The 52,703-nt window shown below is 48.3% G+C and carries 54 protein-coding genes and 2 tRNA genes (1 of these 56 only partly in view); 40 read left to right on the plus strand and 16 right to left on the minus strand.

Annotated features, from left to right (window positions below; all coding sequences use genetic code 11):
- The 8 genes from recO to Mcas_RS06855 form a co-directional block, all read right to left on the minus strand.
- Positions 1-310, minus strand: partial view of a DNA repair protein RecO gene (recO, locus tag Mcas_RS06820; protein WP_040334771.1) — the 5' portion only. It extends 494 nt beyond the left edge of the window; only the first 310 of its 804 coding nucleotides appear in the window; it begins with the start codon at positions 308-310; its stop codon lies beyond the left edge, outside the window.
- On the minus strand, positions 310-762 hold the full coding sequence (locus Mcas_RS06825; protein WP_040334772.1) for a bifunctional nuclease family protein: 453 nt from the start codon (positions 760-762) through the stop codon (positions 310-312). Before Mcas_RS06825 ends, recO begins: the two co-directional genes overlap by 1 nt.
- A 108-nt stretch (positions 763-870) precedes the next feature.
- The gene (locus Mcas_RS06830) at positions 871-2,061 is read right to left on the minus strand and encodes a pyridoxal phosphate-dependent aminotransferase (RefSeq protein WP_040334773.1); all 1,191 of its coding nucleotides are present in this window, start codon (positions 2,059-2,061) and stop codon (positions 871-873) included.
- A 527-nt stretch (positions 2,062-2,588) separates the two neighbouring features.
- Positions 2,589-3,626, minus strand: a complete 1,038-nt coding sequence (arsB, locus tag Mcas_RS06835; RefSeq protein WP_040334774.1) for an ACR3 family arsenite efflux transporter — start codon at positions 3,624-3,626, stop codon at positions 2,589-2,591.
- A 1-nt stretch (position 3,627) separates the two neighbouring features.
- On the minus strand, positions 3,628-4,050 hold the full coding sequence (locus Mcas_RS06840; RefSeq protein WP_040334775.1) for an arsenate reductase ArsC: 423 nt from the start codon (positions 4,048-4,050) through the stop codon (positions 3,628-3,630).
- A 166-nt stretch (positions 4,051-4,216) separates the two neighbouring features.
- Positions 4,217-5,437 (minus strand): ABC transporter permease, encoded by a 1,221-nt coding sequence (locus Mcas_RS06845; protein ID WP_040334776.1) that lies wholly within the window; start codon positions 5,435-5,437, stop codon positions 4,217-4,219.
- A 38-nt stretch (positions 5,438-5,475) separates the two neighbouring features.
- Complete coding sequence (locus tag Mcas_RS06850; protein ID WP_052566963.1) at positions 5,476-5,781, minus strand: type II toxin-antitoxin system RelE family toxin; 306 nt, start codon at positions 5,779-5,781, stop codon at positions 5,476-5,478.
- Positions 5,771-6,043, minus strand: coding sequence for a hypothetical protein (locus Mcas_RS06855; protein ID WP_040334778.1), 273 nt, complete (start codon positions 6,041-6,043; stop codon positions 5,771-5,773). The genes Mcas_RS06850 and Mcas_RS06855 overlap by 11 nt, the downstream gene beginning before the upstream one ends.
- Before the next feature lie 355 nt (positions 6,044-6,398).
- On the opposite strand from Mcas_RS06855, the gene Mcas_RS16485 reads away from it, so the two are divergent.
- The 15 genes from Mcas_RS16485 to Mcas_RS06930 all read left to right on the plus strand — a co-directional run bounded on the left by Mcas_RS16485 (position 6,399) and on the right by Mcas_RS06930 (position 26,263).
- Positions 6,399-7,130 carry an RNA methyltransferase gene (locus Mcas_RS16485; protein ID WP_052566964.1) on the plus strand — a complete coding sequence of 244 codons (732 nt, stop codon included), beginning with the start codon at positions 6,399-6,401 and terminating at the stop codon, positions 7,128-7,130.
- A 152-nt stretch (positions 7,131-7,282) separates the two neighbouring features.
- The gene (locus Mcas_RS16490) at positions 7,283-8,401 is read left to right on the plus strand and encodes a transglycosylase SLT domain-containing protein (RefSeq protein ID WP_052566965.1); all 1,119 of its coding nucleotides are present in this window, start codon (positions 7,283-7,285) and stop codon (positions 8,399-8,401) included.
- Positions 8,402-8,446: 45 nt separating this feature from the next.
- A complete protein-coding gene (locus tag Mcas_RS06870) occupies positions 8,447-10,942 on the plus strand; it encodes a PAS domain S-box protein (RefSeq protein WP_040334779.1) in 2,496 nt (831 codons plus the stop codon).
- Positions 10,935-12,122 (plus strand): histidine kinase dimerization/phosphoacceptor domain -containing protein, encoded by a 1,188-nt coding sequence (locus tag Mcas_RS06875; RefSeq protein WP_040334780.1) that lies wholly within the window; start codon positions 10,935-10,937, stop codon positions 12,120-12,122. The genes Mcas_RS06870 and Mcas_RS06875 overlap by 8 nt, the downstream gene beginning before the upstream one ends.
- Positions 12,122-12,316 (plus strand): hypothetical protein, encoded by a 195-nt coding sequence (locus Mcas_RS06880; RefSeq protein WP_040334781.1) that lies wholly within the window; start codon positions 12,122-12,124, stop codon positions 12,314-12,316. Before Mcas_RS06875 ends, Mcas_RS06880 begins: the two co-directional genes overlap by 1 nt.
- Before the next feature lie 87 nt (positions 12,317-12,403).
- Positions 12,404-12,715, plus strand: a complete 312-nt coding sequence (locus tag Mcas_RS06885; RefSeq protein WP_040334782.1) for a hypothetical protein — start codon at positions 12,404-12,406, stop codon at positions 12,713-12,715.
- Between the two features lie 100 nt (positions 12,716-12,815).
- Positions 12,816-13,265, plus strand: coding sequence for a flagellar protein FlaG (locus Mcas_RS06890; RefSeq protein ID WP_040334783.1), 450 nt, complete (start codon positions 12,816-12,818; stop codon positions 13,263-13,265).
- Positions 13,266-13,436: 171 nt separating this feature from the next.
- On the plus strand, positions 13,437-15,506 hold the full coding sequence (locus tag Mcas_RS06895; RefSeq protein WP_040334784.1) for a glucosyltransferase domain-containing protein: 2,070 nt from the start codon (positions 13,437-13,439) through the stop codon (positions 15,504-15,506).
- 160 nt (positions 15,507-15,666) lie between these two features.
- The gene (locus Mcas_RS06900; protein WP_040334785.1) at positions 15,667-16,179 is read left to right on the plus strand and encodes an NADH-quinone oxidoreductase subunit B family protein; all 513 of its coding nucleotides are present in this window, start codon (positions 15,667-15,669) and stop codon (positions 16,177-16,179) included.
- A 404-nt stretch (positions 16,180-16,583) separates the two neighbouring features.
- A tRNA-Ser gene (locus Mcas_RS06905) sits at positions 16,584-16,673 on the plus strand.
- Positions 16,674-17,215: 542 nt separating this feature from the next.
- A complete protein-coding gene (typA, locus tag Mcas_RS06910) occupies positions 17,216-19,018 on the plus strand; it encodes a translational GTPase TypA (protein ID WP_040334786.1) in 1,803 nt (600 codons plus the stop codon).
- Positions 19,019-19,029: 11 nt separating this feature from the next.
- On the plus strand, positions 19,030-22,377 hold the full coding sequence (gene carB, locus Mcas_RS06915) for a carbamoyl-phosphate synthase large subunit (RefSeq protein ID WP_040334787.1): 3,348 nt from the start codon (positions 19,030-19,032) through the stop codon (positions 22,375-22,377).
- Between the two features lie 308 nt (positions 22,378-22,685).
- Positions 22,686-22,901, plus strand: a complete 216-nt coding sequence (locus tag Mcas_RS06920; protein WP_040334788.1) for a type II toxin-antitoxin system HicB family antitoxin — start codon at positions 22,686-22,688, stop codon at positions 22,899-22,901.
- Between the two features lie 128 nt (positions 22,902-23,029).
- The gene (locus Mcas_RS06925) at positions 23,030-23,485 is read left to right on the plus strand and encodes a tellurite resistance TerB family protein (RefSeq protein WP_040334789.1); all 456 of its coding nucleotides are present in this window, start codon (positions 23,030-23,032) and stop codon (positions 23,483-23,485) included.
- Positions 23,486-23,614: 129 nt separating this feature from the next.
- Complete coding sequence (locus Mcas_RS06930; protein WP_040334790.1) at positions 23,615-26,263, plus strand: calcium-translocating P-type ATPase, PMCA-type; 2,649 nt, start codon at positions 23,615-23,617, stop codon at positions 26,261-26,263.
- Between the two features lie 288 nt (positions 26,264-26,551).
- On the opposite strand, the gene Mcas_RS06940 is transcribed toward Mcas_RS06930, so the two are convergent.
- On the minus strand, positions 26,552-27,145 hold the full coding sequence (locus tag Mcas_RS06940) for a Panacea domain-containing protein (RefSeq protein ID WP_081853675.1): 594 nt from the start codon (positions 27,143-27,145) through the stop codon (positions 26,552-26,554).
- 269 nt (positions 27,146-27,414) lie between these two features.
- On the opposite strand from Mcas_RS06940, the gene Mcas_RS06945 reads away from it, so the two are divergent.
- The 7 genes from Mcas_RS06945 to Mcas_RS06980 all read left to right on the plus strand — a co-directional run bounded on the left by Mcas_RS06945 (position 27,415) and on the right by Mcas_RS06980 (position 32,508).
- Positions 27,415-28,947, plus strand: a complete 1,533-nt coding sequence (locus Mcas_RS06945; RefSeq protein ID WP_040334792.1) for a YifB family Mg chelatase-like AAA ATPase — start codon at positions 27,415-27,417, stop codon at positions 28,945-28,947.
- Between the two features lie 187 nt (positions 28,948-29,134).
- Positions 29,135-29,524, plus strand: a complete 390-nt coding sequence (locus Mcas_RS06950) for a TRL-like family protein (protein WP_040334793.1) — start codon at positions 29,135-29,137, stop codon at positions 29,522-29,524.
- Between the two features lie 87 nt (positions 29,525-29,611).
- On the plus strand, positions 29,612-29,860 hold the full coding sequence (locus Mcas_RS06955) for a TM2 domain-containing protein (protein WP_040334794.1): 249 nt from the start codon (positions 29,612-29,614) through the stop codon (positions 29,858-29,860).
- Between the two features lie 286 nt (positions 29,861-30,146).
- Complete coding sequence (locus Mcas_RS16495; RefSeq protein WP_052566967.1) at positions 30,147-30,917, plus strand: YeeE/YedE thiosulfate transporter family protein; 771 nt, start codon at positions 30,147-30,149, stop codon at positions 30,915-30,917.
- 11 nt (positions 30,918-30,928) lie between these two features.
- The gene (locus tag Mcas_RS16500) at positions 30,929-31,690 is read left to right on the plus strand and encodes a YeeE/YedE thiosulfate transporter family protein (protein WP_162176273.1); all 762 of its coding nucleotides are present in this window, start codon (positions 30,929-30,931) and stop codon (positions 31,688-31,690) included.
- Positions 31,691-32,022: 332 nt separating this feature from the next.
- A complete protein-coding gene (locus tag Mcas_RS06975; protein ID WP_040334796.1) occupies positions 32,023-32,226 on the plus strand; it encodes a DUF5397 family protein in 204 nt (67 codons plus the stop codon).
- 3 nt (positions 32,227-32,229) lie between these two features.
- Positions 32,230-32,508, plus strand: coding sequence for a virulence factor (locus Mcas_RS06980; protein WP_040334797.1), 279 nt, complete (start codon positions 32,230-32,232; stop codon positions 32,506-32,508).
- 144 nt (positions 32,509-32,652) lie between these two features.
- Here Mcas_RS06980 and Mcas_RS06985 read toward each other — a convergent pair whose 3' ends face one another.
- From Mcas_RS06985 to Mcas_RS07010, 6 genes are all read right to left on the minus strand, one after another.
- On the minus strand, positions 32,653-33,408 hold the full coding sequence (locus Mcas_RS06985; RefSeq protein ID WP_052566969.1) for a septal ring lytic transglycosylase RlpA family protein: 756 nt from the start codon (positions 33,406-33,408) through the stop codon (positions 32,653-32,655).
- Positions 33,380-34,720, minus strand: coding sequence for an ATP-dependent protease ATPase subunit HslU (gene hslU / locus Mcas_RS06990; protein WP_040334798.1), 1,341 nt, complete (start codon positions 34,718-34,720; stop codon positions 33,380-33,382). Before hslU ends, Mcas_RS06985 begins: the two co-directional genes overlap by 29 nt.
- Entirely contained in the window at positions 34,720-35,298 is a 579-nt protein-coding gene (hslV, locus tag Mcas_RS06995; RefSeq protein WP_156033230.1) for an ATP-dependent protease subunit HslV, read from the minus strand. The genes hslU and hslV overlap by 1 nt, the downstream gene beginning before the upstream one ends.
- A gap of 404 nt (positions 35,299-35,702) precedes the next feature.
- Positions 35,703-36,569, minus strand: coding sequence for a lipoyl synthase (gene lipA, locus Mcas_RS07000; protein WP_081853677.1), 867 nt, complete (start codon positions 36,567-36,569; stop codon positions 35,703-35,705).
- Positions 36,532-37,305 (minus strand): nucleoside triphosphate pyrophosphohydrolase, encoded by a 774-nt coding sequence (mazG, locus tag Mcas_RS07005; RefSeq protein WP_040334800.1) that lies wholly within the window; start codon positions 37,303-37,305, stop codon positions 36,532-36,534. Before mazG ends, lipA begins: the two co-directional genes overlap by 38 nt.
- A 13-nt stretch (positions 37,306-37,318) precedes the next feature.
- On the minus strand, positions 37,319-37,666 hold the full coding sequence (locus Mcas_RS07010; RefSeq protein WP_052566970.1) for an HU family DNA-binding protein: 348 nt from the start codon (positions 37,664-37,666) through the stop codon (positions 37,319-37,321).
- Positions 37,667-37,901: 235 nt separating this feature from the next.
- On the opposite strand from Mcas_RS07010, the gene Mcas_RS07015 reads away from it, so the two are divergent.
- The 18 genes from Mcas_RS07015 (at position 37,902) to Mcas_RS07105 (ending at position 52,218) form a co-directional block, all read left to right on the plus strand.
- Positions 37,902-37,977, plus strand: a tRNA-Ala gene (locus tag Mcas_RS07015).
- Positions 37,978-38,040: 63 nt separating this feature from the next.
- A complete protein-coding gene (locus Mcas_RS07020) occupies positions 38,041-38,352 on the plus strand; it encodes a nucleotidyltransferase domain-containing protein (RefSeq protein ID WP_040334839.1) in 312 nt (103 codons plus the stop codon).
- A gap of 38 nt (positions 38,353-38,390) precedes the next feature.
- Positions 38,391-38,753 carry a HEPN domain-containing protein gene (locus Mcas_RS07025; RefSeq protein WP_235203287.1) on the plus strand — a complete coding sequence of 121 codons (363 nt, stop codon included), beginning with the start codon at positions 38,391-38,393 and terminating at the stop codon, positions 38,751-38,753.
- Between the two features lie 72 nt (positions 38,754-38,825).
- The gene (locus Mcas_RS07030; protein ID WP_040334801.1) at positions 38,826-39,323 is read left to right on the plus strand and encodes a nitrous oxide reductase accessory protein NosL; all 498 of its coding nucleotides are present in this window, start codon (positions 38,826-38,828) and stop codon (positions 39,321-39,323) included.
- Positions 39,324-39,336: 13 nt separating this feature from the next.
- Entirely contained in the window at positions 39,337-39,636 is a 300-nt protein-coding gene (locus Mcas_RS07035; RefSeq protein WP_040334802.1) for a hypothetical protein, read from the plus strand.
- Positions 39,633-40,787: an ABC transporter permease gene (locus Mcas_RS07040; protein WP_040334803.1), complete on the plus strand. Its 1,155-nt coding sequence runs from the start codon at positions 39,633-39,635 to the stop codon at positions 40,785-40,787. Before Mcas_RS07035 ends, Mcas_RS07040 begins: the two co-directional genes overlap by 4 nt.
- 6 nt (positions 40,788-40,793) lie before the next feature.
- A complete protein-coding gene (locus Mcas_RS07045) occupies positions 40,794-41,549 on the plus strand; it encodes an ABC transporter ATP-binding protein (protein ID WP_081853678.1) in 756 nt (251 codons plus the stop codon).
- 284 nt (positions 41,550-41,833) lie between these two features.
- Entirely contained in the window at positions 41,834-42,211 is a 378-nt protein-coding gene (ybeY, locus tag Mcas_RS07050; protein ID WP_052566971.1) for an rRNA maturation RNase YbeY, read from the plus strand.
- Entirely contained in the window at positions 42,186-42,884 is a 699-nt protein-coding gene (locus Mcas_RS07055; protein ID WP_040334805.1) for a diacylglycerol kinase, read from the plus strand. Before ybeY ends, Mcas_RS07055 begins: the two co-directional genes overlap by 26 nt.
- A gap of 152 nt (positions 42,885-43,036) precedes the next feature.
- Positions 43,037-43,633, plus strand: coding sequence for a zinc ribbon domain-containing protein (locus Mcas_RS07060; protein ID WP_040334806.1), 597 nt, complete (start codon positions 43,037-43,039; stop codon positions 43,631-43,633).
- 36 nt (positions 43,634-43,669) lie between these two features.
- Positions 43,670-44,509, plus strand: coding sequence for a zinc ribbon domain-containing protein (locus Mcas_RS07065; protein ID WP_081853680.1), 840 nt, complete (start codon positions 43,670-43,672; stop codon positions 44,507-44,509).
- 37 nt (positions 44,510-44,546) lie between these two features.
- The gene (locus tag Mcas_RS07070; RefSeq protein WP_040334808.1) at positions 44,547-45,950 is read left to right on the plus strand and encodes a BON domain-containing protein; all 1,404 of its coding nucleotides are present in this window, start codon (positions 44,547-44,549) and stop codon (positions 45,948-45,950) included.
- Between the two features lie 9 nt (positions 45,951-45,959).
- A complete protein-coding gene (locus tag Mcas_RS07075) occupies positions 45,960-46,517 on the plus strand; it encodes a hypothetical protein (protein WP_040334809.1) in 558 nt (185 codons plus the stop codon).
- Between the two features lie 52 nt (positions 46,518-46,569).
- The gene (locus Mcas_RS07080; protein WP_081853681.1) at positions 46,570-46,920 is read left to right on the plus strand and encodes a TM2 domain-containing protein; all 351 of its coding nucleotides are present in this window, start codon (positions 46,570-46,572) and stop codon (positions 46,918-46,920) included.
- 493 nt (positions 46,921-47,413) lie between these two features.
- Positions 47,414-48,913 carry an Lcl domain-containing protein gene (locus Mcas_RS07090; protein WP_040334811.1) on the plus strand — a complete coding sequence of 500 codons (1,500 nt, stop codon included), beginning with the start codon at positions 47,414-47,416 and terminating at the stop codon, positions 48,911-48,913.
- 245 nt (positions 48,914-49,158) lie between these two features.
- Positions 49,159-50,217: an FAD:protein FMN transferase gene (locus Mcas_RS07095; RefSeq protein WP_052566972.1), complete on the plus strand. Its 1,059-nt coding sequence runs from the start codon at positions 49,159-49,161 to the stop codon at positions 50,215-50,217.
- 107 nt (positions 50,218-50,324) lie between these two features.
- Positions 50,325-51,245 carry an RpnC/YadD family protein gene (locus tag Mcas_RS07100; RefSeq protein ID WP_156033232.1) on the plus strand — a complete coding sequence of 307 codons (921 nt, stop codon included), beginning with the start codon at positions 50,325-50,327 and terminating at the stop codon, positions 51,243-51,245.
- A gap of 163 nt (positions 51,246-51,408) precedes the next feature.
- A complete protein-coding gene (locus Mcas_RS07105; protein ID WP_156033234.1) occupies positions 51,409-52,218 on the plus strand; it encodes an RpnC/YadD family protein in 810 nt (269 codons plus the stop codon).
- Here Mcas_RS07105 and Mcas_RS07110 read toward each other — a convergent pair.
- On the minus strand, positions 52,219-52,703 hold a 485-nt coding region (locus Mcas_RS07110; RefSeq protein ID WP_040334843.1), incomplete at its 5' end, for an ISAzo13 family transposase.

Below are 52,703 nucleotides of genomic sequence, written 5' to 3' on the forward strand. Positions count from 1 at the left end.
TGAGTCCTAGGGTCATCTCCACGATCTCCGATACCCGTTGGAAGCATCCAAAATCTTCCCTGAGTTTCTGATGCGGGTAGATAATGTCGGCCTGCGTGAGTCTGGGCAGCGTGGCATGTTCCCTGCCCCAGAAGGCCATCCGGTTGTGTGTGAGTGGCTCAAGGGCGCTGCCAAACCTGCTCTTTGTCTTGCGCGGTCCCTTGGCAAAAACCCTAACCACTCCATAGTCACTGGTGAAAAACGACACTATTGCATCGGCCTCCCCATAGGGGAAGCTGTTAAGGACAATACCCTCGGTTCTGTGGAGCATTACATGATGTTGCCAAAGTCCTCGGGTTTAAGGTTCTTAAGCCACTCCTCTAGTTCATCGGTGTTTCTGCGCTCAATGACGCTCTCATCGACGTAGATCGGCGAGCTTGTCCTCAGTGCCACGGCCACGGCGTCACTTGGTCTGGAGTCTATAGGCTTTTCATACTTACCGTCGGAGACATACAGGGTAGCATAGTAGGTGTTGTCCACGATTTCCCGTACCACGACCTTTGAGACGCTCATCCTCAGCTCCTCAATGATATTCTTTACGAGGTCGTGAGTAAGCGGCCTTGGCGTAACTACCCTTCCAAGGGCCAGGGCGATAGAGTCTGCCTCCGGTTTGCCTATCCATATGGGCAGGGTCTCATCCCCATCTACTGCCTTGAGTAAGAGTATGTACATGCCGCTTCTTGGGTCAAACAACAACCCGTCTACTTTCATCTTTATCACCATATCAACAATGCTCCCTTGCTCCCGTGCTGTATTAATATTATACCTTCTGGGAGGTCTTTTTCAAGACAAATATTTATACTGCCACAAAACCCTTCTGCCGTGGAGGGCCTATGAGAGTTTTCCGAGGGCCTCCCTGAGCCGCGACAGTCCCTCTTTGATGTTCTTCATCGAGGTTGCATAGGACATCCGTATAAAGCCCTCGGCACCAAATGCCCCACCGGGGACAAGTGCCACGTGCGCCTCCTGTAGCAGATACATGGAAAGGTCGGTGCAGTTTTTGATTTCGGCATTATTGAAACGCCGCCCCAGTACCTTCTGTATGTTTGCGAATGCGTAGAACGCCCCCTCCGGCATTATGCACGACACCCCCTCGATGGTATTAAGCTCGGCAACGAGGAAACGCCTCCTGTCGTCAAACTGTCTCAGCATTTCGTCAATGAAACCCTGTGGGCCATTGAGGGCCTCCACTGCCGCCTTCTGGGCAAATGACGTTGTATTGGACGTCGATTGACTCTGGATGTTCTCCATTGCCTTGATTACGTCGGCGCTACCGGCGGCATAGCCAAGGCGCCATCCGGTCATGGCATAGGCCTTGGACAGACCGTTGATGACAATGGTTCGCTGTTTGATTTCGTTGCTTATGGCGGCAATGCTTACGTGTTTTATGCCATCGTAGAGGAGTTTTTCGTATATCTCATCGGAAACTACCCAGAGGTTGTGCTTGAGGACTATTTCGGCGATGGCCTCAAGGCCCTTGAGGTCGTAGGTGAAGCCCGTGGGGTTGGAGGGATAGTTGAGTATGATGGCCTTTGTCTTGCCGGTGATGCTGCCTTTTAGGGCCTCCGGAGACAACATGAACTTATCGGCCTCCGTAGTCTGGACGATGACCGGTGTTGCGTCGTTGAGCAAGACCTGGTCGGGATACGACACCCAGTACGGGGCAGGTATGATGACCTCATCCCCGGCGCTATACAGGGCCTGGGCTGCGTTGTAGAGCGAGTGCTTGGCCCCGCAGGAGACCACTATTTCGTTAGGTTTATAGTGGAGGTTGTTGTCCCTTTTGAACTTTTCGATGATTGCGGTTTTTAGTTCCGGTATACCGCCCACCGGTGTGTACTTTGTGAAGCCGTCGTTGAGCGCCTTGACTGCGGCTGCCTTGATGTGGTCAGGCGTGTCAAAATCAGGCTCGCCAACGGCAAAGCTGATTACGTCAATTCCATTAGCCTTCATCTCCTTGGCTTTTGCGTCAATCGATAACGTCGGAGACGGCTTTATCTTTTTGGCCCTGTCTGATACCATTGTGTTCCCCTCATAATTTTATAGATTTGATCTAATGATACTATATCGGCAGTGATTTTTTGAACAAAAAAATAAAAGAACAAAAAGGTGCTGCTCCCCTTTCGCTTAAATACTGACCATAGCCCACCCTTTACGGTTTATCGCAAGTATTCTGGCTATCGTTTCAATATTTATCATTAGGGTTACAGTTTTTAGGCAATCACAACTGGTAAAGATGGGTGATATTCTAAATCAAATATTCAAACTTGGCAGCATTAACAGGCTATCTAAAGTTGCTTAATGGCGAAGGTATTGACCCATACAAAATGCTAAAGAATCTCGTATTTTTATATCAAAGACATTTGCCATTTATAACCTCTTGTTAAAGATTGCCTTAAACCATTATAAACCATGCACTATTATGGGGTCAAGGGGGCTTCTTTGTGGCCGGGGCGCCTCGTCCCCCCCCTTGCAGGGGAGGTCTGAGGAGGGCCAGGTGCGACCTGGAGCGCCAAGAAGCAAAGCCCCTCCTTCTTTCTTTCTCTTCTTCAAAAGAACCGCCTCTTAAAAAACAGCGCCACGTTGACGAGGCTGATTAACACGGGCACCTCGGCCAGCGGGCCAATTACGGCGGCAAAGGCTTCCCCGGAGTTTAGCCCAAACACGGCTATCGTAACGGCTATCGATAACTCAAAGTTGTTGCTTGCGGCTGTAAAGGACAAGGTTGCCGTCTTTGGGTAATCCGTGCCCAACTTCATGCTTATAAAGAAAGACACCAGAAACATCAGGACAAAGTAAATCACCAGCGGAATAAACACCCTGACCACGTCCATCGGGAGCTTCAGTATGTAATCACCTTTCAGGGCAAACATGACCAGTATCGTAAAGAGCAGCGCCACCAGGGTCATAGGGCTGATGGCCGGTGAGAATACGTTGTCATACCAATGGACGCCCTTTTTCCTGATGAGGACATACCTGCTGAGGGCGCCGGCGAAAAACGGTATGCCCAGGTACACCAGGACACTGCGGGCGATCTGCCCGATGCTGATGTCAACGCTGGTTGCCTGTACGCCAAAGAGCGGCAGCAGCACTGAGAGAAAGAAAAATGCGTAAAGCGAATAAACCAACACCTGAAACACCGAGTTAAGCGCCACCAATCCGGCGGCATATTCCCTGTCTCCACCGGCCAGATCGTTCCACACCACCACCATTGCAATGCAGCGGGCAAGCCCCGTGAGGATCAACCCGTACATGTAGTGCGGATAGTCCCTGAGAAACACAACGGCCAACAGAAACATCAGCACGGGGCCTATCAGCCAGTTCTGCACCAGCGAAAGCGCCAGTACACGCTTGTCCGTAAACACCTCTGACATCCGTTCGTACTTGACCTTTGCAAGGGGCGGGTACATCATCAGGATGAGGCCGATGGCTATGGGGATGTTGGTCGTCCCCACCTGAAAGACGTTTAACACGCCCTGAACCTGAGGAAACAGATATCCGCACACAACCCCGACAAACATGGCCGCAAATATCCACAGCGTCAGGTACCTGTCGAGAAAGGATAATCTGCCGGAGACCTTTGTCATCTTATTTTAGCCCTCCAATCCACTGGAGAATCCGTGCCTTTATAGCATCCCGGATTTCCTTTGTCCTTGCAAGGATGTCGTCTCTGCTGCCGTTTAACGAGGAGGGGTCTTCAAAGCCCCAGTGGAGCTTTTTGGCGTTTCCCGGAAACGTCGGACATGCCTCTGCCCTGGACTCATCACAGACGGTGACAACGTAATCAAACTGCTCCGCCCTGTCGTACATCTCAAAGACACTCTTGGTCTTGTTGCCGGAGATGTCTATGCCTGCCTCTTTCATTGCCTCTACTACGACGGGGTTGAGGTTTCCCGGTTGCAGCCCTGCGCTGTGAGCCTCAAACATCCCCACGCCCAAAGCGTTAAGAAACGCCTCCGCCATCTGACTCCTTGCGCTGTTGTGTACGCACACAAATAATACCCTTATCATTTGAACCTCCTTGTATAATCAGGGGAAAAAAAGAAGAAAGGAGCGGCTCCGCCCCCCCTTCAGAACCCCCCGCAAGGGGAGGGGTGAGCCACCCCGGGCACGAAGAAGTCCCCTTGACCCCATAATGCTCAATCCTGGTCCGCAATTATATACTATACCACAAAACTTACCGCAAGATATAGATCGGTTCAATTTCGATGGCTTTTTTGGATGGATATATACCCGAAAACAGTCCGATACACAGCGATGCGGTAAATGCTATAACCACGCCTGTGCCGGAGACCACAAACGGCATCCCTGTTACAAGCGCCACCAGCAGGCTCAACGCAACACCAATGACGCAGCCAATTACGCCACCGACAAAGGAGATAAACGATGACTCGGTCAGAAACTGGATCATGATATCCCGCTTTTTTGACCCCACGGCGCGTCTTATACCGATCTCCACCCGGCGCTCGTTGACCATCAGGATCATTATCGAGAGTATCCCTACGGCGCTGATTGTAAAGGAGACAAGCGAGACTATCAGTCCCAGCATTCTGACCAGTCTGATGGCCTGGGTCTTGATGTCGTTGACGTCCTTGAGGTTGATCACGGTGAAGTCGTCGCGTTGACCTTTTTTGATGTTGTGTCTGAGGCGCAGGAGGTCTTCTGTCTGTGAGGCGAGCGGGGAGAGTGAGGCATCGTCGTTGGCCTCGATGTAAATGACACTGACGTACTGTTTGTTTACAAATCGTCGCAGGTACGTGTTGAGGGGGACGTAGACGATGTTGTCCGAGTCAACACCGGCGGCGTCTGCTCCTACGGGGCGCAATACCCCGGTGACCTCACACGGGACCCGGTAGACGTAGATATACTTGCCCATCGGGTCGGCATCTCCAAAGAGTTTTTGGGCGACCTTGGCCCCTATGATGGCCTTGCGTTTGAGTTCCTTGTCATCAGCGGGGGCAAAGTACTGGCCGCGGCTTAAGTCGAGTTTCCGTATCTGAAAGAACTCACTGCCCACACCCATGAGGGTTGTGGTAATGGTGGTATCGAGGTATCTGACGGGGAAGTTTTTGCTCGTAGCGGGTGCGATGTTGTTTATGTAAAACGTCGAGTTCTTGATGGCCCTGACATCGGCAATGGTCAGGTTTGTGGCCTCGCCCAATGCCCCGGGTCTGGCGTGCATTCCCATCAGACCGCTTCGTACAATCAGCAGGTTTTTTCCAAAACTCTCAACCTCCTTGAGCGTTTGGAGTCTCAGGGAGGCCGAAATGTTTGTCACGGTGATCAGCGACAACGTCCCCAGCACTACCCCCGCTACAGCCAACGCACTTCTGAGCTTGAAGCTGCTGAAGGACTTAAGCGCAATGGACAGGTTAAGGGTGACGTGTCGAAACCTCATCTCTGCCACTGTGCCATGTAGTTGTCAACGTAATATTTCTATTGTATCCCTGAACTATTACGTTTATTCTTATATCTCTTATATACTGCATTATCGTTGCGTTTACCAATAATGGTTATATTTATAGTGTCTCCCTTAACAAAGTATATTATCCTATACTCGCCTATATCCACCCTTCTAAATGTTATATCAGTTGGTTTTTTATCATGCAGTTGTTCGGAATCAACTGGATATGGCTCTGAGGTTAATGATAGAATCTTATTGAGAACTTGCTTGAACTGCTTTGCATCAAGGCGATATAAAAAATCCTTGGCCTCCTTTGTAATATCGAGCTTAAACTTCAACAAGTTTCTCTATTATAAATGCAAGCGTCTGCTCATGCCCAATATAACCGCTTTTTTCAGCCCGCATTGCCATCTCTATCCAATAGGCGTCATCCTCTTCTGCTGCAGTGAGTAAGTCGTCTGTATCCTCTATCAATTCCTCCACCCGCCTTAACTCCTCCATATCAACAATAGCCGCTATTCTACGTCCTTCACTGTCTGTCACGTATTGACTGATCCGGATAAGACTAATCTCATCTTCTTGTTCTAACGATGTGGACATGTTGCCCCTCCTTATACATCCATATAATATTAGCAAACAAGTTTTATGTAAATTAAGTATAACATAATTACCTAAAAAAACACTACCCCCCAATCTGTCAATCAACCCATTATGGGGTCAAGAGGACTTCTTCGTGCCCGGGGCGGGTGCGATCCGCTGCGACAAGATTGCGCCTCGCCCCTCCCCTTGCAGGAGGTTCTGAAGGGGCCAGGAGCGCATTGAGCCGGGGGTCGCTGCCCCCTCCTGGAGCGAAAAAGAAGCGGAGCCGCCCCTTTCTTTTCTTACGGTTAAATGCGATTGCCCTGGTACCGGGGTTGAACTATTACTGTTTTTGTTTTTATAATTTAGTATGGCTATGAACCTCAGAGACAACATCTACTTCACGCTGCTGCAACCACGGGAGCCGGGTAACGTCGGAGCGGCAGCCAGGGCTGTAAAGAACATGGGATTTGAGCGGCTGTGCCTCGTAGACCCTTGTGACTACCTCAACGCCGAGGCCCGCGCCTTTGCCCACGGGGCAATCGATGTGCTAGAAGGTGCCACGGTCTGCGCAAGCCTCACGGAGGCAGTCAACGACAAGGCCATCGTCGTGGGGACCACACGCCGCCAGGGAAAGACGCGCGGGGTTATCCGTCCCATCAGGGAGGCAGTTGCAACAATCGCTGAACTCTCCGCCAACAACAAGGTTGCCATACTCTTTGGGCGTGAGGACAAGGGCCTCCTCAGTGAGGAGATCAACCGCTGCGGCTTTCTGATGACGATAGCCACCTCACATGCCCAGCCTTCGCTGAACCTGGCACAGGCAGTCCTGATTGTAGCATACGAGCTTTCCCCGGTGTGCAGGGACAACCATTATGCAAGGGCGCCTAAACTTGTACCACAGGAGCATCTCAACCACCTGTACGACCGAATCGCAGGGGTGTTGAACAACCTGGGCATTGGTATGAGGGGCTCCGAAGACCTCGAGTCAGACATTGTCAGAAATATCAGACACCTCGTCGGTCGCTACGGACTAACCCACTGGGAGGTGGACATGTTACACGGTATATGTAGCGCTATCAACCATAAATGCAAACGATCAGGATAAAAAGTGTTCCTTTAGTTTCACACGGTAAACACCTTATTAACAAATATTTTTCTGCCACATAGAAAACTATTGACAACAGGTGCCATGCAACGGGTACAATAGATATACATAACTATATAGATTTATAATAAAATGAAATAAGGAGGTTAATTATGCTCTACAGAGTGCTTTTAGGCTTGGGCTTACCGCTGATAATCCTTTACACGGTCTCTGATGCGGCGGCGGTGTCAAAGGCGTCTGTCAGAAAACCGTCCGAGGTCACTAACAGTGATCTTCTCAAACGACTGTTTCACCAGGCACCCCACATCTATCCCCCCACGGGAAAGACAAACCAGCAAAAGATCATGAAGTGGCGAAATATCTTTAGCGAAAGAGACCTCGAATTTGATAAGAAACTGATCAAGTACAAAAACAACAAGGGCATGGAACTCATAACCACCTACCAACACCTGCTTTCAGGTTGGCATAGTATGCTGGAGGCAGGACACCTGAAGATGATCTATCAGAAATGCAAGGACAACGATATCCCATTTGAGATAGTGTTTTTAGCCCTTGCGGAGTCTGCGTGGAACCCCCTTGCGTTATCACATGCCGGAGCAAAGGGGTACTGGCAGTTCATGCCGGCTACCGCTAAATCCTACGGCCTCATTGACGACGACATCGACTACAGAAGCCATGCGCAACGCAGCACCGATGCCGCCATCAGACTCCTGAAAGACAACTATAAACTCACCCTGGCATGGGACAGGGCATACAAGATAAATGGCGCCAGGGTCACCAACAGCGACAGGTGGTTATGGGCATTCTGGGCCTACAATCGTTCCCCCAAGAGCGTTGCAAAGTACTACAAGCAATTCGGGGGCAACCCCAAACCCTTTGCCGCCAATGTAGACAATACCGAAAGCGCCAACTACGTGAGCAAAATATTTGCCATCAGGGAGGTACTGAAGGAATACGTGGCAAACTCCCAGGTAGCAACCTCCGGTACAAAGGGGTCAAAGACCGGTAAGAAGTCACAGGCTGACAAAGAGTACGCCCAGTATAAAAAAACATGGTACAGCCAGGAGCTCCCCCAACGCCTTGAGAGCCTTGAACAGATCAGACGGATGTATCTGTCAGAAGGCGTTGTCTCAAAAAAGAGTACGCCCCCTGCCATCCCCAACGCCGTGCAAAAAGAGATATGGTATATCAAAGAGGTACTGGCTGAGATTGACTACAAATTTGACGACAGCAGGGTTGTGGAATCATCAGACAAAAACAGAAACCTATAGGGACCGGGTGCATGATAATGACAAATCAGGACAGATAAAGACGATATGTCGTTTGTAGATAATATCAGACAGATACTGAAAGATCGTGTAGAGAGTAATATAAACTCGCTGTTTGAGGCCAACATAGCCTTGCGCCAGCATATCTACCAGCGCACCAAGGAGCTTGACAGGGTCAACAAGGAGCTGCAGGAAGAGATAAAAGAACGCAAACAGGTTGAAGAGGCGCTAAGATTAAGCGAAAACAGATACAAACGCCTTGTTGACGCAATCACCGACTACATGTATACCGTGGAGGTCAAAGATGGCCGTGCGGTATCTACACGTCACTCGGCCGGTTGTGTGGCCGTCACCGGGTATCACTCCGAAGAATACGAGACAGACCAATACCTGTGGTACCGTATGATCGCCGAAGATGACCGGGAAATGGTCAAAAGCCAGGTCAAACACGTCCTCGCAGGGGAGGCGGCACCCCCAATAGAGCATCGCATAATCCACAAGAATGGCTCCGTCCGTTGGGTGAGAAACACCATCGTGCCGCGCCGCAATCAGGACGGACGACTGATCGCCTATGACGGCCTCATATCGGACATCACACAACGCAAGTTGGCCGAAGAGGCCTTAAAGCTCAGTGAAAACCGCTACAAACTCCTGCTGGGAGCCATCACGGATTACATCTATACAGTGGAGGTCAAAGACGGTCGTGCAGCCTCCACTACCCACGGCCCTGGCTGTGTGGCCGTCACCGGCTACACCACCGAAGAGTATGACGAAGACCCCTACCTGTGGTACCGCATGATCCACGGTGAGGACCGTAAGGCCGTCACCGAACTTGCATACAAGATACTCAAAGGAGAACCGGTGCTCTCCATAGAACATCGCATCATACACAAGGACGCCTCTATCAGATGGGTGCGAAACACCCCCGTTGCCAGGTACGACTCCAACAGAAACCTCATCGCCTACGACGGCCTTATCTCAGACATTACGGAGAAAAAACTGGCCGAAGAACAACTCAGAAAAAACACCGAACAATTACAGGACTTCTTTGACAACGCCTCGGACATGATCCACGTGGTTACCCCCGATGGGAGGTTTAAGTACGTAAATCGCTCATGGCTCAACACCCTCGGCTATAGCGAAGATGAGGTGGAAACGCTGACCCTCTCTGACGTGATCCACCCCAATCACTTTGACAACGGACTTCACAACTTCAACTGCTTCCTCATCGGCAGTATATCGAGCAGGTTCGAGACAGTCTTTGTCACCAGGGACGGCAGAAACATTGTAGTGCTGGGCAGCGTTAACTGCATATTTGAAAACGGCATCCCCTGCGTAACGCGTGGCATCTTCCACGACATCACCGATATCAAGAGGGCCGAGGAGGCATTAAAGAAATATAACGACGAACTCGAAATCAGGGTCAGGGAGAGAACGGCAGAACTGCTCCACGCAAAGACCTACCTCGAAAGCGTACTGTTGTCCCTTACGGATGCCCTCATCGTGGTCAACGGAGACCTTGTCATCCAAACGGTAAATCACTCCGCCTGTACCCTCCTGGGCTACGACGAAGACCAACTGGTGGGCAAAATGGTTGACGTCATGTTTGCAGAAAACATCCTGGAGGCCATCCGCGGACAGGGCAACACCAAGGACCTGTTTACGTCAATGAAGACCGCAACCTCAGAGGATATCCCCGTCCTCGTAAACCTCTCCAGACTCGGACAGTGGAGTGAGGAGGTCATCAACGACACCATTGTTGTCGCCCACGACATGAGGGAGATACGAAAGCTCGAGGAAGAATCCCACAGGATACAGCTAAAGATGCTGACTTCCTCCAAGATGGCTACGTTAGGCGAAATCGCCACGGGAATCGCACATGAGATAAATCAACCACTTACCTATATCAGCAGCTTTCTCCAGGGCCTGATCCTGGAGATCAAGCAGGGGGAATTAAACACCGATGCGCTTAAAAAAGAGGCCGTTGTGGCATATAAACAGGTCAACAGGATCGTTGATATAATCCAGCACCTGCGCACGTTTGGCCGCCGAGACGATATCGAAATGGAATCAATCAGCATCGAAATGGTCTTACACAACAGTCTGCTGCTTATGGGTGAGCGTATACGCCTAAGGAACATATCTCTTACAAAAAATGTGGAGCCTGACCTGCCACACGTTGTAGGAAGTGCCAACCAACTGGAGCAGGTGTTTATCAATCTCCTGCAAAACGCCATGGATGCCCTGGCTCAGAACAAGACCACTGCCGAAATACGCATCGTCATAAGACTATCGGGAGATAAACACTTCATCGTTATAAAATTCACCGACAACGGTATGGGTATAGAGGAGAAGATTTTGGACAGGATTTTTGAACCGTTTTACACAACCAAGGAGGTTGGTATGGGCACAGGCCTGGGACTTTCCATCGTATATGGAATAATAGTCGGACACAACGGAACTATCACCTGCGATTCTAAGGCTAACAGGGGCACTACCTTTACGATTAATCTCCCTGTTGCCGGTAACACGACAGATGTATAATCAGAAGATACTTATACTCGATGACGAGCAGATCGTAATAGATGCAATCAAGAAACACCTCAGGAACTATGGCTATACCATCTATGAGGCCAAAAACGGCATTGACGGGATAAAACTGTTTTACGAGGTCAATCCAGTGCTCATAATCCTGGACCTCAAGATGCCGGTCATGGATGGCGTAGAGTTTCTGCAAAAGATAAACCTTGTCCCCACAGACCCCTATTCGGTCATTGTGCTCACAGGCCATGGCAGCGATGAGGACATGGAGAGGTGTTTTGAGTTGGGCGTCAGTGCGTTTTTGCACAAACCGTTTAACCTCTACGAACTAAAGGGGCTGGTAAAAAACTCTATAGCCTTAAAACACGTCGAAAAAGACCTCAAAAGACAACTGGACGCCCGTAATAAAATGGAAGGAGAACTCTGGAAATATCGCTATCTCTTGGAAGACCTCGTTGAAAAACGCACCTTACAGCTTAAGACCACCAACGACAAACTCCACGTGGAAATAAACGAACGCCTTAAAACTGAAGAGCGGCTGAAACAATCACTGAAGGAAAAAGAGGTGCTCCTGCGCGAGGTCCATCACCGGGTAAAGAACAACCTCCAGATTGTCTCAAGCCTCCTGGACCTGCAAGCACGATATATCACCAACGACGAGTCCCTGGAGATGTTCCGTGACAGTCAGAGGAGATTAAAGGCAATGGCCCTCATACATGAAAAACTCTACCAGGCCGACAACGTCGAGCGGATAGACTTTCGAAAATACGTAGAGAACCTGTTAAACCACCTGTATGCCTCCTACTGCCTCAACACCGACAGGATAAGCATGAACACCAACATAGACGAATGCTACATAGGGCTTGATACGGCAGTGCCATGCGGGTTAATCATCAACGAAATCGTATCTAACTCCCTCAAACACGCATTCACGGCAGATGTAATGGGCAGTATTAACGTAGAACTAAAGGTGCAGCCCGGAAATGCCTTTGTTCTGACAATCGGTGACACGGGCATGGGCATTACCCCAGGGATAGAAATCAAAGATGCGCAGACACTAGGCCTGAGACTCGTAAATGCCTTGGTAACAGACCAACTGGAGGGCTCCATACAGTGCGAAACCAATCCGGGAACAACCTTTAAAATCGCCTTTGGTGAAATAAAATACTCCAGGAGGGCCTAATGTCAACAACCAAGAAACTCAACTGCCATATCCTTGACGCCCCCCGGCTCAGACCACCGGATAGGGCCAGGATTGCAGAGGCTTATACACACACGATACGTCATGCAGATCGCTGTACATTGCTGTGGCATGGTTATTTTACATATAGCGGCAGGTTTTCCCCTGCGGGTGGATTGACTGAAATAAAAATATAAAATTTTTTTACAGCATAGTAAAGTTTTAAATAACTTTACCGATAAGAAATTTGAAGGGTTTATCTCAATGGCAAGGAGGTAGGTTATATGGTAGGTGCAGTGAACAACCAATCGCTGTATACGTACAGCAGTAACATCAAGGAAGAAAAGACCGAACGTCCGCAAGAAGACTTGAAGGAAAAAGGCAATGGTGGCGCCACAAGCGCTGTATCCGTAAGGCTCTCTGATGCTGCCAGGGAACTGTATAAGTCCGGTGTGTCAACAGAAGAGGGTGATGCCTCAAACGCTGCAGCAAGCGCGGCCGGTAGTGGAACGGGCAACAAAAATACCAGCTCCGGCAATACCTCCGTGGATGCCGCTGAAGAAATAAAAGAGAGCCTTGTTAATGCTATCTCATAAATTCAAATATGAAGGTGAGAGTATAAGGTGAAATGTAAACCTAAATACAACGGTAGCCCAGAATGCAGTCGGGAATATAAATTCAGGGAGGTGAGGCCATATGGAAATCAGGGGCTTTGACGTAAGCTCAACAGTGGTTATGCGTCCCGTTCAGGCAACAAAAAAACCGCCCGAACGTAAAGATGCAGCACCTGACGCTATACAGGAATCAAATAATAAGGAAGTTGTGGTATTGTCAGATAACACCCCTGATAATGCGCAAGGCGTTTCTGTTGGGGAAAAAGCCAGTATAACCGCTAAAAACGCCGAAATCAAAGAGGAAGATGAGCGTGCCAATCAGGCAAAGAAAAAGGCGGAAGAAGAAAAGAAACTGCTTGACAAAAACTTCACCAAGGCATATTTTGCAGTCGATGACAAAACTGACAGCGTGGTGATACGAATAGTCGATCGTGAAGGAAAACTCTTAAGACAGATACCGCCTGAAGACTATCTTAAGATGTTGCAGACAATGAAGAAAAACATTGAAAGTATCTTCTCTACGAAAGCATAAAGACCTTAAAGACGGACAAGTGCTATCTTTAAGGTCTTACCCTATATATTGCCGCAACTCCTGCCGGCGGAACGCAACTGCCAATATCAACCGCCTAATGGCATAAAATCAGGATGTATCCAAAAGGGAGGAAATCCAAAAAATCGCTCAGAGGACTGAAAAGGGGAGTTGTTGTTAAACATTCGTAGTTTTATAGTATTTTTCTTATCGGCTGTCTTTGTACTCTTCCTTGTTTTTTCGTCGTATCTTCTGCTGCCGTCAATATTTCATGACAACGCCAACTTCATAGGTGACTCCCTGGAGACTTCCTTTAAGGGCGAATGTTCCAACTATAATGCCTTTAAGCTGTCATTAAAGATAGGGCGTCCTTTTTCTTCCTTTATAGAGTGCTATCTGTTTAGGCATGTGGGGTCTGTCGGTGACTTGCAAAAGGTAAAGGCTGCTGTTGTCTTGATCTACTGTGTTGGGGTGGCGCTGTTGACGCTGCTGTTACAGTGGCAGGGGATGACGCCAGTTGTGGCATTTCTTGTCAGCGTGTCAATTTTCATGTTGCCGGGGCCGCAGTTTCATGTCTTTCTGAGCTGGCCCCCAAGTGCCATGGCCCCTGCTATGGCGTTGTTGAGCTATATGCTGTTTGCCCAGACTTGGCTGGTGAGGCCCCCTGACGCCAAGACCCTCGCCACATGGACAGGCAAAACGGCTTTAGCCTTTGTGCTGTTACTCATAACCATGTTTACGTATCAGGCTCATGCGTTCTTTTTCCTTGTTGGTAGTTTCGTAGCAGTCGGTGCAGGGGCGGCGGAAGGGAAAGACTCACACACTCAAGTGCGTCTGACCACACGTCTGATTATTCGAGACGTCTTCTTCTTTGGCATTAACAGTGTCGTGTACTATCTCAACAATAAACTGTTCATCCCCGCAAAATACAAGGCACAGATTCTTGAAGAGATCAAGCTCGACCCCGATTACAGAGTGGAAATCTCCATAAATAACCTGCTCCAAAAACTCTCGCCCCTGGTGCATGACTTATTCCCTATTGTATTTAACTTCTGGAGTATATATTTGCCCAAGGTTGTTGGCTACGTCGTGTTTCTGACGGTCACTGTTTTGCTGACAGGTTTGTTGATAGTCTCTGTCAGAAAAAAACGCTTTCACACAACCATTGTAATTGTCTATGCGGTAGCGTTGTCCCTTTTCATCCTGGCGCCATGGATACTGACCCCTACGAAGCTGGTACTGAGGCGATTCCTGTTTGCGGAGATGGCCTTTGCCCTGTTGCTGATACACTGGATGTTCAAATCTCTGCTAGGGGCAATCACCCAAGACCACAACAGGCAAAAGACGGCCACCATCGCTTTTGCTATCGTGCTTGCCGCATATGGCGCCATCACTTCGTCGTTTAACGTCACCCTCAATGCAAGGAACTCAAACACGGAATTCATGTTTATAAAAAACACCATTGCCCCCTTTGTGAACAAACCCATAACACGCATTCATGTGGTCAAACCCCTGAACAACGAAACCGGTTTCAATGGCAGGGGGAGTATTGGCGATGAGTTTAACTGCAATGCCACGGCATTCACCCAGGACATACAGTATGTGTTGAGTGCGGCCCTGATCGACCTCAAAAGCCCTGTCACTGCCGTGAAGTATTGCCTCTCCCAGGAGCCTTCCATCTGCGCCGATGACACCCCCGACAATACCATCATCGCAACGGTGTCAGAACCGGGAGCGCCAACCTGTGCGTCAAAAAACACCGTCTTTATCGATATGAACGCCCTGTTAAACACCACGGCCACCACCAAGGTGCCCATAATCCCTCTGGAATATCACAAGCCCTGTCAGAGTGAACTGATGAGCGTTGTTAGCGAAGATAACACCAAAAAGACGGTTAAATACGCATTTGACTACTCCGCCACAAAGGATGACTTCTGGGAGGCCTTGATCGACAGGCCAATACCGGCGAATATAACGTTTTACAAGCCTCGGGCGATAACAAAGTACTCCATATCCAGTGGAGAGGACTCAGGAAAGATGCCAATATCATGGGAGTTTATGGCCCTGGACGAAAACAACTCATGGGTGTTACTGGACAAGCAGACAGACACACAGAGGTGGGCACCGTCTCAAAAGAGGGTCTTTCCCCTTGCAAACACCAGGGAGTACAAACAGTACAGGTTCATGTTTATAAAGGGTCAACACATCCAGGTGCTGAGAATATACGAAATAGCATTCGAATAGAGACATCAATAGTGTTTCTCTAATGCTATTGCCCTGCCCATGGTGGTACTATGGCAACAAACACATGGAAAGTGATATAATCTCAAGTATGTACATAATTGACTGTGAACAATTACTGGTGGATATTTATGCTAAATTTTATGTCCGCAGATAGTTGGGCATGATAAAGATACTTCACCAGATATTTCGCACGGGCATCGTGACGGAGCCACTTACCCGATTGTCGGATGCAACCATTGTCAACGATACGGTTGACAGGCTGGACGAGGCCATGAAGCGGCGTCTACGACAGAGCCTCACCATCAGGCAGGTGGATGCCGGCTCCTGTAACGGCTGCGAGCTTGAGATACACGCCATAAACAATCCCTTCTATAATTGCGAGCGATTCGGGATTCACTTTACCGCCTCACCTCGGTTTGCCGACATGCTCCTGGTCACAGGGCCGGTGGCAACAAACATGGAAATCGCCCTTATCAGGACGTACAATGCCACACCGGCGCCAAAACTCGTGATCGCTGTAGGGGATTGCGGTTGCAACGGCGGGATTTTTGGTATCAGCTACGCCAGCCTCGGCGGCATCGACACGGTCATCCCCGTGGACGTCTGCATCCCCGGATGTCCGCCAACTCCGGAGGTCATCCTCAATGGCATACTACGCTCAATCGGAGGATAGAAAAACACATCTTCTTTATTTTGACAATGTCATATTTAAGTAAACATGGGGATTGTCTGAACCAGGATTGATCACTTTGCTTCCTACGGTCGCAGGGCAGATGAAAGGATTTACAGGAAAAAACATACGGTTTTCTTTAACCTAAATCCTGATAATCTCCGATAATCAAATCGCTCCTTACAGTTGCCAGGCCGTTAAATCGTGGTTCAGACATCTTTAATTGCAGAGATTGGAATATGACATTGTCAAGCTAAGACGAGGTTTTTTATTTATAAGTTTCTTGTGCAATAAAGACTAAAATATACCTTCATCACAGCGGCTTTCTATGTGTAATGTGTAATTTAGGATTTGACAATACCATATGAGTTTTGATATACTATTACAAGGTAAGCTGTTACACACACGGAGAGGTTTCCGAGTGGCTTAAGGAGCACGACTGGAAATCGTGTGTGGGTTAATCCCCACCGAGGGTTCAAATCCCTCCCTCTCCGCCAAATAAGCCGGACTACGAGAGTGTCAAAGAGTATCATACGGTATCACCCATCCAGCGGCCCACAGGAGACCGTATGCCTCCCCCTGAAGTATCTAAACGGCTGGTTGTTTAAAATGGTTCTTTCGTATTTCATATGGGTAATTTTTTCTACCCTTGTAAAATAACCCTCCCCTAACCCCTCCCATAAAGGGTCGGGAATATGACGATGTCTCTCTAACCTCCCTCCCCTTGTGGGAGGGAATGAGGGAGGGGGATACCTCATTTACCCACTCACTTTAAGAAAGAGCCTGTTTTTTATAAACTCAGGAATGAGTATACTTTTACGTATCTTGGATTCCTGGTCAAGCCAGGAATGACACACTTGGAAAACGGCTGTAACTGTCATTCCTGTGAAAGCAGGAATCCATGCCTTTTAACCGTGAAATAAATTTTACCCTGCTTTTTTAAGAGGATACTGGAGATATTACCTGCTGGCTGAAACGCATAAGATGTGCTATAATACATCACACAGAGATATTTAATAATATTTACAGAAGGAAGGGCATGAAGCGACAAGACCTGAGAAACATAGCAATAATAGCACACGTAGACCACGGCAAGACCACGCTGGTTGATGCCATGTTTAAGCAATCCGGCATATACAGAGACAACGAACGGGTGCCGGAACGAGTTATGGACAATATCGACCTTGAGAGGGAACGCGGTATCACCATCATGGCAAAGAACACGGCCGTCTACTACGAGGGCGTAAAGATAAACATCGTAGACACACCCGGCCATGCGGACTTTGGCGGGGAGGTCGAGCGCACCCTCAAGATGGTTGATGGCGTGCTCTTGCTCGTTGACGCCTCCGAAGGGCCGTTGCCGCAGACTAGGTTTGTCCTCAAGAAGGCCCTTGAGTTGGGTCTGCCACCCATTATTGTGGTCAACAAGATAGACAGGGCCGATGCGCGCATACAGGCCGTAATCAACGAAATATTTGACTTGTTTATCGATCTTGACGCCGGTGAAGGACAACTGGAGTTTCCGATCATATACACCAACGCCCGTGCCGGCATTGCAATGCGTGAGCTGGGCGAGGACTCAGACAGTCTCAAGCCGTTGTTTGAGACCATACTCAGGACAATCCCTGCCCCCGATGACCTCAAGGACAGTCAGTTACAGGTGCTGGTGACCAACATAGACTACAACGACTACGTTGGAAGGCTTGCCATTGGCCGTATCTTCTCCGGCACGGTCAAGGTGGGCGATCACGTATCGATGGTAAAGAACACCAAAGAGATAATCAAGACCAAGGTCACTTCCATGTACACGTTTGAGGGCCTGGACAGGATCGACACAAAGGCGGCTTTCTGCGGGGACATCATCGCACTGGCGGGCATTGAGGGCATAAATATCGGCGACACCATTGCCGACTACGAAAACCCAAAGGCCATGCCCACGATCCACGTCGATGAGCCTACGATATCGATGGTGTTTTCGATCAACACCTCGCCCTTTGCCGGCAAGGAGGGCAAGTACGTTACGTCAAGAAACCTGCGTGACAGACTCACCAAGGAGCTTCTGTACAACGTCTCGATACGCGTAAACTTTGACAACATGGATTCCTTTGAGGTCATGGGTCGTGGCGAGCTGCAACTGGCCATACTCATCGAAATGATGCGTCGTGAGGGCTACGAACTCTCCGTGGCCATGCCCACGACCATCCTCAGGGAGGTAAACGGGCAGGTGCATGAGCCGATGGAGATACTTGTCATCGATGTCCCCGAGGACTACGTGGGCGTGGTCAGCAAACTCATCGGCATGCGAAAGGGGCGGATGTACAAGATGAACAACAACGGCTACGGCAGGGTGCGACTCGACTTCCGGATACCATCGCGAGGGCTGATAGGGTTTCGCAATCAGTTCCTGTCAGATACGCGTGGCACGGGACTGATAAACCACCTCTTTGACGGCTATGAGCCGTGGCACGGGCCCATTACCAAGCGTCAGACCGGGGCATTGGTGGCGGACAGGACGGGAAGGTCTACCGGGTATGCCCTGTTTCATTTGCAGCCCCGTGGCACGCTCTTTATCCGTGAAAACACGCCCGTGTACGAAGGCATGATAATTGGCGAAAACTCCAAGGAAAGCGACATCGACGTCAATGTAACAAAGGAGAAGAAGCTCACCAACATCCGTGCCTCCGGCTCAGACGATGCCCTTTTACTCATCCCGCCGCGCATGATGAATCTGGACAACGCCCTGGAGTTCATAAAGGAGGACGAACTGGTAGAGGTCACACCCAACTCCATCCGCCTAAGGAAAAAAGTCCTGCAGGCAAACAAGCGCCCAAAAAATCACTAGGACGAGGTAAAATGCCTAAACGAGCTGACATAAAAAAGATACTTCTGATAGGTTCCGGGCCAATAATAATCGGCCAGGCGTGCGAATTCGACTACTCCGGCACCCAGGCCTGTCATGCACTGACCGAGGAGGGCTATGACGTGGTGCTGGTCAACTCCAACCCGGCCACCATCATGACCGACCCCGACACCGCAGGGGCCGTATACATCGAACCCCTCAACGCCGCTACGCTGGAACTGATCATCAAACGTGAGCGTCCCAATGCCCTCCTGCCAACGATGGGTGGACAAACGGCTCTCAATCTCACCGTAGACCTGGCCAACCTCGGAATCCTTGACAGGTACGGCGTTGAACTGATCGGCGCCAACCTCAAGGCCATCAACAAGGCCGAGGACAGAAGGCTGTTCAAGGAAGCGATGAAAAACATCGGCCTCAACGTCCCCACAAGCGGGATCGTTGTCTCCTTCGAGGAGGGACTCAATGTCATCAGGGACGTTAAATTCCCGGCCATCCTGAGACCGGCCTTTACGCTGGGGGGCACCGGAGGCGGGGTTGCATACAACATGGAGGAATACGAAGACCTCCTCAAAAAGGCACTCAGTCTCAGTCCAAAGCACCAGGTACTGGTTGAACAATCGGTCATCGGATGGAAGGAGTACGAGCTTGAGGTCATGCGAGACCACGCCGACAACGTCGTGATAATCTGCTCGATTGAAAACTTCGACCCCATGGGCGTACACACCGGCGATTCAATCACGGTGGCGCCTGCCCAGACACTCACTGACAAGGAGTACCAACTGATGCGTGATGCGGCCATTGCCATTATCCGTGAGATCGGCGTGGACACCGGTGGGAGCAACATCCAGTTTGCCATCAACCCCAAAGACGGTCAGATGATGGTCATCGAAATGAACCCGCGTGTCTCACGCAGCTCTGCCCTGGCAAGCAAGGCCACGGGTTTTCCCATTGCCAAGATAGCCGCCAAACTCGCCGTGGGTCTGCGCCTGGATGAGATACAAAACGACATAACAAAAGAAACCCCGGCATCCTTTGAGCCGACCATAGACTACGTCGTTACCAAGATACCGCGCTTTACCTTTGAGAAGTTCCCCGAGGCACAGACCACGCTCACCACGCAGATGAAGTCCGTAGGCGAGGTCATGGCCATCGGAAGGACGTTTAAGGAGTCCTTACAGAAGGCCATCAGGAGCCTCGAAAACGACACATACGGCTTTGAGAAGGCGAACACAAAGGTAGATAATAAGCTCACCATAGCATCCAGGCTAAAGACGCCCAACAGCGAAAGGCTCTGGTACGTAGCCGATGCACTGCGCCAAGGAATGACCGTGGAGAGGCTGTACGAAATAACGAATATAGACCCGTGGTTCCTGAACAACATCCTTGACATCGTAAAGATGGAGCTGGAGGAGCTTATAACCATTGAAATACTACCTCTCGACAGTATCGACACCAAATTGAAATTCAATGATGAATATGCAGGTCAAGCGCTTGTGAGAAGGGCCAAGGAGTATGGCTTTTCCGACAGGAGGCTGGCCTATCTGTTTAGCGTGACCGAAAAGATGGTCAGGGATTATCGGAGGCTCCATGCTATTACGCCCGTCTACAAGATGGTTGACACCTGTGCAGCCGAGTTCAGGGCGGTCACGCCATATCTATACTCGACGTATGAGCGACCGTTTTATAGGCTCACGGATGATGGCCAGACGCAGCCATCAGCGCAGTGTGAGGCCAATCCCACGAGGCAGAAGAAGGTTGTGATCCTCGGATCGGGGCCAAACAGGATCGGCCAGGGCATAGAGTTTGACTACTGTTGTGTACATGCCGTCTATGCCCTAAAGGAACTGGGTTATGAGACCATCATGGTCAACTGCAATCCCGAGACGGTCAGCACCGACTACGACACCTCCGACCGCCTCTACTTTGAACCGCTGACGATAGAGAACGTGTTGGCAATCATAGAGCTTGAGCGTCCCGAGGGTGTGATCGTCCAATTTGGGGGGCAGACGCCGCTTAAGCTGGCGGTTCCGCTTGAGTGTGAGGGCGTGCGCATACTTGGCACCTCCCCCGACGCCATTGACAGGGCCGAGGACAGAAGGCGTTTCAGCGAACTGATCCACAAGCTAGGTCTGAGGCAGCCACGCAGTCGCACGGCCATGACCGTGGCAGAGGCCAGGGTGGCAGCAGCTCAGATTGGATATCCCATAATCGTTCGTCCCTCCTACGTCCTTGGTGGGCGGGCGATGGAGATCGTCTACGACGAGGACTCACTCGTTGCCTACATGGAAAGGGCAGTGAAGGTCTCCCCGGAGCATCCCGTGCTCATAGACATGTTCTTAGAGGACGCTATCGAGGTGGACGTTGACGCCATATCGGACGGCAAGGACGTCGTTATTGGCGGGGTCATGCAGCACATAGAGGAGGCCGGAATACACTCGGGCGATTCGGCCTGTTCGTTGCCGCCCTATTCCCTGTCTGACGCTACGGTAGCCGAAATAAAGCAGCAAACTAAGGCCATTGCCCTTGAGTTGGGCGTTGTGGGGCTTATGAACATCCAGTTTGCTGTGAAGGACAACCAGGAGCGTCCTGGAGCGGTAAAGAACGAGGTCTGGATACTGGAGGTCAACCCCCGTGCGTCGCGCACGATCCCCTACGTCAGCAAGGCCACGGGCGTGCCCCTTGCCAAGATGGCCGCAAAGGTCATGGCGGGCAAGACCATCAGGGAGCTTGGCATTGACAGGGAGCGGGTATTGCGTCATGTGGCGGTCAAGGAGTCGGTTTTTCCCTTTGATCGGTTCAGCGGGGTGGATATTCTGCTTGGGCCGGAGATGAAGTCAACGGGTGAGGTCATGGGGATCGACAGCGATTTTGGTCTGGCCTATGCCAAGGCGCAGGCATCCAGTTACAACAGCATCCCTATAGCCGGCTCACCCGGCAAGATTTTCATAAGCGTCCGTGACAGAGACAAGGTGCCGATTCTGGAGATTGCCAGGGCGTTGAAGGCCAACGGGTTTTCACTGATAGCCACACGCGGGACGGCTGCTTATTTGTCAAGTGACGGTCTGGAGGTCGAGGTAATCAATAAGGTCATTGAGGGTCGTCCCCACATCGTGGACAGCATCAAGAACAAGGAGATCAGTTACATCATCAACACGGTCTCCGGCACTCAGGCCAAAGCGGATTCCCACTCGATCCGGACAGCGGCCCTTCAGTACAAGGTCCCGTACTCAACAACCGTAGCCGGTGCCAGGGCACTCGTAAACGCCATAGAGATGCTCAAGTCCAAGGAATCTGGCATCAAAACCATTCAGGACTATCACAGAAGCATCCAGGTCGGCTGAAGAAACCCCTCATGAATAGGAGTGTTAATTATCATAAGAATTAACACTAAAAGATGTCTGAACCACGATTTAACGGCCTGGCGGATGAGGCAGTTCGTAATATTGACAAAATATTGTGAGAAATTATAGAATACTCAAAGTATGAGTATAAAAGGTGTTTTTGAGCGCTGTGCCATCTCTTACAAAGAGGCTATCACAAGTATTGTTAAAACAGGTACTGCCAATAAAAAGATAATATCTCAATTCTTTGGTTTTATCATTGTCCTGAACTTGCCAAGTATGTGACAGAAGGAGGAGATACAAATTTTATGCACAACGAATTTACCGTAGTAATAGAAAGAGATGATGAGTGGTATATAGGGTATTGCCTTGAAATACCTGGTGCTAACGGACAAGGAAAGACATTGCAGGAGTGTAAGCAAAGCGTTGCAGATGCCATTGCTTTAATACTGCAAGACAGAAGAGAGGATGCCTTACGAGGGGTTCCGGATGATGCGTTAAGAGAGACAATTGCCATTGCATGAAGCGTAATGCTCTTTTGAAACATTTAAGAAGACATGGTTGTATTCTTATGGAAATTAATAATTAGCTTGCAAATAAAGATATGCAACAATCTATCAATACCTAAGATTAATCAGGAGGAACAAAAGACATGGGATTTTGGGACAACTTAAAAGGCAGTATGAACCAGATGAACGACTCGCTGCGCGGTAAGATTTCGCAGTTCAAGAACTCGGACTTTGCAAACGGTGCAATGGCTATGTGCGCCCTTGTTGCCGCGGCAGATGGCAGTATCGATACGGCAGAAAGACACAAAACAGCGTCCTTTATCATGGCCAATGATATGCTCAAGGTCTTTCCTGCCTCTGAGCTGAGGGACAAGTTCGACCTCTACTGCGACAAGTTGAACAAGGACTTCGATTTTGGCAAGATCGAGGCAATCCAGACAATAGCAAAGCTGAAAAAGAAGGAAGACCAGGCCAGGGCGGTAATTCAGGTAGGAATCATCATTGGCGGGGCCGATGGCAACTTTGACTCCGGTGAAAAAAAGGTAGTCAGGGAAGCCTGTAACGCCGTTGGGATAAACCCGGCAGAATTCGACCTGTAATGTGATATCAGGATTGAGCATTACGGGGTCAAGGGGACTGGTCCCCTTGCGGGGTGGGTCTGAGGGAGGGGCGGAGCCGCCTCCCTTCTTCTCCCCTCTCTTAATTTATTGTAATGTAAGGAGTAAAGCATGAAATTTAGCTATAGTGGGCTTGATACGGAGTCTGTTGAGAGGTCGAGACAACAGCATGGCTCAAATCAACTGGCACCCCCTGAGATAGAGGGGTTTTGGGAGAAGTTCCTGGGCAACTTTAAGGACCCGATAATCATCATCCTGTTGGTGGCGCTGGGGATTATTACGGTGCTGGCGGTGTTTGGTTTTGCTGCGTGGTATGAGGGGGTGGGCATAGCAGTGGCCGTCTTAATAGCGACCTCCGTTGCCACGCTCTCGGAGCATAAAAACGAAACCTCTTTCAGAAACCTCCAGGAAGAGGCATCGCAAATCCTGATAAACGTCTTTCGCAACGGCCATATCACCGAAATCTCCATCAACGACATAGTCGTGGGCGATTTCGTCCTCCTGCAGCCCGGTGACAAGGTCCCCGCAGACGGTGCATTGGTGGCGGCTGAGGGCACCCTCAACGTCAATCAGGCCGCCCTCACGGGTGAAGCCGATCCCGTAAAGAAAAAGGTACCCCCCGACGATTACATCCCAAAAGAGTTAAACGACCTGGCAGACCCATACGCCCTCTACAGGGGGGCAGTTATTGAAGACGGTGAGGCCGTCATGAAGGTCAGCGTCGTAGGGGAGAACTCCCTGTATGGAAAGCTCGTAAAGGAACTCGATGCAGAGGACAGAGATACTCCGCTGCAGGTCAAACTCAACGCCCTGGCAGAGGGTATCAGCAAGTTTGGCTACTTTGGGGGTACATTTATTGCCCTGTCGTTCTTGTTTAAAAAGGTCTTGATGGACAACGGATTTGATGCCGCCAGGATTTCTGCCTACCTCTCTCATTGGCAGACGTTTATGCACGACGCCGTTACGGCCGTGATCCTGGCCATTATCATTATCGTGGTAGCCGTCCCCGAGGGGTTGCCGATGATGATCGCCATTGTGCTCTCTATGAACATGAGAAAGATGCTCAGAGAGAAGGTACTGGTCAGAAAGCTCCTTGGTATAGAGACCGCAGGCAGCATCAACATCCTGTTTTCGGATAAGACCGGCACCATCACAAAGGGACAGATGGAGGTGTCACAGTTCATGACGGGTGATGCGAACAGTTTTAGCGACTTTGATAGTGTCCCGGCACCAGTCAGGAAGCTGTTGACCCTGTCCATAAAGGAAAACACCAGTTGCGTCATCAACGCCAGCGAGGGTAAGGTCAATGAGATCGTTGGGGGCAATCGCGTGGAAAAGGCCCTGATGCGATACATATTTTCAGCACTCCTGCAAGATAACAACGTAAAGCTGAACCGGACAATCCTATTTAGCAGCGACAAGAAGTTCTCCGCTTCGGAGATTAGCATGGCTGGCAATATATATACCCTCGTTAAGGGTGCCCCGGAGATCATACTGTCGGGCTGCCGGGGGTACTACGACAAAGACGCCAGGGTCGTTGACATGGACAAGGCATCTTCGGCTGCCCTGGCGCAGAAGATAGACGAACTCTCCAGGCGAGGCATGAGGTTGATAGCGCTGGCGATATCGGAAAAACCCATAACGGATGACTCCATGCCCACGGGACTAAAGCTCCTGGGGATCATAGCCATCAGGGATGAGATACGCCCCGAATCGGCCGAGGCCATCAAGCTCGCCCACGAGGCCGGCATCCAGGTGGTCATGATAACCGGTGACAAGCGTGAGACGGCAGAGGCCATTGCCAGAGACATCGGTCTCCTGCAACGCCCCAACGACCTCATCATGACCTCCGAGGAAATAAACAAGCTCTCCGACGAAGAACTCGCCCAACGCTTGCCCGATCTCAGGGTGGTGGCCAGGGCGCTGCCTACGGATAAGAGCCGGTTTGTGAAGGTTGCCCAGGGTCTCAATCTGGTTGTGGGAATGACCGGCGATGGCGTCAACGACTCTCCGGCGCTGACAAAGGCCGATGTGGGCTTTGCCATGGGCAGCGGCACGGAGGTGGCCAAAGAGGCCGGCGATATCGTCATCCTCGATGACAACTTCCTCTCCATCACAAAGGCCGTGTTGTATGGCAGGACCATATACAACTCCATCAGGAAGTTTATAGTGTTTCAGTTGACGGTGAGTTTTTCGGCCATTATGACGTCGTTTCTGGGGCCGTTCTTTGGAGTTGACCTGCCCTTTACGCTGGTGCAGTTGTTGTGGGTCAACCTCGTGATGGACACCCTTGCCGCATTGGCATTCGGCGGAGAGGCCGCGTTGCAAAGGTACATGCACGAAAGACCCAAGCAAAGAGAAGAGTCCATTATAAGCAAGGACATGTGGTCATCGGTGCTCGTCAATGGGACTTTTACGACGATTGTATGTATACTCTTTTTAAAGAGTGCGCTGATAAAAGGGCAGTTCAGTTCTGATGCCGCCTTTTTGACGGGGTTCTTTGGCTTCTTTGTCTTTATCCACAACTTCAACAAGTTCAACGTAAGGACGGAGCTGCTGAATCTCTTTGATCACATACTTGACAACAACAACTTCCTCAAGGTTGTGGGATTGATCTTCACAGTTCAGATAATTTTTACGTACTTTGGGGGCAGCGTCCTCAGAACGGTCGGATTGTCTGCCAGTGAGTGGCTAATTCCACTTGCATTGTCGGCGATTATCATACCGGTGGATTTGATCAGAAAGGCGCTAAGGGGGTAATTGAGCGTAAGAGTATGATTGGGGGGGCTGAGATATGCCCCCTTTAAGGGTTAACTATCCCTTATAAGCAGCTTGCGATACTTCATAGGGAACGTTTAGCCCCATTTTGGATTCTCTTAAGTAAATCAGGCGATACGGGGGTTTTAGTTTTATCTTAGGATCGATTTGATTTGTTCCATCACGTAACAACTGTTCAATTTTTGATGACTCTATAAACAGTGGATCAGCATAAGTGATAATTTCCAGATTTAGGAGTATAAATAAGAAACGCATCAGCCAAAGAGATCATTATCTCAGGGGAGATAAGAACATGTCTCTGATACTGTTTAAGTCATCGATCTCTTCAGCAAAGAGCTTTATATCTTCAGCAGATAATTTAAGTGCCTTTAAAATATCTTCAACCGGAAGATCATCATAAAAAGATAACCCTGGGGCTTTCCATTCAGGGCAATCATGATGACAAATCTGTATCATTTGTTTAAAATTGTAAGACTTATACCTTTGGTCTATTTCTTCAATAAGGCTTATCTCTCTTTCACTTAATTCATCAAATAATTCATCCAACAAATCCGTATCGATTTTCAAAGAAACATAATAATTATGTGTTAAGACGACATGATTCCAGAGATCAGAATTTACTTGATTACGAATTAAATTATAAGTCCTGCTTAAAACAGGGCCGTTTGACATTGAAACATAATTATCTCCGGTTAATGGTCGTCTCCACCGCAAAAGGGCTTCCCGATCCACCAGGTAAAGCAGCTTTAAAAGCTTTGTATAGTTCATAGAACCACCGTTTAATTTCAACAACAGGACAGTAATGGCAGTGGTTTTTTTCTCGTTAAACCTGAATTGTATCATAACCTCTGTCTGTGTCTCCATACCTATTACTGTAACATACTCAACAACGACTTGTAAACTCAAGCAACAATTTGGTTGACAAAGACAATAAGGTTGTGGGATTGAATCTTCACCGCTCAGATAATTTTTACGTACTTTGGGGGCAGCGTCCTCAGAGCGGTCGGATTGTCTGCCAGTGAGTGGCTAATTCCACTTGCGCTGTAAAAAATCCTGTCAGGAAGAAAAAAATGCTTGCCATCCGATTCAACAATTTATTATACTACCACGAAACAGATATTTAGGAAGGTGAGATGTTATCAAAGGTGATCAGTGCGACGATTTATGGAGTAGATGCCTGCCTCATAGACGTCGAGGTTGATATAGCGGCAAGGGGGATGCCGCATTTTTCAATCGTGGGATTGCCCGATACATCGGTCAAGGAAAGCAAGGACAGGGTACGAGCTGCCCTCAAAAACGTTGGATTTAGTTTCCCCCTCAAGCATATAACCGTCAACCTCTCGCCGGCCGATCTGCGAAAGGAGGGTTCGTCGTTTGACCTTCCCCTCGCCGTTGGCATCCTGACCTCAGAGGGCGTGATTGCGGCAGGAACACAGAGCAATTACCTGATTGCCGGTGAACTGTCACTGGATGGCACGATAAAACCGATCAGGGGTACGCTCTCCATGGCCATAGCCGCACGTGACAATAACCTCTCCGGCATAATCCTCCCCTACGAAAACGCCAGGGAGGCCTCCGTGGTCAATGGCCTGGCCGTCTACGGGATGAAAACCATAGTTGATCTGGTTGCGTTTCTGAGCAACAACAACGGTGTTGAACCGCTTGTCACGGACCTATCAAAGGTCCTGGATGAGTACTCCAGCTACGAGGAAGACTACTGTGACGTCAAGGGTCAGGAACACGCAAAGCGCGCCATCGAAGTGGCCACCTCCGGAGGACACAACGTCCTGATGATAGGCCCCCCCGGTTCAGGCAAGACGATGCTCGCCCGACGCTTGCCAACCATAATGCCGCTTATGACCTTTGAGGAAGCCATCGAAACAACCAAGATACACAGTGTCTCAGGGTATCTCAGAAGCGATGTCCCCATCATCGCCCGACGTCCCTTTCGTTGCCCACATCACACGATTTCGGACGTTGCCCTCATAGGTGGCGGCCAATCGCCACGTCCGGGGGAGGTGTCGTTGTCGCACAACGGGGTGCTGTTCCTGGATGAACTGCCGGAGTTCAAGCGCAACGTCCTGGAGGTGCTGCGTCAACCCATTGAAAACGCCGAGGTCACCATAGCACGCTCGGCGGCTACCATCAGTTATCCGGCGTCGTTTATGCTGGTGGCGGCCATGAACCCATGTCCCTGCGGTTATCTCAACGACACCAGACGTCAATGTACGTGCTCGACGGCGGCAGTACACAGGTACAGGGCAAAGATATCCGGTCCGCTGCTGGACCGTATCGACATCCACATTGATGTCCCGGCCCTGCCCCCGCATGAGTTGTCCTCTGTCAAGGGTGCCGAAACTTCGGCTGAAATACGTAAGCGGGTGATCGCCGCCAGAAAAATGCAGATAGAACGATTCAAAAAAGACCACATCTACACAAACAGTCAGATGAAACCCCGACATATCAAAAAATACTGCACCCTGGATACCGATTCCCAAAACCTCATAAACGCCGCCATGGAACACCTCGGACTCTCCGCCCGCGCCTATACGAGAATTCTCAAGGTATCAAGAACCATAGCAGACCTGCACGGCAGCGACCATATACAACCACATCACCTCTCAGAGGCCATCCAGTACAGGAGCCTCGACAGGGAAACTATATAGGGCCTGCGCACTGCTGCCACGCAATATAGCGATTTTCGATTGCATGCGATACAAAGAAAGTGCCTTAAATCCTGCTAACCACGGTTGATTGTGGTGCTACCCTTTCATCGGGGGGTTGACAAAACGGATATGTTAGTTTAAACTATAAACTGTTTTTTAAATAAAGCAATATATTTGGAGGAATATTATGCAGAGAAAATCCGGGTGGGTGAGACCCACTACAGTAGCAATGGTACCTGTTGCAAACACAAAGGGGATGCGATCCACAGTAGCACTGTCAGCGGTGTTGGCTCTGATGCTGATGCTCCTGAGCAGTTGTGGGTTTGTTGCAGACGGCCCGTTTGGATGGATATACACCGATACAAAGGTGCCCGTATATATGGGAACAGCACCAACAGGGTCTAAGAGCGGAAGGGCATGTATTCATTCCTTCTTTGGTGCAATCTCCATAGGGGATGGCAGCATAGAAACCGCAATGAAAGATGCCGGCCTCAAAGGAGTCTATACCATTAATAAGGAAAACCTGAGCGTGCTAGGTACCTATACCAGACAGTGTACCCTGGTAACAGGTGATTAACATAACAGGACAATCAATGCTCCAAGCATTGAGAGAGCCTTTAAGGGTTGGAGCAATTACGAAAATAAACAATAGAAGGAGGTGAATATGGTGGATAATGAAGCTGCAGTAACAGAGTCCAGTAAGAGTCGCTTAATAGCGCTGCTACTGTGTTTTATGTTTGGCTGGATGGGAGCCCACAGATTCTATGCCAAGAAAATCGGAACAGGCATAGCAATGCTGCTTACAATGGGTGGCTTTGGACTATGGGTGTTTTATGACATAATCCTGATCCTGGCAGGTAAGTTCAGAGATGCTGATGATGTCTGTATAACAAGTTGGAACATGAACATGTAGTTTGAGAGATATCCGCTTTTCTTGACACAGTTTAGATTGGGTGGCGCAAATGGGGTGGCGCATATTAATAATTGTCCACCCCGCTTGCTTTTTGTCTTTTTTTTTCATGTAGATTGTTTACAGTAACTTGTTGTATAATGAAACCAGTGGATATGGTCAGGCTGGGCTCGTTGAGGTTCCTCATGTGCTCAGTTCAGTGCGGTTTCCAGGCATCTGCGGAGATTGGAACAAAAATAGCCTGAATCAGAAATAAGGCAAGTTAGAGAAATATTCGGTAGAGTTGGTTATGCAGTTAAAAGATAAAGATGGCGTAAGTAAAACGTTTATAGTGGCAGCGTTAGTTCTTCTCATAGTTGGGGCCGGTGTATCGTTTCACCTGAGACAGGGCTGGCCATTAGTTGTGCTGTTCTCAATTCTTGTGGTGATTCAGCCTGCGTGGTGGTCTATGCTCATACTTGGCCTTGTTTATACCATATATTTACACAGCGGCTGGCCACTTTTAGGGTCGGCGTTTTTTGCAATCCTGGGTAAGCCAAAGAGATGGTGGCCCATACCGGCAGGCATAGCATTTGCCCTCGTAGAGGTGCTGTCCTTCTACCTCTCGGAAAGACCCCTGGGCATCACAAGAGGATATACGGTCATGGGGGCTATTGCCACCAAAATCATAGACCCCAAACATCTCGACAAGGTAGACTACTGGAGCATATACGAGCCATATATAGATTGGACAATTGCCCTTATCTTAGGCATAATCATTGGCAGCTTCCTGTCGGCCAGGTACTCGGGCGACTTCAGACTCAACGCCGTGCCCGAGCTGTGGAAACAGTCACGGGGCAAGTCGGTTGTCAACAGATGGTTGTGGGTGTTTTTGGCCGGCATAATGATGGGCTTTGCGGCAAGAATAGGCGGCGGGTGTATCAGCGGTATGTTAATATCGGGTGCTATACAGCTGGCACCAAGCGGATTTATTTTTATGATGAGCGTATGGATAGGAGGCGTCTTTACTACCTTCCTGTTCTACAGAAGCAGGACCATAGTGGTCAGAAGAGAAGAGTAGTTATGATGGACATGGAATTTATAGGAATGCAGGAGTTGATCAAGAGGCTCGTAAGCGTATTTGATTCCTCTGCGATAGAGGGCATAAAGGGTGGGAGCAGCCTCTATGGCGGCTTGATCATAGGTTTGTTGTTTGGCGTCGTACTGCAAAAAGGCAGACTCTGCAAGTACGACATAGTGACAGGGTTGTTCAGATTGCAGGATTTTACGGTCTTTCGTCTTGGTACCCCCATACTTATGGTTTCGATGGTGCTCGTGTACCTCCTTACGGACATGGGATATATGGAACTGCACGTACCCAAAACTGTAATTGTCCCCCAGATCGCAGGTGGTTTGCTATTTGGGGCGGCAATTGCCATTATGGGGTACTGCCCCGGTACTGCTGCCGGGGCAATTGGCGAGGGTTCCCTCGATGGCATTCCCGCCATTCTGGGCATGATTGTGGGGGCAGTGATCTACGCAGAGTTCTTCCACAATGACCTGGCAGAGACGTTTATGACGTGGGGAACCGTTGGGAGGGGGACGTTCCCGGATATCTTTGAGATCAATCACTGGTACCTCATCGTCCTGTTCTTGCTCATGGCAACAATGTTCCTCTTGATGACAACAATGGTTGACTGGATGATCATCTTTCTGCGGAGAACCTTCAACATGTTTCAAGACCTCACCGTGACTATGGAAGAAAAACTCCCCACAGAAAAAAACGATGATAACAAAGGAGTTAATCTAAAAAAAAAACAGGTACAATCAAAAACGATAAAAAAGAAGAACTAACCCCATACAAAAAAAAAGCAAACGCCGCTAAAAAACTGAAAAAAAACCTGTTCGACATATTCCATAACTCCGACTGAGTCCCCGTGGGGTGCATAAAAAAGTGGTTGGTAATGGATTCCTGCTTGCGCAGGAATGGCATGTATGGGCGTAAAATGCCATTTTCTGTCATTCCCGTGAAAACGGGAATCCATTTTCAAAAACAGCTTAAACGCCTGTTTAGGAAAAAGTGTAAAGACATATTAGACAATAACTCCAGAACACCAACTAAAAATTTATGCACCCTCCCCGTGCGGATTCTTTACATTTATTATCTGTTGTGATACAATAAGGGGATGAAAGCTATAGGCAATGACCTTGTAGGTACATGGCGTCGGTTTGGAGAAATTGGTCCGGTCTATGAGATTATCAGAGCTGGTAAGGTATCACCAGATGGTAGGCGATTTATGCGTATTAAGGTACTAGAAAGTGATGAAGAAGTCGATTACCCTCTGGCAGATATTTTAGAAGACCCTTTAGAATATCCCAGGGAACTGTAATTAATGTTTGCCATTGCCTTCGACCTTGTGGTAGCTGATACCTCCGAGAACCACCCTAAAAGTGTGCGCCAAGCGTATGCCGACATTGGTAACATCCTATCCAGCTATGGTTTCATCCGAGTGCAAGGCAGTCTCTATACAAATAATTCGGAAGACCTCGCTAACTTGTTTGCCGCTGTTATGGCGCTTAAGGCGTTGCCGTGGCTGCCCTCATCCGTGAGAGATATCCGTGCCTTTCGCATTGAACAATGGTCGGATTTTACCAAAATTGTAAAGACCTGAGTTGGGTAGCACTCCAGTCCGGTGTGTTCACATCGTTTAAGCATAGTAACAATGCCATACTACGGAAATATAAAAGTGCCTTAAATGCTGGCAATCACGGTTGATTGTGGTGCTACCGAGAAGCAGAACCGCCCTTTTCTTGTGTTAGTCGTCAGTGACGAGGGTGTCGTAGCCTTCCTCGGCCAGGGTCTTGGCAGTGGCAATGGCTGATGCCCTGTCCTTATACCTGCCAACCCTCACCCTGTGAAACGTCTTTGAGTTGACGCCAGCCTCCATGATGAAGACGCCTTCGTACTGTAAGTCGAGTGCCTTTTTAAGCCTGAGGGCGTTTTGCTTATCCTCAAAGGAGGCTATCTGAACGGTGTACTGGCCCTTGGCGAGCTTATCTGAGACCTTTATGTACTTGACATACTTGCTGTCCCTGCCCAGGTACTCTACCTCAACCACCCCCACACCCTGCCCGATAAGGCCAATCTCCTTGGCCGCCCCATAGGAGAGGTCGAGGTCTCTGCCCTCTACAAATGGACCCCTGTCGTTGACCACAACCGAAGTCGAAGTACCGGTCTGTGGATTGGTTACGTTGATACGTGTACCAAAGGGGAGGGTCTTGTGCGCTGCCGAGTAGGCATACATGTCATAAATCTCTCCGGAGGCCGTGGGTTTACCATGAAAGTCGAGTCCGTACCAAGAGGCTATCATTATGCCGCTGCCCTGGGGGAGCTTGCTTACATCCGGATACTTGGGGTGCGGTGTGGCAGGAGTCAGGCGCTCATAACCACGAACAGGCTTCCTGACTATTACCGTCTTTGTGGTACATCCTGCCAGGATAACGCCCAATAAAAGTATGAGTGTCCACTGCGTCAGTGCCCACTTACAGGATATACCTGCTGAGGTCTTCATCCTTGACAATGTCGGAGAGCTTAAGCTTTACATAGTTGTCGTCTATATAGAGATTGCCTTTTTCGAGGTCAGGACACTCAAAGGATATATCCTCAAGGAGCTTTTCCATGACGGTATGCAGGCGTCTGGCACCGATATTTTCGGTTCTTTCGTTGACTGTGGAGGCAATGCCGGCTATTTCGTCTATAGCGCTGGTCATAAACTCAATGTCGAAGGCCTCCGTGGCCATCAGGGCAACGTACTGTTTGATCAGTGCATTGCTTGGCTCGGTCAGTATGCGTATGAAGTCTTCCTTGCCCAGTGCCTCAAGCTCCACCCTGATGGGAAATCTGCCCTGCAGCTCAGGGATGAGGTCCGAGGGCTTTGAGACGTGAAACGCACCGGCTGCTATAAACAGTATGTGGTCGGTCTTAACGGGGCCGTGTTTGGTGGTGACCGTTGTGCCCTCCACAATGGGCAGGAGGTCTCGCTGTACCCCCTCGCGGGAGACATCGGGGCCGTGCGATGACCCTCGGCTGGCTATCTTGTCTATCTCATCGACAAAGACGATGCCATTTTGCTCGGTTCGTGTAATGGCCTCCTTGGTGACCATGTCCATGTCTATCATCTTTCCGGCTTCTTCTTTTACGAGGTGGTGAATGGCATCGGGGACCTTCACCTTCTTGCGCTTGGTCTTGTCGGGCATAAAGTTGCCAAGCATATCCTTGAGACTGATTTCGAGGTCCTCCAGACCGATGTTTGATATGACACCGAATGGCATTATTTTTTCCTTTACCTCGATATCGACGTACTTGGAGTCCAGTTTACCCTCTCTGAGTTTTTCTCTGAGTTTTTCGCGTGTTTCGCTGTACTTTTCTTTTTCTTCGGATGTTTGTTGCTCATTTCTGTTGACCCTGACCTGGGGTAACAGGATGTCGAGCATTCTATCCTCGGCAAGCACCCTGGCGCGCTCCTGTATCTTTTCGAAGTGTTCTTCCTTGATCATGTTGACGGCCAACTCGGTAAGGTCACGGATCATGGACTCCACGTCGCGTCCCACGTATCCGACCTCGGTAAACTTGGAGGCCTCCACCTTTATAAAGGGCGCACTGGCCAACTTTGCCAATCTCCTGGCAATTTCGGTCTTGCCAACCCCCGTGGGGCCAATCATGATAATATTTTTGGGTAACACCTCATCCCTCAGCTCTGTTGACAACTGTTGTCGCCGCCACCTGTTGCGTAGGGCAATGGCCACGGCCTTCTTTGCCTTATGCTGCCCTATGATGTATTTATCAAGCTCACGCACAATCATACTTGGTGTCAGATTATCCATTACAATTCCTCAAAGTTTATATTTTTGTTTGTGTACACGCATATATCAGCGGCAATCTCCATTGCCCTCTGCGCAATGTCTCTGGCCCCCATAGAGGTATGCTCACAGAGCGCAACCGCCGCCGCCTCGGCATAAGGGCCGCCCGAACCAATGACGGCAACAGCCTTATCTGGCTCTATGACATCACCATTGCCGGATATTATCAAGGTAACATCTTTATCGGCAACCAGCAGCAATGCCTCAAGCCTCCTCAGTATCTTGTCCGTCCTCCACTCCTTGGCAAGCTCCACGGCTGCACGTGTCATGTTGCCCCTGTAGGTTTCCAGCTTGGCCTCAAACTTCTCAAACAGTGTAATGGCGTCCGCCGTTGACCCGGCAAAACCAGCCAGCACTTTGCCCGAGTACATCTTTCTGACCTTTCTGGCATGGTGCTTTAACACCGTGCTTCCCAGTGTGACCTGACCATCACCGGCCATAACAACATCGCTCTTTGTCGCTTCAGCGCCATTGCGGCCTTGCCTGCGTACACAGATAACCGTCGTGCCATGTATCTGGGGTAATCTATCTGACATGTTCATATGATAACAGAAACCTTATAAAAAAAAATACAAGCCGAATTGGTATTCTCTTAAAAAAGCATGTAAAATTAACCTCACGGCTTAAAGACATGGATTCCTGCTCCCTTCCCTGTTCAAGCCAGGGACATGGTTCAAGCCAGGGACATGGTTCGCAGCAATGACAGTTACAACCGTTTTCCAATTGTGCCTGCCCCTGGCTCGAACAGGGGTCATTCCTGGCTTGACCAGGAATCCAGGATGCGTAACAGCATAGTTACCATGAAATATAAAGAGGATACATAAAACCCTCTATTATCGAGATGTTACATGTGGTATAGGTAACACCTTATATTATAACCAAAATCACTTAACGCTTTGTTTCTACACAATATTTTATTTTACCCGGTGGACTATTACTTTATTCTTTACCGATGACCTGTCATTTCCTCTGCATTGTATGAGCTTCTGACAAGCGGGGCGGAGGCGACAAACTCAAATCCCATCGACATGGCGGCATCCTTGAGCTGGTCAAACACATCCGGATGCACGTACTGTACCACCGGAAGGTTGTCCTTACCCGGCCGCAGGTACTGGCCAATCGTCATGAAATTGCAACCGGTAGCGGCAATGTCCCTCAGGACGTCGATACACTCATCGATGCTTTCGCCCAGACCCAGCATCAGCCCCGACTTGGTTTTCATCTGCGGACAGAGTTCCCTGGCTGCCTCCAGCACCCTCAGTGAGCGCCGGTACTGTGCCTGGGGTCTGACCACGGGGTAGAGGGAGGGGACGGTCTCCACGTTGTGGTTAAAAACGTCGGGTGCGGCATCGAGCACCGTTTTCAATGCCTCCGTGTCGCCCTTGAAGTCCGGCGTCAGCACTTCGATGGTGGCATCGGGCAGGCAGGCCCTGACAGCGATCACGGTCCTGGCAAAGTGTCCAGCTCCACCGTCGTCGAGGTCATCACGGGTGACGGAGGTGATCACGACGTGTCTCAGTCCCAAGGACTTTGCTGCCTGTGCAACCCGCTCCGGTTCGGAGTCCTCCGGTGGAAGGATGTGTGCGTGGTTGACGGAGCAAAAGCCGCAGGTGCGTGTGCAGGAGCTACCGAGGATCATAAACGTGGCCGTTGGCTTGCTGAAGCAGTGACTGCGGTTTGGACACCTGGCCTCCTCACATACGGTCTTGACCCTGAAGCCACGCAAAAGCTGTTTAGTCTGTCGTGTGTCCTTGAACGGGTTTGTCTTAAGCCAGTCAGGGTGTCTCATGGCAATGCATCTCTTTGGCCTCATCCCATAGTCTGTTCATCTCTTCAAGGGACATGGCGGAGAGGTCTATGCCCTGTTGCAGGGCGGTTTTTTCGATGTGCTCAAAGCGACGCTGGAACCTGTTGATCGTCCTTCGGAGGGCGTTTTCCGGATTGACCTTTACAAACCTCGACAGGTTGACCAGTGTAAAGAGCAGGTCTCCGAGTTCGTCCTCTATGGCATCGATGTCCTTGTCGGCGAGGGCCTTTTTGAACTCGCCCAGTTCCTCGGCAAACTGCTCAAAAACTTCGTCGGCCTTCTGCCAGTCAAATCCCACGCGGGATGCCCGCTGCTGAATCCGGTATGCCCTCAGCAGGGATGGCGCAGAGGTAGGCACACCACTGAGCAGGGATTGTCGGCCCTCTTCCTTCTTGCGCTCCTCCCACTGCCTGAGTACCTCGTCGGAGGTCTCAAACACGGCATCACCAAAGACGTGCGGATGCCTGAAGACCATCTTCTTGCCAATAACCTCTACGACGTCATATATGTCAAAGTGGCCGCCTTCTTTTGATATTTGCGCAAAAAACAGCAGTTGAAACAGGACGTCTCCAAGCTCCTCCTTCAACTTTGAGGGATTGCCCTCATCGATGCTTTCGATGATCTCATAGACTTCTTCCATAAGATACGGGACGATGGATTTGTACGTCTGTTCCTTGTCCCACGGGCAACCCTGCTCAGACCTCAGTCTGGCTATGATGTCAACAAGCTCGTCAAAGGTCATAGGGGTCGCTGCCCTACTTTTTCTTTACCGGTACTGTCTTTTCCTTTTTATCATTTTTAACCGCAACCGGTTCGGGCTTTACACTATTGTCGGCTACGGCATCCTTAAAGGCCTTACCCGCTGTAAACTTGGGGGCCTTGGCTGCGGGGATGACTATTGGTTCTCCGGTACGAGGGTTACGTCCTTCACGTTCCTTGCGTTCAGAGATGCTAAATGCCCCGAAACCGACAAGGTACACCTTTTCCCCATTGCTTGTGGCTGTGATAACGTTTGAGATAAAGGCATCAACAAACTTTGCGGTATCACTCTTGGTCAGGCTTGTTGCTTTGGTTATACTGTCTACCAAATCTGCTTTGTTCATACAACGTCTCTCCTTAAATTAAATTAAAGCTGTGTCTGAGATAACCCCGTTTTTTATAACGGAGTACCTGTATCTCTTGCATAATCGCTTTAGGCATACATGCCATTTACGATATAATACACATGTCGGATAAAAATGTCCATAAGAAAAAGTTGTGTTTCTCTGACAATTTTTTTCATCGACAAATTAAAATCTTGACAACGTCCTAAGAACCTGTTATACTACATATCAGTTTGGGGCTGTAGCTCAGTTGGGAGAGCGCTTGAATGGCATTCAAGAGGTCGTCGGTTCGATCCCGATCAGCTCCACCAAAAAAATATCATAGGGGTGTGGGGGTGCCGAATGAACAATCGATTAAATCATATCTTGCTTGTATGGATGAACCACTAGAAAAAGCAATCCAAATAATTATTCAGGTAGCAGACCCTGATAAAATAATTCTCTTTGGTTCACGCTCAAGAGGGGATTTTAAAAATGAAAGTGACTATGACATCTTTATTCTGAGAAAAGAAGTAACAAACAGGAGAGAGCTTACCCAAGCTATATATAAATCGCTGTATGGAATCGGAGCTGGAGTGGACTTGATTGTTGAGTCACCTGAGCGGTTTAATGAGCTTAAAGACAATCCTTATATGATTTATAAGGAAATAGCAAAATCGGGAAAGATTGTTTATGAGAGACAATAATCTGACCTGTCGTTGGCTTGTAAGGGCCAATAGTAACCTTGAAAGAGCCAAAGCAGGCAAAAATAGTAGTGGGATACTGTTTGAGGATTTATGTTTTGATTGCCATCAGGCAGTTGAAAAATCCTTTGAAGGCCTTACTCATTTACAAGCAAGTTGAGTTTCCCTGGACACATTCTATCGCAAAACTTTTGGAGATTATCGAAGGTACCAATACATATGTACCCGAGGAAATAAAGAGTTCTGTCGCCTTAACAGATTATGCCGTAGAAACACGATATCCTGGCGATTATGCTCCCGTTGATGAGAAAATGTATGAAGAAGCGTTATATGTTGCAGAAATGGTTGTAAAATGGGTTGAAAATCTACTGGGAATAGATATGATTGATACATCAAACTTGTGAGGGTAAAGTTATCCCCTGTTTTTTTTATCAGGTACATGTTACAATAAGGTAAAAAAACAGGAGGTCTCTCTAATGAGAAAACTATCAAGACTGGTATCTCTTGTCTTACTGGTGTTTCTTTTATCAGCAGTAGCAAGTCATGCAGCAGAGGCGTTGAAGCCCAACACAAAGGATAAGTGCCCTGTGTGTGGGATGGTTGTGCATCCTCACCCTCAGTGGGTTGCGCAGATGATCTTCAAGGACGGCTCTTATGCCATGTTCGATGGTCCAAAGGACATGTTCAAGTACTACCACAACATGGCCAAGTACAATAAGGACAAGACCCAGGCCGACATATCGGACATATACGTGACCGAGTACTACAGCACTAAACCGGTAAAGGCACAGGACATAACCTTTGTCACTGGCAGCGACGTTATGGGCCCGATGGGTAAGGAGTATGTTCCCGTCAGTGACGACAAGGTCAAGAACTTTATGGTGGACCATAAGGGCGCAGCGGCCGTGAAATTCGCTGACATCAAACCCGAAGACCTGGTCGGAGATATGCCCCACAAACATAAGGGTCACTAAAGACTATAAGCCAATGCTTAAGGCTAAAGTGTTTCTGTTGTTTCTGACGCTGGAGACCGTACTGCTGCTCATCCTGTATCTGCATTCGAACTTCATGGTTAACCTGAGGCAGCGGGAGGTCTATGGGAAACGACAACTGGTCAGAGAGCTGACCCTGACCGATTTCGCCCTGTTTACGGAGGCGCGTTACACCAGACACCTCTCACAAGCCGACATCTTTACGCCTTTTCAGGACTTCCCGTCGGCCTTTGATCACTTCCCGGCAGGTTCCATTGTTGACCCCCCTGACATCCTGAGACATCCGAGGTTATGAGAAAACACTACAGACTCCTTGAATATGCCCTGTCAAGTTTGCTTAGACGTAAGTACAAGAACCTTGCGCTGTCTTTGATCTATGCCCTGCTGGTGAGTGTGTTGTCGTCGGTGATGTTTCTGACCCATGCGCTCAAGAACGAAGCCCTGAATGTCTTTACAGATGCCCCCGAGTTGATCGTGCAACGTCTCTCCGGTGGCAGACATGACCTGATCCCGCTGGGGTATGTCGGGCTGATAGAGGCCATCCCCGGAGTGATGGCGGTACAACCACGCTACTGGGGATACTACTATGACTCCCTCACCGAGGGAAACTACACAATCATGGCACGAACAACCACCAGCGCCAATCTCAACCTCCTGAAGGGAACAATGCCACAGGAAGGACAGTGTGCTGTGGGCAAGGGCGTTGCACAGGCCAGACAGCTCGACATCAAAGATGCTATATTCTTTACGCTTGGCTCGGAACAAAAACTGATGCTCGATGTCGTCGGCATCTTCACGGCAAACTCCAGTGTCCTTACCAATGACCTTGTCGTCCTGGACAAAAACGATTTCATTAAATTCTTTGCCATGGACAAAGACAAGGCAACAGACCTCATGGTCAGCGTCAGCAACGAACTGGAGGTCGATACCATTGCAAACAAGATCAGACGCACGCTGCCTGACACCAGACCCATCACACGCTCGGAGATTCTGCGCACCTACGAAAACGTCTTCAACTGGCGCGGGGGGATGGCATTGGTGATGTTTTGCGCAACCCTGCTGGCGTTTTTTATATTCGCCTGGGACAAGGCAACCGGCCTCAGCGCCGAAGAACGACAGGAAATAGGCATACTCAAGGCCATCGGCTGGGAAACCTCGGACGTCCTGACCCTCAAGTTCTGGGAGGCGATGGTCGTGTCCTTGACGTCTTTTCTTGGTGGTGTGAGCCTGGGCTACGTGCATGTGTTTTACTTAGGCGGGACTATCTTTGAACCCTTCCTCAAGGGATGGTCGGTGATGCTGCCACCCTTTGACCCCATACCATACATTGATATATACCAGGTGGCCGTTATTTTCTTCCTGACCGTCGTGCCATACCTGGCCAGTACGATAATCCCCTCGTGGAAGGCCGCCATAGCCGATCCCGATACGATCATGAGGACGTAGCGGTTGATGGTAACGGTTGAAGGTGTATCCAAGGTCTACAATGCCGGGATGCCCGATGAGATGCTGGCGCTCAGTGATGTCAGCCTTGAGACGGGTAGTGCGGAGATGGTTGTCCTCAAGGGGCCAAGCGGTTCAGGCAAGACCACGCTGTTGGGCATCATCGGGTGCATGATCCGGCCAACGCAGGGCAAGGTGCTCATCAACGGCAGGGACGTGGTAAAGTTGCCCGAACGGTTTCTGACGCAGATCAGACGCAAGACCTTTGGATTTATCTTCCAGCACTTTAATCTGATCCCGGGCATAAGTGTCAGGGAAAACGTCTGTCTGCCGTTGTATCCTACGGCGGTACCCCTGGCAGTGATGAAGGAGCGTCTGCACAGAATACTCACCGATCTTGACATCCGGCACAAGATAAACACCGAGGTGACACGACTCTCCGGTGGAGAGAGGCAGCGCGTGGCCATTGCCCGTGCATTAATCAACGACCCCGAAATGCTGCTCGCCGATGAGCCAACCGCACATCTGGATTCAAAGCTCTCCGAGGACCTAATTGACATCCTCAGGCACCTGTGCCAGCAGGGTAAGACCATCATCATTGCCTCTCACGACGCCATAGTCTACGACAACCCGTTTGTAAACCGCATCATCGAAATGCGTCACGGCAAGGTCACCGGTCAGCAACAACTCTTGACTCGGGAGACGTTGCCCCATCCCGGAGCGACAAATAACGTGGCTGACACACAGCCTCAACAACAGCAGTAAGCCTATGGCAATGAAACAACTACAAAAAACTCGGCACAGAAGAGGGCGTAACATGACAGAAAGCGTTAGGATTGTCATTGAAGACGCTCGGAGAGAAAAATATCGGGTTTACTGAAAAAGAGGTTTTAGCGTATCCTCACAGAAATATTTACAACAAGCGTTTTTTGTATCCGGGCAAAGCTAAATATGCTATAGTTATAAACTAAGGAGGCAGAGATATTAAAGTAAGTGCAAGAAATCTGCATCGAAAGACGGCGATAGACACGCTTTGGTTCAAGCGCACCATGAAACAGGCCATGAGTTTCCTGACCTTGGAAGGGGCTGAACTGAGTCTGCTCTTTGTCAACGACCGTAAGATGCAGGTCATCAACAAGGAGTTCAGGGGCGTGGACTCCCCAACGGATGTGCTCTCGTTCCCCATGTATGGCTCGGCAAAGGATGTCCCACAGTCGGGCTACTTTCTGCTTGGCGACATCGTAGTCAACCTCGATCGCGCACAACGGCAGACCACGGACAACCTCGAAAACGAAGTGTTGAGGCTCCTTATCCACGGCCTTCTGCACCTGATTGGCTATGACCACGAGGTCTCTGCGTACAAGGCGCGCAAGATGGCAAGTGCAGAAAGAGAGCTGTTTGATGCCCTTACGCAAATCGCTCGATAGCGCCAACAACGCCATAGAAGGCATACTGGTTGCCGCCAGGACGGAGAGACATCTCAGATACCACCTCTATGTGGCAGCTATTGTGATCCTGTTTAGCTACATAGCCGGCGTTACAAAGACGGAGTTTCTGATCATCTCCATAGTCACCCTCGTCGTGATAACGGCGGAACTGATAAACACCGCCATCGAGGCAACCGTCAACATCCTCTCCCCGGAAAAACAGGAACAGGCTCGCATTGCAAAGGACGTGGCAGCAGGGGCAGTGCTGACAACCGCCATGGGAGCGGCGATCATTGGCTACATCATACTTTCGCCATACCTCATGAACATCTTTGACAAGGGTCTTCACGTATCCCGTCACGGCGGCAATGAGATAGCCGTGTTGTCTGTGATAATCGTAGTTATCCTGGTTGTGTTGCTCAAGGCCTTTACCGGCAAGGGTCATCCGCTCAGGGGTGGAATGCCAAGCGGCCATGCAGCGCTATCCTTCTCCGTCTGGGTGTCGATAACGCTTGTGACGAGGAACTTTATAGCATCGTTGTTGTCCTTTGTGGTGGCGGTGTTGATTGCGCAAAGCAGGCTTACCATAAAGGTGCATAACCTCCGGGAGGTCTTACTGGGTGCAGTCACGGGGAGTATTGTCACCTTCCTGTTGTTTTGGATATTTGCATGATAAAAACTGTATGAACTCAACTGTAACCCCCCCAGATTGACTATTGACAAAATCTTATATGTATGGTTATATTAATATCAGCTTTATTTTGAAGCTTAACAGGGTAATATTATTAGGTTTATTGGAACATTTATTCGTATACGGGAGATGTAATGGCAGATTTTCTTAAGAAAATAACAGACGGCATTGACAAGGGAGTAAAGACAATAAGCTCTAAAAGCAAAGAGTTCATGGAGGTTACAAGACTCAAAGGAGAGCTAAATGATATAGAGGCAACTCTTCAAGACAAATTCATTGCCGTCGGCAAGAAGGTTTTTCAGATGATGAATCAGGGTACATTGAAAGAAGCATACTTAAAGGCAGAATGTGCAGAGATATCTTCATGTTATAAAAAAATCACAGAGATTAAAGATACTATTATAAAGGTTGAAAAAGAAGCGTTTAAGGTGCAATATGGGTTCGATGCCGTTATGTGCCAGGCCTGCGGAGGAGTAAACAAAATCACAGATAAGTTTTGCAACATCTGTGGTTCAACAATTGAAACAGAGGGCAAGGCCAATAGCAGACATTGCCCAACTTGCAACTCGATGGTATCAGCAGGTGCGAAGTTCTGTGCCTCCTGTGGGAAGGCAATGCCCAAGGACAGCCAAACCACCGAGGCAGAAACACCTGACAGAGTCTGCCGTAATTGCTCGCGCAAAATAAGCGCAGAAGAGATATTCTGTCAGTCTTGTGGAACAAAACAGTGACAAGAGCACTGTTGACATACAGATTAAAGGGGGTCTATGATGTTTGGGGTAGCTTTTAATGAGATTTTTGGGTTTGCGATAGGCTGGATAGGTTCTATGTTTGTAATGCTTTTTCTGTTTGCTCTGTTTACGAGAAAACAGCAAAATTGGTCTCCAGGCTTGGAGCTTGTTCTTACGAAATTCAAAATAAACAAAACTGCAAAGGGTCAGGCCGTTCTTATAGATATTGCAGGTCGTAAGGGTGGCGTAATTTCATGGCTATTAACCATAATGAGTATTGACACCAATTCATCTCTGAAAATTACGACATCGGATATTTCCTTGAGAAACACGAGTATGTTTGGCTCACTGCATTCCGTTATTGCGATCTCAAGTATTTCAAGTGTACACTGCGGCTATAGCAAACCGATGGCTTATGTCTTTATCAGTGTTATTTCTCTATTATATGGCATAGTCTTTATTTTGGGCGCTATATTTTCCACTGATAATAATATGTCTGCAGGAGAATTCATCTTGGGTATGCTTATATTAATATTGACTGCCGGTATTTGCTTTGCTCTTTATGTTCTGAAAAAAGCCATTGTTCTTTATATAGTTCCGCGTGCTGGGGCGCCGTTTATTGGATTGTCTTTCAAGAGGAGTGTCATCGAAAATGTTGCAGTCGATATCCAACAGGCAGAACTTGCAGTTGGAATTATCAACAGTCTTGTTATCAGAACCCAGAATCTGAACAAGGTCACGGCAGAAGAAGTGATGGCAGAGGCTACCAATAAGGTGTTTGAAAGCAAGGCTTCTGAAACAAGGACATGCCCAAACTGTGGGGCACCATTGGAACAAGGTGCCAGGTTTTGCACTTCCTGTGGGCATGGTGTCTAAATCATGAGGATATTAAGCATATCGGAAGTCTGTATTTATGGAATGCGAGAATTGTAATCATAATTTTGCTGACACAGCAAAGTTTTGCCCGAAATGTGGAACAAAGGCAAAAAATCAAGTCGCAGGCGATGCCGGAATTAAGAAATGCCCAAATTGCGGCGCTGAAAATCCTCTGTCTGCAAAATTCTGCAAAGTAGACGGATATAATTTTCAGCAGACTACGGAAAAGTCTAAAGCATCCAATGCAGAGGCTGAAAAGCCCTCTGAAATTTTTTGTCCGAAGTGCGGTACGGCTTATGATATTGGTGTCAAGTTCTGCAAGAGTGACGGTACAAGACTTCAGAGAGACGGTGATACGATAAGGCAAACCACAACTCCCAAGAATGGCAAGAAAACAGAAATTCCTAAAACATACAAGACAAGTGGCAGCAAGACAAGGATTATAGTTGTCTCGGCTGTATTGGTTTTTCTTATTCTTAATGCAGCGGTGAGCTATCTTTATCTTTCCGGCTATATTGGGAGTAGGCCGGAGGAACTTGTTACCAGGATAAATGACGAATTAAAGGGGAAGGGGCTAAGTGTTTCTTGCGAAATCGACGAGCAATGGAATGCCACATTGAAAGGGACTGCACGAAATGCGTCTGACAAAGAATTGGCGAAGGTCATTGTCAGCATGCACGAGAAAGTTAAGGACTTGAAAGATGATATCCGTATACTGCCGTCTCCGTCTGAAGTCAAGGTTGCCATTGACGGTGCCCTGCGTGCGGGAGGAATAAGGGACATTTATGCAGATGTAGACAATAACCTGACAGCCACGCTTCAGGGTGTTACAAGCAACAAAAACGACAAAGACAACGCAATGGAGATTGCAGCAAGACTAGGTAAGGCTAAAAATATAAAAGACAATATCCGCATACTGCCGTCTCCGTCTGAAGTCAAGGTTGCCATTGACAATGCCCTGCGTGCGGGAGGAATAATGGATATTCATGCCGATGTAGACAATAACCTGACAGCCACGCTTCAGGGTGTTACAAGCAACAACAATGAGAAAGACAACGCAATGAAGATTGCAACAGGACTTGGTACGGCTAAAAACGTCATAGACAATATCCGACTCAAAGCTGCAGCACCAAAGGGACCGGTAACTGTGCAAAGGCCACAAGGAATAAAAACCAGGCATCATCAATCTGCTCCGTCCGATCCAGCAAAGGTGGAAGAGGATCAATATATAATGCTCGATCCGGCCAGTGTGGAAGTTGATCTCAGCAGGGCTTTGCGCAATGCCGGTATCAGAGGAATAACAGCGGAGGTTGGAGACGATCTGAGTGTTACACTGAAAGGATCAACTGGCAGTGCAGATGATAAGAACAGGGCGTTGGGTATTGCAAGATCGTTTAAAGGAGTAAGAAAAGTGCGTGACAGGATATTTGTCGTCTGGTAGTCAAATATAATGAAGATGGAGCAAAGTATTAAAAGAAACGTGGTAATATATTTTCTTCTTTTACTATTTTTTTTGCAGTCAGCCGGATGTGCATCGATAGGGATGGCTTTAGCAGAAAGAGTAGTAACTGTTGCCTTAGAAAAGGGCATGGCAAATTCTGAGAACAACCAGAAGGGCATCCAAACCGAAAAACAGGGAAACACAAGGGAATATGCCATACAGAGGTATGATTATAAGGGGAATCGGGATGAGATATATACTGACCCACAGATTTTAAGTCCCGCTGTTGCAAGGCTTGGGGATACCATTAATTATAAGTTGCAGTACGCTTTGCTTGCGTCGCAGGAAAATAAGCTATTTGTCGTTTCCGAGATTGTTATACTATACAGCAGCAAAGAGACGATAGAGCTTGTTAAGAGAGAGGCTGAAAAACCACAGGGAATGCATGTCTCAACTCTTCAGTTCACTATACCAAAGGACCTGGACCCAGGGAAATACAAGATCATCAGCACGCTCAGTTCAGGCAGCCTGAAAAAAACAGTGGAAAGTGAATTGGTTGTCAGGTAGTAAAGGATGCAATACGCAGTGACATATTCTCAAACATAAGGAGGGATTTACAATGTTTTGTTCAAAATGTGGAACAAAGAATAACAACGATAGCGCTTTTTGCGAAGAGTGCGGGGCAGCATGTCAAGCGCAAACCAGAGAATTAACGGAGTCAGACAGGAGTCGTCTAATGGCGCTACTACTGTGTATTTTTCTTGGATGGGTTGGTGCACACAGGTTCTATGCCAAGTATATCTGGACAAGTATAGCGATGGCACTTACGGTGGGTGGCTTTGGACTATGGGTGTTTTATGACATAATCATGATTGTGATAGGTAAGTTCAGGGATGCTGATGGTGCCTGCATGAAAGATTGGAATTTGAAGTTTACATCACCTGCTAATATTGCTGGGGTAGTCCTGTAGAGGTAGTGATACTATCCTTTGATGGTTTTTCCTAATCAGGCATTTAATGCTGTTTTTAAAGATGGATTCCCATTTTCGTGGGAATGACAGGGAATGGCTTTTTTAGCTCGTCTATGTCATTCCTGCGTAAGCAGGAATCCAGAAGTGCAAAGGGCAGGTGATGTTCATTTTCATGGACTATTGAATAATGAGGGTTTAGTCTACATGCATCACTACCTCTACAGGACTACCATTGCTGGTAATGTTATTGCTATTTGTTTGTTGATAGCATTATTTTTGATAGCTGTTTTAGTTACAGCTTTTCGCAAAATGCTGATTGGAACCTGATTTTTAGAGATTAGGTGGAGGCGCGATGTGGGCTACGCTTGAAAAAAGTAACCTTCACACCTAAGCAAATTTAGGGAGATAATGTGAAAGGTGAATTTGTTATAAGGCAGTAAGGACTTCCTGCAATACGCAGTGAAATGTTCTCAAACATAAGGAGGGATTTGCAATGTTTTGTTCAAAATGTGGAACAAAGAATAACAACGATAGCGCTTTTTGCGAGGAGTGCGGGGCAGCACTGTCAAACGCAAGACCAGAGGTTGCAGTTACTGATGGGTCAAAGAAACAAGCTGTCTTGATAATTGCTGTCTTGTTACTTGTTATGATAGTCGCTGCCGCTTCCTACATGTCACTACACTACTATGCAGAGAAAAAAACCAAAGAAACGATAGGTAATTTTTTATTAAATAATCCAGATGTCAAACTATCTTATAAAGAATTGAATGTTTCACTGATTAGTCTGGACGTGAAACTTAAAAATGTAACGATGACGTTAGTTAAATATAACAACACATCAAGAATAGATGAAGTAGTAATACATAAATTTGATAGAAAAAATCAAACTCCTAATTTTTTACATATTTCATTTTTAGGTGTCGAGATCAATGATGCTCTCAAGGAACAGTTACAAAAACTTGGTTACAATAATGTAAAAGTTAATTCCGATATCCAATACGCTTATAATGAAAAGATTAAAGAGTTTTTCATTAAAATGGCGATAGAAAATAAGGAGTTACTATCATCCAGTTTAGAAATTTATTTAGCTAACGTAGAAAAAATGCCCGATTTTAAGAACACTAAGATTTTTTCTGAATACATCTTGAAAATAATAAAATTAAAAAGCATAGAATTTACTTATACGGATAATTCATTATTAGAAAGGTTGATAAAAAGAGAAGGGTTAAGAGAAACCATAGCACAAGCATCAAAAGAAATCGATGAATTAGTCATACAATGTAAAAATGTTAAAGTGAAAAAATCGCTTGAATCTATAAGGGATTTTTTATTGAATCATAAGAAAATTACCATATCTATGAAACCGACAAGACCTACTACATTGTATAATTTTACCACAACGGAGTTATTATCTATATTTTTCACTGGTAGTGTTGAAAATTTTATGTTAAATATGAATATCGAGATTCAGTCTGCAATCAATAAAACGCCAGAAAAACGCGAGATTCAGAAAGAAACAGAAAAGAATTCAAATAAAAGGTTAAGCGGAAATTTAAGATATAAGATTTTAAAAGACATAGTGGAAGACACGACTACGAGTCTTCAGTGGCCAAAAGACGGCGGAACCCCAACTGTTGAAAATTGTGTTGGTGGTGGAATGAATTGGTACAAAGCGTTTGATTATATAAAATGCTTAAACAGTATCCGTTATCTTGGCTACACCGATTGGCATTTGCCAACTAAGGATGAGCTTCAAGGGCTTCAAGGGTTTTTGATTTCTTTAAAAGACCCAATTTTTGCTAACGTTCAGTTTAACGGCTACTGGTCATCTACTACCGACGACAGCAATAAATCCGGTACATGGGCGTGGATCGCTGGTGGAGGCGACTCTGACTGGACATCCAGCGACGTTGTCGACGTAGGCGATAGTGGCTTTGGCACTGGTATTAAGTCCGGTAGTAATTATGTTTGGCCAGTTCGTGCCCTACGGTAGGTCATTTTGATTCTTGGGGTATCCTCTTAAAAAGTATGGTAAAATGGGGTCAAGGGACTTCTTTGTGGCCCCTTTCTTTCTTGCTTTAAAGTATCGTACCATGAAATATAAAGAGGATACTTCTTGGGTATGATTGCATATTTATTGGAAACCTGTTTTGTAAAGAAGATGATAAAAGGCTCAGATACTCTAACTTTTTTCTCTTGTCTCGTATATAATTACTTATGGGCAGGCACTTAACAGCGATGTCAGACAAAGGTCGTCGCTTGGCTATATCCGCTATCTCTTTGGCAGTTATACTGTTATTGATCCTTCTGTACGTGTTTCTTCACGGTGAGCGCGGAACTAAGGTGTACAAGGGGTCCAGGATAGCGATGGATACCATCATAACGCTCACGGTGGTATCGGAATCCAGGCGTGAGGCCAACGCGGCCATTGAGGCTGGATTTAAGGAGGTGGAGCGACTGGAGGGGTTGTTTAGCATGTTTCTGCCACAGAGCGAGGTCTCTCGCATCAACGACAATTCTGGTGTCAAGGCGGTGGAGGTCTCAGAGGACACCTACGAGTTGATCAAAAAGGCGGTTGAGATTGCGACACTCTCCGGTGGGGCATTTGATCCCACAATAGGTCCTGTATCGAGGCTGTGGGACTTTCAAAAGCACCTCAGACCCACTGACGAACAGGTACGATCAAATCTGCCGCTGGTAGATTACCGCGACATTGTCCTTGATGATGCCTCACGCTCTGTGATGTTGCGTCGCAGGGGGATGGTGTTGGACACTGGCGCCATTGCAAAGGGTTATACGGCAGACAGGGTAGTGGAGGTGTTGAAGGCGCATGGAATGCAGGGTGGTATTGCGGCCATTGCCGGAGACATCAAGACCTTCGGGGACAAGCCCGATGGTTCCGGCTGGCACGTCGGGATCAGAAGACCACGGGATGGGGCAAATGTGGAGCCAACCTCAGAGCACTCCGGGCTTGCCGGGGTATTGACACTCAGGGGGGAGGCCGTATCGACCTCGGGTGACTATGAGCGTTTCTTCATGGAAGGTGGTGTGCGTTATCATCACCTGCTGGAGCCTTCAACGGGTTATCCGGCCAGGGATTTCCAGAGTGTCACCGTGGTCAACCCCCAGGGCTGGCTCACAGACTCTCTGTCAACAGCCATCTTTGTCATGGGCAGGGACAAGGGGATGGCACTTGCGCACAAACTCAACCTCAAGGTATATGTGGTCTACAGCGATGCCACAACCTATATAAGTGACAACCTCAAGGACGCCTTTGAGTCTAAGGCTGGGCATTAAAGCAAGTTCAGGGGCGGAGTCGCTTCCCGGCACTCCATAGAGTTCATTCAATCATGAGGCAATTTGCCCTGTTGACAGGGACAGTCAGTGGGTGTTATTATACAGTCATGCACCAGAAGTTTGACATAGCATTGAAGGACATCATTAAAGATGTGCCGGGGACGTTTTTGAAGTTGCTGACGGGGTATGAGACGGGCAAATTCATCGACGTTCAATTCCCTGATATTCAGTTGAGGGAGGCCGATATCGTAATTGAAGCGCCCGATGGTGAGATAATCCATATAGAGATACAATCGACAAATGATGCCATAATGCTAGAGCGTATGTATCTCTATTCTGCGTTTATATACAATCAGCACAAGAGGTTACCGATACAAATTGTCTTGTATGTTGGTAACAAGCCGCTGAACATGAAACATAGCATGGGGGCTGGATTAATCAATTATGCCTACAGATTGATAGATATACGCAATTTTGACGGTGATCCGCTAATTGACAGCAATGACCCCAATGATAACGTGTTGGCTATTCTGTGCAAAACCAAAGATACAGATGCCACCATCAGGAGGGTTCTTGCCAAGTTTTCCCTGCTGTCGCCCAGGGAAATGGAGAACTATATCAGAAAGTTGCTATATCTTGCTGGGTTGGGAAATTTGGCCTATAAAGTAAAACAGGAGGTACTGAACATGCCGATAACAATTGATCTGGACGAGTACGAAATCTTTAAGGATGTCTTCGTAAAGGGTGAACTCAAAGGCAGGATGGAAGGCAGACTGGAAGGCAGGATGGAAGGCAGGATGGAAGGCAGACTGGAAGGTAGACTGGAAGGTAGACAAGAAGGCAGACTGGAAGGTGCACTCAAAGGGATAGAAGGTATGCTTGAAATCAAGTATGGCCCTGAGGGGCTTGAACTTATGGAGATGGTCAGAGGTATTGATAAGATAGACAGACTTGATGAGTTCAGGGAGCATATCAAGCAATCTGCTTCGGTAGCCCAGTTGAGATTGTACCTGCAGGGCAATGGCTGAATTGAGTTTTAGCTGATTGCCCCCCTCGTTGACATTCTCCCACCTCACCTGAAGGGCTTTTGCAAAGAAGCGGAGTCGCTTCCCGGCACTCCATAGAGTTCATTCAAGAATGAGGCAATTTGCCCTGTTGACAGGGACAGCCAGTGGGTGTTATTATACAGTCATGCACCAGAAGTTTGACATAGCATTGAAGGACATCATTAAAGATGTACCAGGGACGTTTTTGAAGTTGCTGACGGGGTATGAGACGGGTAAATTCATCGATGTTCAATTCCCTGATATTCAGTTAAGGGAGGCCGATATCGTAATTGAGGCACCCGATGGTGAGCTAATCCATATAGAGATACAATCGACAAATGATGCCATGATGTTAGAGCGCATGTATCTCTATTCTGCGTTTATATACAACCAACACAAGAGGTTGCCGATACAAATTGTTTTATATATTGGTAACAAGCCGCTAAACATGACACATAGCATGGGGGCTGGATTAATCAATTATGCCTACAGATTGATAGACATACGCAATTTTGACGGTGACCCGCTCATTGACAGCAATAACCCCAATGATAACGTGTCAGCGATTCTGTGCAAAACCAAAGATGCAGATGTCACCATCAGGAGGATTCTTGCCAAGTTTTCCCTGCTGTCGCCCAGGGAAATGGAGAACTATATCAGAAAGTTGCTATATCTTGCGGGGTTAGGAAATTTGGCCTATAAAGTAAAACAGGAGGTACTGAACATGCCTATAACAATTGATCTGGATGAATACGAAATCTTTAAGGATGTCTTCGTAAAGGGTGAACTCAAAGGCAGGATGGAAGGCATACTGGAAGGCAGGATGGAAGGCATACTGGAAGGTAGACTGGAAGGTAGACAAGAAGGTAGGCTGGAAGGTGAACTCAAAGGGATAGAAGGTATGCTTGAAATCAAGTATGGCCCTGAGGGGCTTGAACTTAGTAACTGTCCATAATTAACTTGAACAATTAGGTGCTATAGTATAATTCCATTCACCATGAAATGAAGCCTTAGTTAAATTAACTTTGTCAAATTCTTCATCAGACACCTTAATTCCCTTTGAGTAAGCAGTTGTATCCAGTTCTGCCTTGATCTTTAAACCCTTATTTGTTGTGGTGCTACCTATTAGATTTACGATTATCTCATGGCTTGTCAAAGGCTTACCACGCCAGTTCATGCTTATATGGCAGAACATTCTATGTTCTATTTTATTCCATTTGCTGGTTCCCGGTGGAAAGTGACAAACCGATATGTTTAAACCTGTTTCGTTTGCAAAACGTTGGAGTGCAACCTTCCACAAACGGACACGATAGCCATTACTGCCCCCGCAATCAGCAGTAATGAGAAGTGTTTTAGCATTGGGATAATGTTCACACCCCATTTTACGCCACCAGCGGCGGATACTTTCCACTGCAAACTCCGAAGTATCGTTATCTGTAC

The sequence above is a fragment of the Candidatus Magnetobacterium casense genome (assembly GCF_000714715.1).
GTDB classification, from domain to species: Bacteria; Nitrospirota; Thermodesulfovibrionia; order Thermodesulfovibrionales; family Magnetobacteriaceae; genus Magnetobacterium; species Magnetobacterium casense.

Excerpts from the sequence above, each read along its gene's own strand:
- Mcas_RS07070 (WP_040334808.1), top strand. The coding sequence starts at position 44,547 with ATGGAATGCGAGAATTGTAATCATAATTTTGCTGACACAGCAAAGTTT.
- Mcas_RS07065 (WP_081853680.1), top strand. The coding sequence starts at position 43,670 with ATGATGTTTGGGGTAGCTTTTAATGAGATTTTTGGGTTTGCGATAGGC.
- Mcas_RS06870 (WP_040334779.1), top strand. The coding sequence starts at position 8,447 with ATGTCGTTTGTAGATAATATCAGACAGATACTGAAAGATCGTGTAGAG.
- Mcas_RS06975 (WP_040334796.1), top strand. The coding sequence starts at position 32,023 with ATGAAAGCTATAGGCAATGACCTTGTAGGTACATGGCGTCGGTTTGGA.
- carB (WP_040334787.1), top strand. The coding sequence starts at position 19,030 with ATGCCTAAACGAGCTGACATAAAAAAGATACTTCTGATAGGTTCCGGG.
- Mcas_RS16500 (WP_162176273.1), top strand. The coding sequence starts at position 30,929 with ATGGAATTTATAGGAATGCAGGAGTTGATCAAGAGGCTCGTAAGCGTA.
- Mcas_RS16490 (WP_052566965.1), top strand. The coding sequence starts at position 7,283 with ATGCTCTACAGAGTGCTTTTAGGCTTGGGCTTACCGCTGATAATCCTT.
- Mcas_RS06950 (WP_040334793.1), top strand. The coding sequence starts at position 29,135 with ATGCAGAGAAAATCCGGGTGGGTGAGACCCACTACAGTAGCAATGGTA.
- Mcas_RS06985 (WP_052566969.1), bottom strand. The coding sequence starts at position 33,408 with ATGAAGACCTCAGCAGGTATATCCTGTAAGTGGGCACTGACGCAGTGG.
- Mcas_RS07040 (WP_040334803.1), top strand. The coding sequence starts at position 39,633 with ATGAGAAAACACTACAGACTCCTTGAATATGCCCTGTCAAGTTTGCTT.
- Mcas_RS07035 (WP_040334802.1), top strand. The coding sequence starts at position 39,337 with ATGCTTAAGGCTAAAGTGTTTCTGTTGTTTCTGACGCTGGAGACCGTA.
- Mcas_RS06920 (WP_040334788.1), top strand. The coding sequence starts at position 22,686 with ATGCACAACGAATTTACCGTAGTAATAGAAAGAGATGATGAGTGGTAT.
- mazG (WP_040334800.1), bottom strand. The coding sequence starts at position 37,305 with ATGACCTTTGACGAGCTTGTTGACATCATAGCCAGACTGAGGTCTGAG.
- Mcas_RS07045 (WP_081853678.1), top strand. The coding sequence starts at position 40,794 with ATGGTAACGGTTGAAGGTGTATCCAAGGTCTACAATGCCGGGATGCCC.
- Mcas_RS06890 (WP_040334783.1), top strand. The coding sequence starts at position 12,816 with ATGGAAATCAGGGGCTTTGACGTAAGCTCAACAGTGGTTATGCGTCCC.
- Mcas_RS06845 (WP_040334776.1), bottom strand. The coding sequence starts at position 5,437 with ATGAGGTTTCGACACGTCACCCTTAACCTGTCCATTGCGCTTAAGTCC.
- Mcas_RS07010 (WP_052566970.1), bottom strand. The coding sequence starts at position 37,666 with ATGAACAAAGCAGATTTGGTAGACAGTATAACCAAAGCAACAAGCCTG.
- hslU (WP_040334798.1), bottom strand. The coding sequence starts at position 34,720 with ATGGATAATCTGACACCAAGTATGATTGTGCGTGAGCTTGATAAATAC.
- typA (WP_040334786.1), top strand. The coding sequence starts at position 17,216 with ATGAAGCGACAAGACCTGAGAAACATAGCAATAATAGCACACGTAGAC.
- Mcas_RS07075 (WP_040334809.1), top strand. The coding sequence starts at position 45,960 with ATGAAGATGGAGCAAAGTATTAAAAGAAACGTGGTAATATATTTTCTT.
- Mcas_RS07095 (WP_052566972.1), top strand. The coding sequence starts at position 49,159 with ATGTCAGACAAAGGTCGTCGCTTGGCTATATCCGCTATCTCTTTGGCA.
- Mcas_RS06945 (WP_040334792.1), top strand. The coding sequence starts at position 27,415 with ATGTTATCAAAGGTGATCAGTGCGACGATTTATGGAGTAGATGCCTGC.
- Mcas_RS06840 (WP_040334775.1), bottom strand. The coding sequence starts at position 4,050 with ATGATAAGGGTATTATTTGTGTGCGTACACAACAGCGCAAGGAGTCAG.
- Mcas_RS07080 (WP_081853681.1), top strand. The coding sequence starts at position 46,570 with ATGTTTTGTTCAAAATGTGGAACAAAGAATAACAACGATAGCGCTTTT.
- Mcas_RS16495 (WP_052566967.1), top strand. The coding sequence starts at position 30,147 with ATGCAGTTAAAAGATAAAGATGGCGTAAGTAAAACGTTTATAGTGGCA.
- Mcas_RS07020 (WP_040334839.1), top strand. The coding sequence starts at position 38,041 with ATGGATGAACCACTAGAAAAAGCAATCCAAATAATTATTCAGGTAGCA.
- Mcas_RS06930 (WP_040334790.1), top strand. The coding sequence starts at position 23,615 with ATGAAATTTAGCTATAGTGGGCTTGATACGGAGTCTGTTGAGAGGTCG.
- Mcas_RS06955 (WP_040334794.1), top strand. The coding sequence starts at position 29,612 with ATGGTGGATAATGAAGCTGCAGTAACAGAGTCCAGTAAGAGTCGCTTA.
- Mcas_RS06900 (WP_040334785.1), top strand. The coding sequence starts at position 15,667 with ATGATAAAGATACTTCACCAGATATTTCGCACGGGCATCGTGACGGAG.
- Mcas_RS06980 (WP_040334797.1), top strand. The coding sequence starts at position 32,230 with ATGTTTGCCATTGCCTTCGACCTTGTGGTAGCTGATACCTCCGAGAAC.
- Mcas_RS06880 (WP_040334781.1), top strand. The coding sequence starts at position 12,122 with ATGTCAACAACCAAGAAACTCAACTGCCATATCCTTGACGCCCCCCGG.
- Mcas_RS06855 (WP_040334778.1), bottom strand. The coding sequence starts at position 6,043 with ATGTCCACATCGTTAGAACAAGAAGATGAGATTAGTCTTATCCGGATC.
- Mcas_RS06885 (WP_040334782.1), top strand. The coding sequence starts at position 12,404 with ATGGTAGGTGCAGTGAACAACCAATCGCTGTATACGTACAGCAGTAAC.
- Mcas_RS07055 (WP_040334805.1), top strand. The coding sequence starts at position 42,186 with ATGCCCTTACGCAAATCGCTCGATAGCGCCAACAACGCCATAGAAGGC.
- Mcas_RS06925 (WP_040334789.1), top strand. The coding sequence starts at position 23,030 with ATGGGATTTTGGGACAACTTAAAAGGCAGTATGAACCAGATGAACGAC.
- Mcas_RS06830 (WP_040334773.1), bottom strand. The coding sequence starts at position 2,061 with ATGGTATCAGACAGGGCCAAAAAGATAAAGCCGTCTCCGACGTTATCG.
- Mcas_RS06825 (WP_040334772.1), bottom strand. The coding sequence starts at position 762 with ATGGTGATAAAGATGAAAGTAGACGGGTTGTTGTTTGACCCAAGAAGC.
- Mcas_RS16485 (WP_052566964.1), top strand. The coding sequence starts at position 6,399 with ATGAACCTCAGAGACAACATCTACTTCACGCTGCTGCAACCACGGGAG.
- Mcas_RS07105 (WP_156033234.1), top strand. The coding sequence starts at position 51,409 with ATGCACCAGAAGTTTGACATAGCATTGAAGGACATCATTAAAGATGTA.
- lipA (WP_081853677.1), bottom strand. The coding sequence starts at position 36,569 with ATGAGGCCAAAGAGATGCATTGCCATGAGACACCCTGACTGGCTTAAG.
- Mcas_RS06940 (WP_081853675.1), bottom strand. The coding sequence starts at position 27,145 with ATGGAGACACAGACAGAGGTTATGATACAATTCAGGTTTAACGAGAAA.
- Mcas_RS06875 (WP_040334780.1), top strand. The coding sequence starts at position 10,935 with ATGTATAATCAGAAGATACTTATACTCGATGACGAGCAGATCGTAATA.
- Mcas_RS07090 (WP_040334811.1), top strand. The coding sequence starts at position 47,414 with ATGTTTTGTTCAAAATGTGGAACAAAGAATAACAACGATAGCGCTTTT.
- Mcas_RS07030 (WP_040334801.1), top strand. The coding sequence starts at position 38,826 with ATGAGAAAACTATCAAGACTGGTATCTCTTGTCTTACTGGTGTTTCTT.
- ybeY (WP_052566971.1), top strand. The coding sequence starts at position 41,834 with ATGAAACAGGCCATGAGTTTCCTGACCTTGGAAGGGGCTGAACTGAGT.
- Mcas_RS07100 (WP_156033232.1), top strand. The coding sequence starts at position 50,325 with ATGCACCAGAAGTTTGACATAGCATTGAAGGACATCATTAAAGATGTG.
- hslV (WP_156033230.1), bottom strand. The coding sequence starts at position 35,298 with ATGAACATGTCAGATAGATTACCCCAGATACATGGCACGACGGTTATC.
- arsB (WP_040334774.1), bottom strand. The coding sequence starts at position 3,626 with ATGACAAAGGTCTCCGGCAGATTATCCTTTCTCGACAGGTACCTGACG.
- Mcas_RS07060 (WP_040334806.1), top strand. The coding sequence starts at position 43,037 with ATGGCAGATTTTCTTAAGAAAATAACAGACGGCATTGACAAGGGAGTA.